46 protein-coding genes and 1 tRNA gene are annotated in these 46,499 nt (G+C 63.0%); 25 read left to right on the top strand and 22 right to left on the bottom strand.

The window, feature by feature from the left end; all coding sequences use genetic code 11:
• The coding region (locus tag YU3_RS0134960) for a 2-oxo acid dehydrogenase subunit E2 (protein WP_027170483.1) at positions 1-612 on the top strand (612 nt) is incomplete at its 5' end.
• A 114-nt stretch (positions 613-726) separates the two neighbouring features.
• A complete protein-coding gene (locus YU3_RS0134955) occupies positions 727-1,875 on the top strand; it encodes a DUF930 domain-containing protein (protein WP_027170482.1) in 1,149 nt (382 codons plus the stop codon).
• Between the two features lie 167 nt (positions 1,876-2,042).
• Here YU3_RS0134955 and YU3_RS0134950 read toward each other — a convergent pair whose 3' ends face one another.
• Both YU3_RS0134950 and YU3_RS0134945 read right to left on the bottom strand, forming a co-directional pair.
• The gene (locus YU3_RS0134950) at positions 2,043-2,717 is read right to left on the bottom strand and encodes an HAD family phosphatase (protein WP_027170481.1); all 675 of its coding nucleotides are present in this window, start codon (positions 2,715-2,717) and stop codon (positions 2,043-2,045) included.
• A gap of 81 nt (positions 2,718-2,798) precedes the next feature.
• Positions 2,799-3,440, bottom strand: coding sequence for a hypothetical protein (locus YU3_RS0134945; protein ID WP_027170480.1), 642 nt, complete (start codon positions 3,438-3,440; stop codon positions 2,799-2,801).
• Positions 3,441-3,629: 189 nt separating this feature from the next.
• Here YU3_RS0134945 and YU3_RS0134940 point away from each other — a divergent pair, with 189 nt between their 5' ends.
• The 5 genes from YU3_RS0134940 to ptsP all read left to right on the top strand — a co-directional run bounded on the left by YU3_RS0134940 (position 3,630) and on the right by ptsP (position 8,394).
• Entirely contained in the window at positions 3,630-4,067 is a 438-nt protein-coding gene (locus tag YU3_RS0134940) for a transcriptional regulator GutM (protein WP_027170479.1), read from the top strand.
• A gap of 54 nt (positions 4,068-4,121) precedes the next feature.
• The gene (locus YU3_RS0134935) at positions 4,122-4,889 is read left to right on the top strand and encodes a PTS glucitol/sorbitol transporter subunit IIC (protein WP_027170478.1); all 768 of its coding nucleotides are present in this window, start codon (positions 4,122-4,124) and stop codon (positions 4,887-4,889) included.
• A gap of 17 nt (positions 4,890-4,906) precedes the next feature.
• Positions 4,907-5,911, top strand: a complete 1,005-nt coding sequence (locus tag YU3_RS0134930; protein WP_027170477.1) for a PTS glucitol/sorbitol transporter subunit IIB — start codon at positions 4,907-4,909, stop codon at positions 5,909-5,911.
• 27 nt (positions 5,912-5,938) lie between these two features.
• Entirely contained in the window at positions 5,939-6,319 is a 381-nt protein-coding gene (locus YU3_RS0134925) for a PTS glucitol/sorbitol transporter subunit IIA (protein ID WP_027170476.1), read from the top strand.
• A 104-nt stretch (positions 6,320-6,423) separates the two neighbouring features.
• Positions 6,424-8,394: a phosphoenolpyruvate--protein phosphotransferase gene (gene ptsP, locus YU3_RS0134920; protein ID WP_027170475.1), complete on the top strand. Its 1,971-nt coding sequence runs from the start codon at positions 6,424-6,426 to the stop codon at positions 8,392-8,394.
• A gap of 17 nt (positions 8,395-8,411) precedes the next feature.
• Here the strand turns inward: ptsP and YU3_RS0134915 are convergent, their stop codons facing one another.
• Positions 8,412-9,194 (bottom strand): hypothetical protein, encoded by a 783-nt coding sequence (locus YU3_RS0134915; RefSeq protein WP_027170474.1) that lies wholly within the window; start codon positions 9,192-9,194, stop codon positions 8,412-8,414.
• Positions 9,195-9,348: 154 nt separating this feature from the next.
• Between YU3_RS0134915 and YU3_RS0134910 the strand changes: the two genes are divergently transcribed.
• Positions 9,349-10,356 (top strand): sugar-binding transcriptional regulator, encoded by a 1,008-nt coding sequence (locus YU3_RS0134910; RefSeq protein WP_027170473.1) that lies wholly within the window; start codon positions 9,349-9,351, stop codon positions 10,354-10,356.
• A 63-nt stretch (positions 10,357-10,419) separates the two neighbouring features.
• On the opposite strand, the gene YU3_RS0134905 is transcribed toward YU3_RS0134910, so the two are convergent.
• Positions 10,420-10,496 (bottom strand) — tRNA-Pro (locus YU3_RS0134905).
• Between the two features lie 12 nt (positions 10,497-10,508).
• Between YU3_RS0134905 and YU3_RS38365 the strand changes: the two genes are divergently transcribed.
• The 5 genes from YU3_RS38365 to YU3_RS0134880 all read left to right on the top strand — a co-directional run bounded on the left by YU3_RS38365 (position 10,509) and on the right by YU3_RS0134880 (position 17,774).
• Positions 10,509-11,852, top strand: coding sequence for a YcaO-like family protein (locus YU3_RS38365; RefSeq protein ID WP_198021775.1), 1,344 nt, complete (start codon positions 10,509-10,511; stop codon positions 11,850-11,852).
• Complete coding sequence (locus tag YU3_RS38360) at positions 11,849-13,180, top strand: TfuA-like protein (RefSeq protein ID WP_051334219.1); 1,332 nt, start codon at positions 11,849-11,851, stop codon at positions 13,178-13,180. Before YU3_RS38365 ends, YU3_RS38360 begins: the two co-directional genes overlap by 4 nt.
• Before the next feature lie 69 nt (positions 13,181-13,249).
• The gene (locus YU3_RS38355; RefSeq protein ID WP_198021774.1) at positions 13,250-14,638 is read left to right on the top strand and encodes a hypothetical protein; all 1,389 of its coding nucleotides are present in this window, start codon (positions 13,250-13,252) and stop codon (positions 14,636-14,638) included.
• A gap of 268 nt (positions 14,639-14,906) precedes the next feature.
• Entirely contained in the window at positions 14,907-15,749 is an 843-nt protein-coding gene (locus YU3_RS38950) for a hypothetical protein (protein WP_051334218.1), read from the top strand.
• Between the two features lie 222 nt (positions 15,750-15,971).
• Entirely contained in the window at positions 15,972-17,774 is a 1,803-nt protein-coding gene (locus tag YU3_RS0134880) for a tetratricopeptide repeat protein (protein ID WP_198021773.1), read from the top strand.
• Here the strand turns inward: YU3_RS0134880 and YU3_RS0134875 are convergent.
• The 4 genes from YU3_RS0134875 to YU3_RS0134860 all read right to left on the bottom strand — a co-directional run bounded on the left by YU3_RS0134875 (position 17,766) and on the right by YU3_RS0134860 (position 22,495).
• The gene (locus YU3_RS0134875; RefSeq protein WP_051334221.1) at positions 17,766-19,043 is read right to left on the bottom strand and encodes an O-antigen ligase family protein; all 1,278 of its coding nucleotides are present in this window, start codon (positions 19,041-19,043) and stop codon (positions 17,766-17,768) included. The genes YU3_RS0134880 and YU3_RS0134875 overlap by 9 nt on opposite strands.
• Before the next feature lie 113 nt (positions 19,044-19,156).
• Positions 19,157-20,692, bottom strand: a complete 1,536-nt coding sequence (locus YU3_RS0134870) for an undecaprenyl-phosphate glucose phosphotransferase (protein WP_027170470.1) — start codon at positions 20,690-20,692, stop codon at positions 19,157-19,159.
• 98 nt (positions 20,693-20,790) lie between these two features.
• A complete protein-coding gene (locus YU3_RS0134865) occupies positions 20,791-21,921 on the bottom strand; it encodes a glycosyltransferase (protein ID WP_027170469.1) in 1,131 nt (376 codons plus the stop codon).
• A gap of 10 nt (positions 21,922-21,931) precedes the next feature.
• Positions 21,932-22,495 (bottom strand): polysaccharide biosynthesis/export family protein, encoded by a 564-nt coding sequence (locus tag YU3_RS0134860; protein ID WP_027170468.1) that lies wholly within the window; start codon positions 22,493-22,495, stop codon positions 21,932-21,934.
• 262 nt (positions 22,496-22,757) lie between these two features.
• Here YU3_RS0134860 and YU3_RS0134855 point away from each other — a divergent pair, with 262 nt between their 5' ends.
• Positions 22,758-24,998 carry an exopolysaccharide transport family protein gene (locus tag YU3_RS0134855; protein WP_027170467.1) on the top strand — a complete coding sequence of 747 codons (2,241 nt, stop codon included), beginning with the start codon at positions 22,758-22,760 and terminating at the stop codon, positions 24,996-24,998.
• A gap of 260 nt (positions 24,999-25,258) precedes the next feature.
• The gene (locus YU3_RS0134850) at positions 25,259-25,693 is read left to right on the top strand and encodes a peptidylprolyl isomerase (protein WP_027170466.1); all 435 of its coding nucleotides are present in this window, start codon (positions 25,259-25,261) and stop codon (positions 25,691-25,693) included.
• Positions 25,694-25,767: 74 nt separating this feature from the next.
• Here the strand turns inward: YU3_RS0134850 and YU3_RS0134845 are convergent, their stop codons facing one another.
• Together YU3_RS0134845 and YU3_RS0134840 are read right to left on the bottom strand one after the other, a co-directional pair.
• A complete protein-coding gene (locus tag YU3_RS0134845) occupies positions 25,768-26,004 on the bottom strand; it encodes a hypothetical protein (RefSeq protein ID WP_027170465.1) in 237 nt (78 codons plus the stop codon).
• A gap of 250 nt (positions 26,005-26,254) precedes the next feature.
• The gene (locus YU3_RS0134840) at positions 26,255-27,487 is read right to left on the bottom strand and encodes a GNAT family N-acetyltransferase (protein WP_027170464.1); all 1,233 of its coding nucleotides are present in this window, start codon (positions 27,485-27,487) and stop codon (positions 26,255-26,257) included.
• Positions 27,488-27,577: 90 nt separating this feature from the next.
• Between YU3_RS0134840 and YU3_RS0134835 the strand changes: the two genes are divergently transcribed.
• Positions 27,578-28,636 carry a polysaccharide deacetylase family protein gene (locus YU3_RS0134835; RefSeq protein WP_027170463.1) on the top strand — a complete coding sequence of 353 codons (1,059 nt, stop codon included), beginning with the start codon at positions 27,578-27,580 and terminating at the stop codon, positions 28,634-28,636.
• 58 nt (positions 28,637-28,694) lie between these two features.
• Here the strand turns inward: YU3_RS0134835 and YU3_RS0134830 are convergent, their stop codons facing one another.
• Positions 28,695-28,910 carry a DUF2842 domain-containing protein gene (locus YU3_RS0134830; RefSeq protein ID WP_027170462.1) on the bottom strand — a complete coding sequence of 72 codons (216 nt, stop codon included), beginning with the start codon at positions 28,908-28,910 and terminating at the stop codon, positions 28,695-28,697.
• Between the two features lie 151 nt (positions 28,911-29,061).
• Between YU3_RS0134830 and YU3_RS0134825 the strand changes: the two genes are divergently transcribed.
• Positions 29,062-30,150, top strand: coding sequence for a COX15/CtaA family protein (locus YU3_RS0134825; protein WP_027170461.1), 1,089 nt, complete (start codon positions 29,062-29,064; stop codon positions 30,148-30,150).
• Here YU3_RS0134825 and YU3_RS0134820 read toward each other — a convergent pair.
• From YU3_RS0134820 to speB, 3 genes are all read right to left on the bottom strand, one after another.
• Positions 30,140-30,973 carry an aminoglycoside phosphotransferase family protein gene (locus YU3_RS0134820; RefSeq protein WP_027170460.1) on the bottom strand — a complete coding sequence of 278 codons (834 nt, stop codon included), beginning with the start codon at positions 30,971-30,973 and terminating at the stop codon, positions 30,140-30,142. The genes YU3_RS0134825 and YU3_RS0134820 overlap by 11 nt on opposite strands.
• 120 nt (positions 30,974-31,093) lie before the next feature.
• Positions 31,094-32,026 (bottom strand): N-acetyl-gamma-glutamyl-phosphate reductase, encoded by a 933-nt coding sequence (gene argC, locus YU3_RS0134810; RefSeq protein ID WP_027170459.1) that lies wholly within the window; start codon positions 32,024-32,026, stop codon positions 31,094-31,096.
• Between the two features lie 28 nt (positions 32,027-32,054).
• Positions 32,055-33,056, bottom strand: a complete 1,002-nt coding sequence (gene speB, locus YU3_RS0134805) for an agmatinase (RefSeq protein ID WP_027170458.1) — start codon at positions 33,054-33,056, stop codon at positions 32,055-32,057.
• A 127-nt stretch (positions 33,057-33,183) separates the two neighbouring features.
• On the opposite strand from speB, the gene YU3_RS0134800 reads away from it, so the two are divergent.
• Together YU3_RS0134800 and YU3_RS0134795 are read left to right on the top strand one after the other, a co-directional pair.
• Positions 33,184-34,398: an acyltransferase gene (locus YU3_RS0134800; protein WP_027170457.1), complete on the top strand. Its 1,215-nt coding sequence runs from the start codon at positions 33,184-33,186 to the stop codon at positions 34,396-34,398.
• Positions 34,399-34,607: 209 nt separating this feature from the next.
• Complete coding sequence (locus tag YU3_RS0134795; RefSeq protein WP_027170456.1) at positions 34,608-35,666, top strand: glycerophosphodiester phosphodiesterase family protein; 1,059 nt, start codon at positions 34,608-34,610, stop codon at positions 35,664-35,666.
• 206 nt (positions 35,667-35,872) lie between these two features.
• Here YU3_RS0134795 and YU3_RS0134790 read toward each other — a convergent pair whose 3' ends face one another.
• Positions 35,873-36,745, bottom strand: a complete 873-nt coding sequence (locus YU3_RS0134790; protein WP_027170455.1) for an aldo/keto reductase family oxidoreductase — start codon at positions 36,743-36,745, stop codon at positions 35,873-35,875.
• A 95-nt stretch (positions 36,746-36,840) separates the two neighbouring features.
• On the opposite strand from YU3_RS0134790, the gene YU3_RS0134785 reads away from it, so the two are divergent.
• Positions 36,841-37,749 carry a LysR family transcriptional regulator gene (locus YU3_RS0134785; protein WP_027170454.1) on the top strand — a complete coding sequence of 303 codons (909 nt, stop codon included), beginning with the start codon at positions 36,841-36,843 and terminating at the stop codon, positions 37,747-37,749.
• A gap of 57 nt (positions 37,750-37,806) precedes the next feature.
• Here YU3_RS0134785 and rpsI read toward each other — a convergent pair whose 3' ends face one another.
• From rpsI to YU3_RS0134760, 5 genes are all read right to left on the bottom strand, one after another.
• The gene (gene rpsI, locus YU3_RS0134780) at positions 37,807-38,277 is read right to left on the bottom strand and encodes a 30S ribosomal protein S9 (RefSeq protein WP_036260393.1); all 471 of its coding nucleotides are present in this window, start codon (positions 38,275-38,277) and stop codon (positions 37,807-37,809) included.
• Positions 38,277-38,741, bottom strand: a complete 465-nt coding sequence (rplM, locus tag YU3_RS0134775) for a 50S ribosomal protein L13 (protein WP_027170452.1) — start codon at positions 38,739-38,741, stop codon at positions 38,277-38,279. Before rplM ends, rpsI begins: the two co-directional genes overlap by 1 nt.
• Before the next feature lie 264 nt (positions 38,742-39,005).
• Complete coding sequence (locus YU3_RS0134770; RefSeq protein ID WP_027170451.1) at positions 39,006-39,404, bottom strand: type II toxin-antitoxin system HicB family antitoxin; 399 nt, start codon at positions 39,402-39,404, stop codon at positions 39,006-39,008.
• A gap of 28 nt (positions 39,405-39,432) precedes the next feature.
• Positions 39,433-39,624 (bottom strand): type II toxin-antitoxin system HicA family toxin, encoded by a 192-nt coding sequence (locus YU3_RS0134765; protein ID WP_027170450.1) that lies wholly within the window; start codon positions 39,622-39,624, stop codon positions 39,433-39,435.
• Between the two features lie 50 nt (positions 39,625-39,674).
• Positions 39,675-40,124, bottom strand: a complete 450-nt coding sequence (locus YU3_RS0134760; RefSeq protein WP_027170449.1) for a PaaI family thioesterase — start codon at positions 40,122-40,124, stop codon at positions 39,675-39,677.
• 153 nt (positions 40,125-40,277) lie between these two features.
• Between YU3_RS0134760 and YU3_RS0134755 the strand changes: the two genes are divergently transcribed.
• The 5 genes from YU3_RS0134755 to YU3_RS0134735 all read left to right on the top strand — a co-directional run bounded on the left by YU3_RS0134755 (position 40,278) and on the right by YU3_RS0134735 (position 44,229).
• Positions 40,278-41,099 carry an enoyl-CoA hydratase gene (locus YU3_RS0134755; RefSeq protein WP_027170448.1) on the top strand — a complete coding sequence of 274 codons (822 nt, stop codon included), beginning with the start codon at positions 40,278-40,280 and terminating at the stop codon, positions 41,097-41,099.
• Positions 41,100-41,142: 43 nt separating this feature from the next.
• Positions 41,143-41,925 (top strand): AAA family ATPase, encoded by a 783-nt coding sequence (locus tag YU3_RS0134750; protein ID WP_027170447.1) that lies wholly within the window; start codon positions 41,143-41,145, stop codon positions 41,923-41,925.
• A complete protein-coding gene (locus YU3_RS0134745) occupies positions 41,922-42,443 on the top strand; it encodes a CoA-binding protein (RefSeq protein ID WP_027170446.1) in 522 nt (173 codons plus the stop codon). The genes YU3_RS0134750 and YU3_RS0134745 overlap by 4 nt, the downstream gene beginning before the upstream one ends.
• Before the next feature lie 159 nt (positions 42,444-42,602).
• Positions 42,603-43,883 carry an O-acetylhomoserine aminocarboxypropyltransferase gene (locus tag YU3_RS0134740; RefSeq protein WP_027170445.1) on the top strand — a complete coding sequence of 427 codons (1,281 nt, stop codon included), beginning with the start codon at positions 42,603-42,605 and terminating at the stop codon, positions 43,881-43,883.
• Position 43,884: 1 nt separating this feature from the next.
• Positions 43,885-44,229 (top strand): cupin domain-containing protein, encoded by a 345-nt coding sequence (locus YU3_RS0134735; RefSeq protein WP_027170444.1) that lies wholly within the window; start codon positions 43,885-43,887, stop codon positions 44,227-44,229.
• 129 nt (positions 44,230-44,358) lie between these two features.
• Here the strand turns inward: YU3_RS0134735 and YU3_RS0134730 are convergent, their stop codons facing one another.
• Positions 44,359-45,597 (bottom strand): cytochrome P450, encoded by a 1,239-nt coding sequence (locus YU3_RS0134730; RefSeq protein ID WP_027170443.1) that lies wholly within the window; start codon positions 45,595-45,597, stop codon positions 44,359-44,361.
• Between the two features lie 131 nt (positions 45,598-45,728).
• Positions 45,729-46,457 carry a hypothetical protein gene (locus YU3_RS0134725; RefSeq protein ID WP_027170442.1) on the bottom strand — a complete coding sequence of 243 codons (729 nt, stop codon included), beginning with the start codon at positions 46,455-46,457 and terminating at the stop codon, positions 45,729-45,731.
• Between the last annotated feature and the right edge of the window lie 42 nt (positions 46,458-46,499).

Genomic DNA, 46,499 nt, shown 5'->3' with positions numbered 1-46,499 from the left:
TGCGAGCTCGATGCGCTCTTGGCGCTGCGCATGCAGCTCAATGCGGCAGCCCCGATGAAGAAGACGGAGAAGGGCGAGGTTCCCGCCTACAAGCTCTCGGTCAACGACATGGTGATCAAGGCGATGGCCATGGCGCTGATGGCGGTGCCGGATGCCAACGCCTCGTGGACCGACAGCGCCATGGTCAAGCACAAGCATGCCGATGTCGGCGTTGCCGTGTCGATCCCCGGCGGCCTGATCACGCCGATCATCCGCCATGCCGATGAAAAGACGCTGTCGGTCATCTCCAACGAGATGAAGGACCTGGCAGGCCGCGCCAGAAGCCGCAAGCTGAAGCCCGAAGAATACCAGGGCGGCACCACGGCGGTGTCCAATCTGGGCATGTTCGGCGTCAAGGACTTTGCCGCCGTCATCAACCCGCCGCACGCGACGATCCTTGCGGTCGGCGCCGGCGAGGAACGGGCGGTGGTCAAGAAGGGCGAGATCAGAATCGCGACGGTGATGTCGGTGACCTTGTCAACCGATCACCGCGCCGTCGACGGCGCGCTCGGCGCCGAACTCCTCGGCGCCTTCAAGCGCATGGTCGAAAACCCGATGGGCATGCTGGTGTAGGCCAATCCCTGCAGGGCCTGAACCCGGCTCGATCACCGAGTTGTCAGGCAGCTAGCTCGCGTCGACTATTTCCGGTGCTTGAAGCTGCCGCTATTTCGTTCCACATCGAGCGGCATGAACGGCAAGATGCGGGAATGGTTTCGGAATTGGCGATGGGCCTTGGCCGCATCGCTATTCCTGCATGTCCTGGTCGCGGCGTTCTTGTTCTATGGCCTGTCGAGGCCCGAGCAACAGGCGGACGACCATCAACCGGTCAATGTCGCGATCGTGCCGCCGCCAGATCAGCCAAAGCCGAAACCGGCGCCGCCCAAAGCCGAAAAGCCGCCGGAACAGAAGGCTGAAAAGCCGCCCGAACAGGCACAAAAGCCGCCGCCGCCGAAACCGCCTGATATCCCCGTTCTGAAGCGCGTGTTCCAGTATGGCGAGAAGGATACCGGGCCGGAGAAATCTCTCGACGGGGGCAGCGCTCAACCCAATGCGCCGTCGCCGGCCAAGGAAGCGGCCGCGAAGCCGCCTGCCGCGCCGAAGCCCGCGCCGAACCCGCCTGCAACTCCCGAGCAGGCGGATTCCGGCAAGGCCGATGAGAAGCAGGCAACCGCTGCACCGGACGCGAAACCCGCGCAAAGCAAGGAGAAGCAGGCGACCGAGGACACTGACAAACAGCAGCCGGACAAACAGGAGCCCGCACCTCAAGCCGCCGAAAAGCAAGCGGCCGACGCGCCGAAGCCATTGGCGGCCGAGGCCGGCGACAAGCCCGCGCCTCCATCCTCGGCGGAAAAAGCAAAGCCCAGACCTGCAAAGCCGATGAAGTTCAAATCCGCAAGAGCCCTGAGAGCGCCGAGCAGCAACGCAGGAAGGTCAGGTCCCAACGGCGCCGAGGTTGCGGGATCGCCGATCTATTCCGGCCTTCCGGGCGTCAGGAAACTCTACTCGCAAGGCGCAACCGGCAACGCGTTCGCCACAAGCTCAATGGAGAGCGTGCCGCGCGATCAGCGTGTTGCCAATCTCTGCGCCAACGTTCTGAACCAGGAATTGCAAAGTGCCGATTATTCTCCCAAATGGCTGCCGACTATTCCGCTGAAGCAGGGCAATGTTCTTAACCCTCCGCAGGCCGCCTTCAGCACGACAACCCAATGGTTCGATCTGAGCTTCCGGTGCGAGGTCGACACCGATGCGACGAGAGTCCTGTCCTTCAACTTCCGTGTGGGGGGATTGGTCCCACCCGGTGAGTGGACCCGGCGTCGATTCCCAAGTCTCCGCTAATGCATGTCGCCCAGAAGTGTGCAGCGGTTCTGGGACAACGACATGCATAAAAACAAAGACTTAAAGCGTGTCGCCTGAATCGGTTTCAGCGCGACACGCTTTAGAGCATGATCCCGAAAAGTGGGAACCGGTTTTCGGGAAAGATCATGCTCCAACAAAGAGTTGGCTCAAGCCGGCACGCCGAGCTCGGACAACTGCCGGCCGACCTCATGCCAGTCGGTGCAGACGAAATCGGCTCCGGCAGCCTTCAGCCGCGCGCCATGTTCCGGATAGGTGTGGCCGGCACCGGTATAGCCGATGGCGATCATGCCCGCCGCGACCGCGCCTTGGACGCCAAAGGGCGAATCCTCGACGACGATGCAATCGGCCGGCTTTGCGCCCATCTTTTCGGCGGCGAACAGGAAGATATCGGGCGCCGGCTTGCCGTTCTTGACCATCGAGGAGGAGAAAATCGCCTCGCCGAAGAAGCGCGACAGGCCAGTCACCGACAGGCTGTGGTTGATACGCTCGACCGAGGATGACGAGGCGACGCAGCGGTCGCCGGCAAGCGCGTCGAGGAAGGGCACGATCTCCGGCGTCGGCTTCAACTCCTCGGAAAAGAGCGCCTTGGTCGCGGCCCAGATGTCGCCATCGGCGGCTGGCGGGAACTGATGGCCGGTGAGTTCCTTGATCTTGACGATGATGTCGGACTGCTTCATGCCGATGCATTGCGCGATGATGCCGCCATGCACGCCGGGCATGCCGTGCTTCTCGTAGACGCGCTCATAGGCCCTGGCGGCCAGCGGCTCGCTGTCGACGAGAACGCCGTCGCAGTCGAAAATCATCAGTCTGGATCGCGCCACACACCTCTCCCGGCTTCGATATCAATGTCGCACATCGCTATCGATAAAAAGTCAGATGTTCAATAGTAAGGCGACAAACCATCAAAGCTGACGCAGCGCCTCACTGACCGGCAAGGATCCAAGTGCGCGCTGCATGGCCTGGCGCGACTGGGCGCGGTCGGGCGTGATCCAGTTGGGCTCGGCGCCGAGGAAGCGATCGAGAAACGCCACGGCATAAGCGGGCATTTCCGTCGCGTTCTCGCGATAGGACCACCAGGTACGCAGGTCGTCGGCGCATTTGTCGATGCTGGGCGCCGTGCCGAACTCCTGCTCGTGCACGGCCAGGATCGCCGACACGCAGTAGTTGGTATAGAGAAAACCCTCCGGCCAGAAGCGCACGATTTCGGCTGTGCCGGCATTGGCCTCCGTCTCGATCATTTCGGTGAGGCCGGAGATTTCGCGGGCCGGCGCCTGCCGGATCAGTTCGCGCAGCACCAGCCCGGCGGCGAAGACGATGAAGTCGGCGCGGTCGACATCGGCGAATCGTTTCTGCGCCTCCATGACTTCGATCCAGTCGAGAAAGGCGCGCGTCAGCTTGGCCTCGTCGATCTCGAAGCGCACGCCGAATGTTTCCGACACCACCTTGGCGCTGCTGCGGAAAGTGGCGCGAAACCAGCGCAGCTGCCGCAGCCGGTGGCGCAGGTCCGGCATAAGCGCCAATTCGTGCCTGAAAGGCAGGTCCATGTCTCATTTCCCGTTCGACGACAGGCTAGCACAGGCACTGCCGATGCCGAAATCGGCCAGGCGCCTGTGGAGCGTTATCGCGGCTAATATAATACATGTTGACATTCCAGGAAACAAATGTTCTCACTTTCGGGTCATCTCGTCTCCGTTCAATATGCGCCGGAGAAAGAGACTCGGGAGGAAACCGAAATGGCGATCTGGCAGTGGGCGCTGCTTCTGCTGTTTGTTGTGTGGGCGCTGCAATCGCTAGGCGTCTGGCTGCAGATGCGGCATTATTCGGACGTCTTCAAAGGTGTCACCAGCCAGTACAAGGACGGCTTTGTCGGTGCCGGCAATTTTCGCGGCCGGCTGGCCAAAGGCACAATCGCGCTGGTCGTGGTCACCCCTGATCTGATCGTGCGCCGCACGATGGTCATGAGCGGCCGCTCGGTGCTGACCAAGTTCAAACGACATGAAGAATTCGAGGGCATCCCCCTCGATCGACTCCGGTCCAACCCTGCGATCATGGGGGAGGGGGAACCCGGTGTGGCCGAGGCCGTGAAACGCGCGATCGAGCAGATCGACCGCGCGCGGTCGGAGCCGGGGAAGAAGCCGGGCCTGTCCGGCTTGAACGCAGCAAGGGCTTAAACGACGCCGGCAGCCGGCTGGGAATGTGACCGGCAGGGGTCATAAGGAGGAGAAATGTCTGTAATTTCGTTATTGGCGCAGCATACTGACCTGGCGGTGCATAATTTGCATGTCGCTGGCACCATGGTCTCTGATGCTGCTTGGCACGGCAAGCTCGGCGTCGAGCACGCCACAGACCATCTCGTGGTCCTGGCGCAGGCCACGACCGACAACGCGCCGGTCACCGCCGACCAGCTGAAGGAACAGCTGAAAAACGTGCAGCAGGAAGAGCAGCTTGGCTGGCTGACCGCCATCGGCAAATACTTCATCGGCATTTTCCAGAAGGGCGGCGAAGTGTTCGCCGGCTTCGTCACCGGCATCATCCCGACATTGGTCGTGCTGATGACTGCCTTCTACGCCATCACCGAACTGGTCGGCGAGGAGCGCGTCCATGGTCTGGCGCGAGGCGCCGGGCGTATCGCGCTGACCCGTTACACCGTGCTGCCTGTGCTGGCGGTGTTCTTCCTGACCAACCCGATGGCTTACACCTTTGGCTCGTTCCTGGAAGAAAAGCACAAGCCGGCCTTCTACGACGCGGCCGTGTCCTACGTGCATCCGCCGCTCGGTCTCTTCCCGCATATCAATCCCGGTGAATATTTCGTCTGGGGCGGCATGCTGGTCGCGCTGCTCGACCTCGAGAAGCGCGGCGTCATCGCCGGCGGCTATCACGTCAAGGTGGCCATCTGGTACGCCATTGTCGGCCTGGTCGTCATCCTGCTGAAAGGCATCCTGACCGAGCGCATCACGGCCATCATGGCGCGCCGCCAGGGCGTCGAGCTCTAAAGGGCGGGGAGGACACCATGGCCAAGACATACAAGGCAGTAAAGATCTCAAGGGGCTCCACCGGTTGGGGTGGCCCGTTGGTCATCGAGCCGACCGAACAGCGCAGCAAGGTCGTGTCGGTGACCGGCGGCGGCATTCATCCGGTGGCGCAGCTCATCGCCGACATGACCGGCGCCGAGGCCGTCGACGGCTTCAAGGCGCCGCCGATCGAAAGCGAGATGGCGGTCGTCGTCGTCGATTGCGGCGGCACCGCGCGCTGCGGCGTCTATCCGCGCAAGCGTATCCCGACCGTCAACCTGACGCCGGTCGGACAGGCGGGTCCGCTCGCCCAGTTCATCACGGAAGACATCTACGTTTCGGGCGTGAAGCCGGCCAACGTCAAAATGGCCGACGGATCCGAAGCGGTCACCACTGCGGGGGGAGCAGCATCGATGAGTTCAAGCAACAACACTGCAGCCGCGGCGCCACAGCCGCTGCCGAGCGAAGGCGGGCTGATCGGCCTGATCAGCTCGATCGGCCGCGTCATGGGCCGTGTGGTCGGTATCTTCTTCAATGCCGGCCGCCGCACCATCGACCAGGTCGTCCGCAACGTGCTGCCGTTCATGGCTTTCGTGACCATGCTCATCGGTCTGATCCTCTATACCGGCATCGGCGACGTGCTGGCGCAGCCGATGGGACCTCTGGCCAACAACATCGTCGGCCTGCTGGTGATCTCGGCGATCTGCGGCCTGCCGTTCCTGTCTCCCATCCTGGGGCCAGGCGCGGTCATCGCGCAGGTCATCGGCGTTGCCATCATCGGCCCGCAGATCGCCAACGGCACCATCTCGCCCGCAATGGCTCTGCCGGCGTTGTTTGCCTACAACACCCAGGTGGGTTGCGATTTCGTCCCCGTCGGTCTGGCGCTCGGTGAGGCCAAGCCGAAGACGATCGAAATCGGCGTGCCGGCGGTGCTCATCAGCCGCCAGATCATGGGCCCGGTCTCCGTGCTGATCGCATGGATCGTCTCCCTGATCGTTTTCTAAAAAACGCGTAACAACGAGGTTCGCCATATGTCGGTTCTTCTCAAGACACGGGTCACAGCGATTGGACCCGAAGTGGCGGACCTCGCCGAGGGCGGCGTGGTCATCCTGTTCGCGGATGGCTCGCCTCCTGAACTCGCCGAAGTCTCCGTGCTGCACAAGACGGAAGTAGGCCCAAGCGACGACGGGCCACGCAAGGGCGCGTCGATCACGCTCGGACCGGTTTCGGCGACGATAACGGCGGTAGGCGACACGGCCTGGAGCAAGGTCCGCGAAATGGGCCATGTCGTCATCTCTTTCAATGGAGCGGCCGAGGCCGAGAGACCGGGTGAGGTCTGCGCATCCGAGGTCGATACCGCAGCGCTCGTGGCGGCGCTCACGCCGGGCGCTGTCATCACCATCGCCGCCTGATAGGATTGCGCCGTCCGAAAATGGCGCCGTAAGCAGGAGCAATTCCAGGAAAAGTGTGAAGCGGTTTTCCGTCAGGAATTGCGTCAAGACAAAGAGTCTTTGCCATGGAACGCTCGACCATCGTCAGAGTGCATGAAGGTTTGCACGCCCGTCCCGCCACGCGGTTCGTGAAACTCGCCAAGGGTTTCGAATCCGATGTCGAACTGGTCAAGGACGGCAAGGCGGTCAGCGCCAAGAGTTCGGTCAAGCTGATGCTGCTGGCGGTCAAGGAGAACCAGGAAGTCACCGTGCGCGCCAACGGCGCCGACGCCATCGAGGCGATCGAGGCGCTGATAGGCTATCTGGAGAACCCGCGTGCCGGCCTCGACGACGGGAACGAGGCGGACGAAGCTGGCCCGGAGGCCGCAGCCGCGGTGCCCGTTCAGGGGGCTGCGCCAACGGATGGGACACCGAAACTCCAGGGCGTCGCCGCCAGCGAAGGTGTGGCCATCGGGCCGGCTTTTGCCCATTTTCCACCGGAGATCGCGGGGCCGGGGAGGCGCCTGCAGGCCGATGAGATCGAGGGCGAACTGGAACGCTTCCGCCGCGCTGTCGCCGCCGTCCAGGCGCGCATGGATCGCACGCTGGCCGAGAACAATCTCTCCGCCGGTGACCGTGGCATCGTCGCGGCGCTGCGCGACATCGCCGCCGACGACAGCCTGACCGGCGAAGTCGAAAAGCTCATCAAGGAGGGCGACGACGCCGTGTCGGCCGTTATCGGTGCAGCCTCTGCAATCGCCGCCGATTTCAGCGCCGTCGACGACCACTACCTCAACGCGCGGGCCGATGACGTCCATGCGGTCGGCCGGCAGATCTGCCTGGTGCTGCTCGGCCAGGACGAGGTCAGCCTGGAGACCATCCCGCAGGGCGCGATCCTGATTGCCGACGACATCGGCGCCTGGGACCTGGCGCGCGCGCCGCTGAAGCGCATCGGCGGCGTGGTCTGCGGTCATGGCGGCGCCACTTCGCACATCGCCATCATCGCGCGCTCGCACGGCATCCCGGCGGTGCTGGGTCTCGGCGATAAGGTCAACGAACTGCGCACCGCGAAGGAGGTGGCGATCGACGGCAATGCCGGCCATGTGATCGTCGATCCGGACGAGGCCGCGCGGGCGGATTTCACCCGGCGGGTCGAGGCGGCGGCGCAAGAGCGCGCGGGCCTCAAGGTGTTCAAGAGCGTGACCCCGACCCGCGCCGACGGCACCGTGATCGAGGTCGCGGCCAATATCGGTTCGCTGGAGGAGATCGAGGCGGCGCAGGAAGCCGGCGCGATGGGCGTCGGGCTGTTCCGCACCGAACTGCTCTTCATGCGCCATATGCACCTGCCGTCGGAAGACATGCAGGCCGAGACCTATAGCGCTTTGGCCAAGGCGTTTGCGCCGCATCCGGTGATCGTGCGCACGCTCGACATCGGCGGCGACAAGCCGATCGCCGGCATCGAATTCCCGGACGAGGAAAATCCCTTCCTCGGCTGGCGCGGCATCCGCATGTGCCTCGACCGTCCCGACATCTTCAAAAAGCAACTGCGTGCCCTGCTCCGGGCCGCCGTCCATGGCAACATCAAGGTCATGCTGCCGATGGTGTCCGAGATTGCCGAGGTCAGGCGCACGCGCGCGCTGGTCGATGAATGCGCGGCCGAACTGAAGGCCGAAGGCGTGCCGCACGCCGGCTTCGATCTCGGCGTGATGATCGAGACGCCGGCCGCCGTGCTGATCGCGCCGGCGCTGGCAAAGGAAGTGGCCTTCTTCTCGATCGGCACAAACGATCTGACCCAGTACATCATGGCCGCAGACCGTCTCAATCCCACGGTCGCCAAGCTCAATGACGTCACCAATCCGGCGGTGATGTCGGCGATCGAGCTGACGGCCAGGGCAGGCGCCGCCGCCGGCATCATGGTGGGCATGTGCGGCGAGGCCGCTGGTCGTCCGGATCTGATCCCGGCCTTCATCAATATGGGCCTGACCGAGCTCAGCATGAGCCCGGCCTCGATCCAGCGCGCCAAGAAGACCATCGCGGCCATGACGGCCGACCGATAGCGGATCCCTCGCGGCAGTTACGTCAGATGTGCAAGCAGCGTGGCGAGAACCGGCGTCAGTTCCTGCACCGCGTTCGCCTGGGCGCAGGCCTGCCGGATGCGATCTTCCCGCACCTCGGCCGCCAGCACCGCGATCTCGAGAATGTCGGGCTCTGGCGTGCCGCCATCGGCCTTCGTCGCCAATCCGCAGGCAAGCACCACGGGCGCCAGGCATCTTATGTCGAGAGACCGGTCGCCGGCTATCGCCGGGCCCGTCCCGATCTCGCCGGGCTGAACCGGGCGGTGGTTGAGGCATTCGACGAGGAGAGCCGCACAAGCCGCGGCGACCTGATCGGTGGATGCCGCATCGGCCGTCGCGCCAGCCAGAAGATCGGCGTGGCGCTTGCGCATCGCCGTGTGGACGGCGGAAAAACTTGCCTCGTGAACGCGCGGATTGTCGGCGCCGTAGCCGGCGAGGACCGCACGGGTCAGATAATACATGTCGCGCCTGAACTGCCGTTCGCCGCCGATCTGCCGGTCTTCGTCGCCTTCCGGGAAATAGGCTCGCAGGCTTTTGACCATCGTGCCGTCGACCTTGAGCGGCCGGGAATGCGGAATGAAGGATTCCGCGATCGTCAGCGCTTCGTCGACGGCGCTTGCGGCGTGGCCAAGCAGACTCTTGCCCGGGAACGGAGGCAGATTGGCTATTTCGGGCGGCGGCTCGCCGGCGCTGTCGTGGCGGCTTTGGCGGATGGCGTCGCGCAGCTCCCGAAGCCGGTCCTTCAGGTTGGCGCGCACATCCTCGGATATTTGTCGCAGCATCGCCAATCGCCTCGAAATGCTGAAGCCGACCACGGCTCGGGGGCGCCCGTCGCCCTCTCTAGATTGTTCGTATCGATTGGTAGATCAATAGGCGATATTTAACCAGCATGCAGAATCGGCGAGAGCAGCGTCATCGCCGGGTTGGGAGGGGAAGTTGGGCAGGCGACGGCAGGGCGAACCTGAAAACGGCAGGGCGGAGGCATCTGAGCAGATCGTCAATGAGAGCCGGACCGACCGCCTCAGGATCCGCGCCGCCTGGATGTATTTCGTCGAGCAGATGACGCAGAACGAGATCGCCGACGTGTTGGGCGTCGGCCGCGTCACCATCGTGCGCATGCTGGCGGAGGCGAGGGCGCGCAACGAGGTGAAGATCACCATCGAGAGCGAGCTCCTGGAGATCGTGCGGCTGGAACGCGCGCTGGAAAGGACCTTCGGCCTGCAGCAGGCGCTGGTGGCGCCTCTGAGCGACCCCAACGCCGATCCGATCCCGGCGATCGCCGCCAAGACCGGCATGTTCCTGTCCGACGCGATGAAATCCGGCATGCAGGTCGGTGTCGGCTGGGGCGTGACGCTGTTCAACACCTTGCCGTTCATAAGCGCCAAGTCGCTGACCGATTTCAAGGTGATTTCGCTGCTTGGCGGTGTCGGCGTCGCGCGCCGGGTCAACCCGGCCGAATTCGCCTGGCGCTTCGCCCAGATCTTCCAGGGCGACGGCTATCTGATGCCGACGCCGGCCGTCGTCGACAGCGTCGAGACCAAGATCGCGCTGGTCGAGCGCTGCGGCCTGCAGGAGATTTTTGAAATGGCCGATGCGCTCGATGCCGTTTTGCTGAGCGTCGGCGGCATCGCTTCGGCCACCACCTTCTCGCGCGGCGGCTTCCTCAAGGAAGCGGACCGCGAGGCCCTGCTGGCGCGCGGCGCCGTCGGCGATCTTCTGTTTCATTTCTTCAACCGCAACGGCGACCTGGTCGACCATCCCGTCAACAGCCATGTGATGTCGGTGGATGTCGACCGCCTGCGCAAGGCGCCGATCCGCATCCTCACCTCCGGCGGCGCGGAGAAGACGCAAGCGCTGCTCGGCGCAATGCACCTGATTGCGCCGACGATCCTGATCACCGACGAGGAAAGCGCGCGCCGCATGCTGGCGGCGCATGGGGCTTAGGCAGCGGTCATAAACGCGCCGCACGGTTCATGCTGCCTTCGCGGGGGATTTCAAGGATTTAAATGGTCGGAGTGGCCGGATTCGAACCGACGACCCCTTGACCCCCAGTCAAGTGCGCTACCGGGCTGCGCTACACTCCGGACCGGGTGGCGATGTATCGTGATAAGGCGGTGCGGGTCAACCGAATTCGAAGCCTGGCCGACCAGCCAGGCATGCTCTGTTGCGCGCCATCGGAAATCGCTAAGGTCTCGCGATCTATCGGGGGCCAGGAGATAGCTTCGGTGTCGTTGGCGAATGGCACGGTGCCAGGAACTCCTTATCACGCGGAGCGTGCTCGTAGCGCGATTGCCCGGGTTCGCCCGCACTGGGCGCGGATGGGCATCACCAGGGTCGCCAATGTGACAGGGCTCGATCGCATAGGCATACCGGTGGTGATGGTGTGTCGCCCCAACGCCCGTTCCCTGGCTGTTTCGCAAGGCAAGGGCATCGACCTGGAGTCAGCCATGGCTTCGGGGCTCATGGAAGCGGCGGAACTTTACCATGCCGAGCATATCGAGCGCCCCCTGAAGCTCGGCAGCATGGCTGAACTCTCCGGATCGCACCGATTCGCCGAGATCGGGAGGCTGCCCCGCATCACCGGCAGGGCGTTCACGAGGGACGTTGTGACGCTTTGGATAGAAGGCCGGGAGATGATTTCCGGCGAGCCGCGCTGGCTGCCGTTCGAATCGGTGCGGGCCAACTTCACCGTCCCGCCGCCGCCTGGAAGCGGCTTTTTTGACTGCAGCAGCAACGGTCTTGCCTCTGGAAATACGGCCGACGAGGCGATCCATCATGGAATTTGCGAGATCGTCGAACGCGACGCGACTGCGCTGTGGAACCAACGATCGTCCGCTCGCCGCCGGCGCACTGGTATCGACCTCGGCAGCGCGCCGGACGGCCCGTGCCGTGACGTGTTGAAGAAGCTGGAAAATGCGGACTTCGACGTTGCGGCGTGGGAAACGACCACTGACCTCGGCGTGCCGGCCTTTTTCTGCCTGATTGCCGATCGCCGGGACAGAAACAGCCACTACGGCATAGGCGCGGCAGCGCACCCCGTGCCGGAGACCGCCTTGCTGAAGGCGATCATCGAGGCCGCTCAGGTGCGCACAACCTACGTGTCCGCGGCAAGGGACGATCTGACCGCAGAGGAATATGAAGAGGAATATCGCGAGAAGCGCCGCCGGCGCGCGGAAAAATTGCTGGCCGAGCGTTCCGCCCCGAGGCGAGTTGCCTCTGCCGCGGGGAGGGCGACGCAGGACGTTGCGCAGAATGTGGCATGGCTGATCGAACGGTTGCAGGCGGCAGGTGTAAGCGAGGTCATCACCGTCGATCTGGCCAAGGAGGATATCGGCCTGCCTGTCGTTCGCGTTGTGATACCTGGCCTTGAAGGCCCGGACGATCATGACGCCTATGTGCCAGGCGAGAGAGCTCGCCGCATGGCGCAAGAGGGACAATGAATCCGATCGTCTTCTGCGGGCCGAGTCTGCGCGCGCAAGACATCGCGCCTTACAATGGATTCGAATTCCGCCCGCCGGTGCGCCAAGGCGACCTTTATGCCGCCACCCTTGGTGGCCCGAGAGCGATCGGTGTCATCGACGGCTATTTCGATGGTCAGCCGGCGGTCTTGCACAAGGAGATACTCTGGGCCCTGACGCGCGGGATCGCCGTATTTGGCGCGTCAAGCATGGGCGCGCTGCGTGCCGCGGAGTTGCATTCGTTCGGCATGCGCGGTGTCGGGGGCATTTTCGAAGCCTATCGCGACGGCGAGCTCACCGATGACGACGAGGTCGCGCTTATCCACGGCCCGCCGGAGACGGGATACATCCGTCTGAGCGAACCGATGGTCAATATCCGCGCGACGCTCGATCAGGCGGTGGCGCAAAAGGTGATCGACATGCCGACAGGCGCACGCTTGGCGGCGTCGTCCAAGGCCAGGTTCTACTGGGAAAGAACCTGGCCCGGCGTCCTGGCAGACGCCGGCGATCCCAAAATGGCGGAGGAACTGGCGCTCTGGCTGCGAACAGGCAAGGTCGACAGGAAGCGCGAAGACGGGTTGGAGCTGCTGAAGGAGATGGATGCGTTTATCCGCAGTGGCGCTGCGCAGGCGCCTCCCGAGTTCCATTTCGAATGGACGGAAAACTGGCACAACGCGCCTTGGCGGAACGAGACGGCGTCGGTCGGTGCGAAGGCCACCCCCGAGGAGGATGCCATTCTCGACGAGCTCCGGCTGCGCGGAGACTATGCCCGGTTGCGTCGTGAGGCGCTGCTTCGTCTGCTTGCCCGCAGCGAGGAAGCTGCGCCGGATCGCCAGGCGGTCAAGCACGCGATGGGCGAGTTTCGCTCGCGGCGAGGGCTTATGCGCCAAGCCGACGTCGTCGCCTGGGCGCGCGAAAACGGAACGGACCTCGCAGGGATCGAGCGCATGATCGAGGATGACGCGGTTGTCGAGACGCTCGCGCGGGAGCGCGATGCCGAGTTGCATCAAGGCATGCTCGACCGGCTGCGTGAACTCGACCTCTATCCCGGCTATCGAGACAGCGCGCTCGCCAGGCAGCGTCACCCATCGTCATTGTCCACGCCAATGCCGCGTGCCCTGCTTGCCGCCTGGTTTTTCGAGAGACAGCTCGGCTGCCCCGTCCCCCATGACATTGCCGACTATGCCATCTCCATCGGATTGCCGGGCGCCGACAGCTTCTATGACCTGCTGGCTCATGGATATGCTCTCACGGTCCGCCGACACGCGCTCGATGAGTCTGGCCTGACCGACGAAAACGGGCTAACTTGAAACCGCATTCGCCGACGATATCCTACGCAGTATGACGTGCATGCCTTTGTCCATGCGAGGGGGACAAGCGTGACATCTGGAGGGGAAAGCTCCGTATTCGAGAATGGGACGCGCTTCCGGCTGTTTGCCCAGGCGCCGATCCTGAAGGCCTTTCATCGGCCCGAAACCGTGATCGTGTCGTCGCCGGCCGGGTCGGTTGGACCAGGACCAGGCGATGACCACATGTATGTCATCGACCCCATCGGCAAGGCGTTTGCCTATGGTCTTGCGCAAAATCTGCGCGGCGACCCGCTCTATCTGATGCCGCCATGGCGCGGCGACGTTTTTCCGCCGGCGTTTCCCGATGTCGACGGACATTTCGATCACATCGACCCCGAAGAACCGGAATTCGAGGCTGCGCATCTGTTCGGCTCGGTGCGTTTCGCGCTCGACGTATGGGAGAAATATTTCGGCCACCCCATCGCCTGGCATTTCCGGCGCGACCTCGACCGCCTGGAACTCGTGATACAGCGCAACCTGCTGGAAAATGCTTTCATGGGTTACGGCTTTTTGGAGGTCGGCATCCATGAGACGACGGATGGCTGGGTCGAGCCCTTCACCCTGAACTTCGACGTTGTCGCGCATGAGGTCGGCCATTGCGTCATCTATTCCGTCATCGGCGTGCCTGATTCGGGGACGGCCAGCGCGGAATATTACGGCTTCCACGAATCCTCCGCCGACCTGGCGGCGCTCGTCGCGGCCCTGCATTTCGATTCCGTGATCGACGAGTTGCTGGAAACCAGCCACGGCAATCTCTACACCCGCAATCTCGTCAACCGCATCGCGGAGCTGTCCCGCAACAGCCAGATCAGGCTTGCCGCCAACCCGCTGACGATGCGTGATTTCGTTCACGGTTGGAGTGACGAGCACGCTCTCGCCCAACCGCTCACCGGCGCGATGTTCGACATTTTCGTCGACCTCTTCCACGAGGAGCTCGTGGCGCGGCGCCTGATCACCCAAAACCAGGAAGACCTGTCCGACAAATTGGAGGACAGCCCGGACTATTTTCGCGTCATCCAGCCGATGTTCGATGAAGCTTATGCCGCGTCGCCCTGGGAGTTTCGCGAGGCACTGGTCGCCTCACGCGACGAGCTCGGCATGCTTCTCGCCGAAACCTGGCGCCGGCTTTCGCCGGACGATCTGAGCTATGCCGAAGTGGGCGACACGCTGCGTGCCGTTGACGCACAGGCGGCAGGCGGACGCTGGCGCAAAATCATCGATGTCAATCTCAAACGCCGGGCGATCGGCCTTGTGAGCGCAGGCCCCAAGATCAAGCCCTTTGGGCCGAGAAGCCACTTCGGTTTGCCGAGGGTATTCGTGCCGGCGCGTCACGAGGCTTGTTGTGCAAGGCACCTGCATTTTGCGGGACGCATGGGAGCGCGAAACAGCCTGGCTAGAAACAGGGTCTGCGCTCCTTGAGTCAGGTTGAGGAGGAATGTCCTATGCAATACTTTGTAACAGAAATAATGGACAGTGTTGAATTGCTCCAGGCCCACGTTAGCAACATAGCGAAAAAACGCGGAAAGGTGATAAGTGTAATATGGCGTGACAGCGATCGTGTATACGTTGTGACGCACGGATTGGAAATTGAGGCGGCACCCAGAAAGAGCCAAAAAGGTAGTTAATGACCTCAGGTATGCGATAGTGCACCGTGGATATTTGCTTCAGAAACTGAAGGACAACGTCAATGGTAGAAAGCCTTCTTAGCGTGTCGGGCATCAACCTATTTGGCCATTTTGTTATTGACCTGCAGGTGGTGAACCCGCTCCTGGATCCGATCGTGGCGCTGGTGGCGTCGGCAGAACATATACCGGCATTGATAGACAATAAGGACGTAAACGGTGTACCTGTAGCGAACGGAGACAGAATCGTTGTTTGGAAACAACGGGTTGCCGAACAGATTGAATTATATACCGTGCACGGTCCGGGCGTTCCGTGGACCAAGGGCGACACGCCTGCCGGCAAGATAATACAGGTGACCGACGGGGATAGCTTCGTCGGATATTTTATGAAGCTTGAGAATGGGTTCGAATTCATCGGGCGTCGCCCGGGAGCGGCAAACCGGTCGGGACAGAACAGGTTCCTTGAGGAGCAATTGGCGGCTGGCAGGTTTGCAAGAATTTATGGCTTCAGTTTCGAAGGCAGCTACTACGACCTGCCAAGGCCGCTGCTGTTCCTCGTCCACGGAGATGGGGAACTCGTCGCCGAGGACCTCGGCAAATTCAGTCCTGCCCGTGCGCCCAGTCCGACCGGACTGACAGGGCTCGCGGCCGCCGACTTCGATTTCGCCGACGGTCTGCGCGTCTGGTCGTACGACAAGGCCGACTACACGGTGCGCATGGATGTCGAAACAGGCATGTTCGAGGATGTGCTGCTTGCATCGATACTCGGCGGCGGACCCGGCGGCATGGATTCTGCCGGAATGAGCGCGCGCGGGATGAGCGCAAGGGGAATGAGCGCGCGCGGTATGAGTGCAAGAGGAATGAGCGCACGCGGTATGAGCGCTCGCGGGGGCGGCAACAGCGACTGACCTTATCGGGTGCACCCTTGGCGCCGTTAGCTCGTGCCAAGGATTGGCGACGCTTGGGATCGACGATGGGAGGGCGGGTCACTCATCGATCGCATCGATGCGGACACAACGGACCTGATTTATACATTAGTAAGTGCTTAATTATATAAAATCTCGGCAATATTCCTTTGAGCAAGTCTCTCTTTTCTCGGCTGGGTTGGCGGTTCGCGCGTGCTATGCTGAATGACGGTGATGCTGCGAACACCGGCGGGGAAGACCATGGTCACCAGCCGATACGAGATGCTTAATCGAAAGCTGTCTGCGATCGTCTACGCGGACGTGCACGGCTATAGCAGGCTCATGGATCAGGATGAGGCAGGGACGGTTGTCCGCCTGACCCGATCGCTCAACCTCATACGCGGCCTGGTCGGCGACTACGGCGGTTCAGTTGTCGACACTGCCGGCGACGGCCTGGTGGCACTGTTCCCAGGCGCAGCGCTGGCTTTGCGTTTCGCGATCGAGATGCAGCGGGAAATGTCCAACGAGGCGGTATGGTCAGGCGCCCAGGAACCCATCGCCTATCGAATCGGCATCACCGTTGGAGACACGATCGCCAGCGATGGTGCGATCTATGGCCACGGCATCAATTTGGCCGCGCGGATACAGTCGCTGGCGACGCCGCGCGGCATCTGTATCGCTGAATCCGTTCGCCAGATTATCCGGAGTGAGACCGAGTGTTCGTTCCGCTCGCTGGGCAAGCAGAAGCTGAAAAACATTGCTGACGAGGTAGAGGTCTTCGCAGTCGATTTCGAATTGTCGCATGCCGAGCCCAGCATTTCGGCGCTGCCCTTCGCGCCCGCGCCCGAGCGTTTCGTCCCGGAGAGTTCGCTGGCAGTCCTGCCGCTCGAGAACGTTTCGGGCGATCCAGCGGACTTTCACTTGTGCCAAGGTGTCGTGGCCGACCTGATTTCCAATCTGTGCCGGTTCCGCAACCTGATGGTGATCGCGCGGCACTCGACACTGGCCGTTGTGGCGCGGACGCAATCGCTGCGCGAGATCGCCAATCAGCTCGGAGTTCGCTATCTCCTGTCGGGAAGCTTGCGCCGTGCGGGCACTCGCCTGCGGATTGCCATGGACCTGATTGACGCGCAGACCGAGAATACGATCTGGTCGGAACGCTATGACGGCAGCATCGAGGACATCTTTGCCTTCCAGGACGACGTGACCGCGACGACCGCGTCGCGGCTGGCCGTGCATATCGACATGGCCGAGAAGCGACGGCTGATATCGCAAAACCATCCCAACATTCATGCCTATGGCATGATCTTGCGCGGGCAGGATCTCAGCTTCCGCTTCCGTCCGGAGAGCAATTCGCATGCCCGGCGGCTTTATGAGCAGGCACGCAATCTCGATCCTCGCTATGCCCGCAGCTATGCGGCCCTATCGCGGACGTTCAATGTCGAATGGCGTTATGCCTGGACCAAGGATCCGGAAGGCGCGCTGAACGAGGCGTTGAACCTGGCGAACCTAGCCGTCCTGCATGACGATCTCGATGCCCGCGGCTATTCCGAGATGGGTTTGGCCCACCTCTACAAAAAGCAACACGATCCCGCGATCGCCGCCTACGAACGGGCCCTGCAACTCAATCCCAACGACGCCGACCTGCTGGCCGAAATGGGCGACTGCCTTGTCTACGTTCGTCAGGCAGAGCGCTCCGTGCAACTGCTCGAGCGGGCGATGCGGCTGAACCCTTACTATCCCGATGCCTATCTTTGGTATCTCGGCGATGCCTATTTTCAACTGGGCGAATATGAAAAGACGATAGAGACGCTGCAGAAGATGCGGGATGGCTCCGAGGGCCATCGGCTTATGGCTGCGAGCCATGCCCATCTCGGCAACGCCCGGGAAGCGGAAAGGCATGCCCATGCGTTGTTGCAGGTGCATCCGAACTTTACCACCGAGCAGTGGCGCAAAGTGCCCCCGCACAAACATCCCGAGGACACCGAGTTGCTTGTCGATGGCCTGCGAAAAGCCGGGTTAAGGTAGCACGGTCACACGGCTCTCGCGCGCGACAGGTGGCGTGGCCACCGCCGGAACGAGCGCTCGCGCCGGCCGCATTTCCCGCTGGTGCCGGTACTCCAGAGCGATCGCGCCCCAGACCAGCCCGAGCAGCAGGTATAGGTGGCGCCAGTGGTCGATGTCGATGAAGGTGCCGAGGCCGATATTGCCGAGATAGGCGACATAGGCGCACAGCAGATAGGGCTGCCACGGCCGGTCGCGCAGTAGGATGCGGAAGCCTGCCGCAATCGTCCACAGAGTTAGCGTCAGAAACGAAACGAAGCCCAGCCAGCCATAATCCATCAGCGCCTTCAGCCAGATGTCGTGCGTGTCCTCGCCATAGATCGTGCCGAAGACCAGCGGGCCGATGCCGAACGGATGCTCCATCGCCAGCTGGAAGCCGATCGCGTAGCGGGCGAAGCGGCCGAGCCGGGCGGTGTCGTAGCTCTGCTCGAGCTGCGCGCGCTGGCTGAACATGTCCGACACGCCGGGCAGTTGCAGGATGACGATGACGGCGATGACGAGCAGCGCCATGGCCGCGATCGTCATCACCACGACCCGCAGCCGGAACATGCCGCTGGCGCTCTGCAGGAACAGGCAGGCGGTGAGCAGCACCGCCGACACCGCGAACATGCCCCAGGCGCCGCGCGAGAAGGAAAAGAAGATGCCGGCGGCGATGACGAGCAGCGGCACAGCCAAAAGCGGCATGCGCGACACCGGACCGGTCAAGAGCAGGTAGAGCAGGTAGGTGCCGGGCAGCACCAGGAATGGCCCGAACACGTTCGGATCCTGGAAGGCGCCGGCGGCGCGGTCGTATTTGGTGAACATTTCCGCGCCCGGAAAGGCATGGAAATAGCCGGCGATACCGAGGAGCGACGTCGCCACTGCCGACACGACATAAGCGATGAAAATCAGCCGGTAGAGGCTCGGCTGGACCGAGGTCACCGAGGCAAAAAAGACCGCGCTGAAGGCGAGAAACAGCGAGACGGCGAGATAGAGCGGCGTGTTGGCGAGGTCCGCCATCTGCGTCATGGCGATCATGCCGCCGATATTCATCGCCACCAGGAGTACCAGCAATGGCACGATGGCGCGCGAGATCCTCAGGCCGAACAGCGCCCAGACCGCGATCAGCCCGGCCATGTAGATTTCGTAAGGCGCGGGCTCGCTGATGACGAAGCCGGAGAGCAGGATGCCGATGCCGATCGCCGCCGACGCGATCAGCGAAATCAGCTTGGCGTTGACAGCCTGTGGCTGCAACTTGCTGACAGCCTGCGGCTGCAACCTGTTGACCGCCTGCGGCTGCAACTTGTTGACAGCCTGCGGCTGCAACTTGTTGACCGCCGACGCGGGCAATTCATGGGCGATGGCGCTCAATAGGCGTTTTCCGTGTTGAGCAGGCGGATCGGCGTCAGGAACAGGATGCGCAGGTCGAACAGCATCGACCAGTTCTCGATGTAATAGAGGTCGTATTCGGTGCGCATGCGGATCTTTTCGTTGGTGTCCATCTCGCCGCGCCAGCCATTGATCTGCGCCCAGCCGGTGACGCCGGGCTTGACCTTGTGGCGGGCGAAATAGCCGTCGACCACCTCGTTGTAGAGCAGGTTGTGCGACTGCGCGGCAATGGCGTGCGGGCGCGGCCCGACCAGCGACAGCGAACCGAGCAGCGAATTGAAGAACTGCGGCAATTCGTCGATCGAGGTCTTGCGGATGAAACGGCCGACGCGGGTGACGCGCGGATCGTTCTTGGTCACCGTCTGCTTGGCGGTCGGGTCGGACCTGTCGGTGAACATCGAGCGGAATTTGTAGACCTCGATGATTTCGTTGTTGAAGCCGTGCCGCTTCTGCTTGAACAGCACCGGACCCTTGCTGTCGAGCTTGATGGCGATCGCGGTGGCTAGCATCACCGGCGAGAAGACGATGATGCCGATCAGCGAGAAGACGATGTCAAAAGCGCGTTTGGCGACCGAATCCCAGTCGTTGATCGGCTTGTCGAAGATGTCGAGCATCGGCACCGAGCCGATGTAGGAATAGGCGCGCGGCCGGAACTGCAGCGCGTTCGAATGCGCCGAGAGCCGGATGTCGACCGGCAGCACCCAGAGCTTCTTCAGAAGCTGCAAGACGCGCGATTCTGCGGTCAGCGGCAGCGACACGATCAGCATGTCGATGCGCGCGATGCGGGCGAATTCGATGAGCTCCGAGATCGTGCCGAGCTTGGGATAGCCGGCGACGATCGGCGGCGAGCGCTTGTCGTTGCGGTCGTCGAAGATGCCGCAGATGCGGATATCGTTGTAAGGCTGCTTCTCGACCGAGCGGATCAGCTGCTCGGCCGCCTTGCCGCCGCCGACGATCAGCGCGCGGCGCTCCATGCGGCCGTCGCGCGCCCAGCGCCGGATGAGCCTGGACATCACCAGCCTGAGGCCGGAGACCAGCAACAAGCCGGCGACGAACCACGTGCCGAACAGCAGGCGCGAATAGTCTCCCGACGTCTTGATGGCGAAGGCGGTGAGCGCCATCAGCGCGAAGCTGCCGGCCCAGACCAGCAGCACGCGGCCGAAATTGGCGAGCGGGCGCATCAGCGCCGCGATCTGGTAGCAGTCGGTCACGTCTAGCAGCACCACGGCCAGGAACGATGTCGCCGCGATCGCCAGCGGATATTGCCAGGCCAGATAATTGAAGAAGCCGACATAGTAGAAATAGACGCCGAGCCCGGACAGGAACAGTAGCGCGAACTCGACCATGCGCAGCACGCCGCTGACCATGATCGGCGACATGGTATCGCGCCGGTATTGCGAGGCGACCTGGCGCGCCACATCGTTGATGCCGCCCGGGTTTTCGCTCCCGGCCGGAGCGTCGTAATTGCGCACCGCATCAATGGAAAAGCGGCGCGCGGGGTCGATCTCATTCATGGGAACTGTCCGCCAGCTTCGCGCAACTGCATAGCAAAAGAGAGCTAAGAAAGCCTTGAAACAACCAGTGGTTTTGGAGCGGTTGCGGGCGGCCGCGGTTATTTGTTCAGCGCGGCGAAATAGGCCTTCTCGATCTCGGACGCCATCACATCGGCTCCGAATCGGGCCTTCAACTCGCCGGCCTGTGGCATCAGTTTCCGATAGGCGTCGAAGTCTATGAGCGCCGTCGCCATCTTGCCGGCAAGCTCGCCGGGATCCGGCCGGATCAGGGCAGGAGAGCCTTCGCCGAAGATTTCCGGAATGCCGCCGACCGCGGTCGCGATCATTGGCATACCGGCGGCGAGAGCCTCGAGCACGATATAGGGCATCGCCTCCGCGCGGGACGGCACGACGATCAGCTCGGCCAGCGCGAAAGCCTCCCTTGCCGGCATCGGCGGCAGGAAATGGACCTGGCGCTTGAGACCGAGCCGTTCGACCTGCGCGTGGTAGCGCACCAGGTCGTCGCCGTCGCCGACCATCACCGCGCTTAAGGGGCGCCCGAGCTCGTTGCCGGCCAAGGCCAGCGCATCGATGAAGATATCCGGGCCTTTCAGGTCGCGCATCATCCCGATGTATAAGAAATCGGCGGCATTTGCCGCCGTCACCACCGGTTCGAATTCGGCGGCGCGCAGGCCGTTATAGACCAACGCGTTGGGGATGGGCGGTTCGCCGACCTTGCGGCGGTAGGTGTTGCGCTCGTAGTCGGAAACGAACAGCAGGCAGTCGGTGAAGCGCGCCATGAAGCGCTCCAGGCCGAAGAACAGCTTTCCTGTCACCGTCGTTTCGTCATAGTGGAGGGAGCCGCCATGCGGCGAGTAGAGGCGGGCAACGCGAAACCTTGATACCCGCAACAGTGAGCCGAACAGCCGGGCATAGGCGCCGCCCTTGGCGCCGTGCCCGTGCAGCACGTCCGGCCGCAATTCCTGGATGATTCGGTAGGTGCGCCAGGCCGAGGCGATGTCGCCCGGCCCGACATGGCGCTGCATCGGCGTACGATGGATGCCGAGCGCCAGGCTGTCCTTCATCGCCTCGAAAAGACGCTCCTCATAGTCGCCGCCGGTGGTCGAGTCGCAGACGATGCCCACCGCATGGCCGGCGGCGACCTGCGCCTCGGTCAGGTCGCGCACATGCCGGAAGATTCCCCCGACAGGTGAGCGAAAGCAGTGGACGATCCTAAGGGTCACCGCCACGACGGTTTTTTCAGAACAGGCGTTCGCGGACGTAGACGGTGTCGCCGGGCAGGAGCGGGTCGGATGTCAGCACCCGCCCGGTCATCACTTTGCCGTTGATGTCGCGGGTGATATCGACGCTCTCCTGATTCGCGCGCGGTGTGAAGCCGCCTGCGATCGCGACCGCTTTCTGCACCGTGAGGCCCGGCACGTAGGAATACTGGCCGGCGGCGCCGACTTCGCCCATGACGAAGATCGGCCGGTAGCGGTCGATCTCGACCGAAACGTCGGGATCGCGCAGATAGCCTTGGCGCAACTTGTCGGCGATTTCCTTTTCCAGCTGCTGCGCGGTGTGGCCGCGCGCCGGAATAGCCCCGACAAGCGGGAAGGAGAGATAGCCGGACTGGTCGACGCTGTAGGTGTTGGTCAGGCCGTCCTGCTCGAACACCGTGACGCGGACGCGATCACCGGCGCCGAGTCGGTAGGGCTGGTCGAGCACTTCATGGAAGGCTGCGGGTGTCGGGCGGTAGCTCGAGCAGCCGGTGAGCAGCGACAAGGCAAGCAAAGCGCGAAAGAGGGAAGCAGTGCTTTTCATGACCGGCCAGGAACCTTCATCGCTCTTGCCGCAAGCCGCGGCCAACCCCAGGAAAGTGCGCCCGTTATCATCCTGTTAGGGTTAATGGGTGGTAAAGGAGTGCGGTTCGAGACGGCGCGGATCGGCAAAAAGCCCAATTGTTCTATTGCTTTCGCTCAATCTTCTTTGAGGGCTCTCTAATAAGCTTGCGTTCTGATCTTAACGGGTGAGTTACCATAGTTGTTTACGGTCCATCCTCGACTCATAGTTCGGAGCAGGATGCATGTCCGTTCAGTCCGCGGCCGCAGATGTCGATGTCGACCTGAGACAGCTTTTCGCCAGCCTGGGGCGGAACTGGCTGCGCATCGTTTTTGTCACGCTTCTGGTCACCGGATTGGCCTTTGCTTTCGCCTGGCTCGCGACGCCGTACTATAAGGCGACGGCCAAGCTGGAAATCGGCTCGCGCGAATCGGAGTTCACCCGGCCTCCGGGCACGAACGACGACGACAAGCCGATCCTCGACGAGCAGGGGGTGGCCACCCAGGTCCAGATCATTTCCTCTCCCGACATCCTCAAGCAGGTCGCGACCAAGCTCAACCTGGACAAGTTGCCGGAGTTCGACGAGGCGCTGAAGATGTCGGCACTTGGGCGCATCCTTGTTCTCGTCGGCTTGAAAAGCGATCCCTTCGATATCCCGCCGGATGAGCGCGTGCTGAATGCGATGCACGACAAGCTCAATGTCTTCGCCGTTGAAAAGACGCGCGCGATCGCGATTGAGTTCGCCTCGCAGGATCCCAAGCTTGCCGCTGCGATCGCGAACGGCATCGCCGAGGCCTATATCGCCTCGAAGGGCGACGCCAAGCTCGAATCGAACGCCGCCGCAACCGACTTCCTCGCGCCGGAAATCGCCGACCTGCAGAATCGCGTGAAGGACGCCGAGGCCAAGGTCGCGGCGTTCCGCGGCCAGTCGGACCTTCTGATGGGCGGCAACAATTCGGTGCTTCCGACTCAGCAGCTCTCCGAGTTGTCGAGTGAACTATCGCGAGTGCGCGCCAATCGCGCCGCCGCCGAGGCGAGCGCCGACAGTGTGCGTCGGGCGCTGCAGAATGGCGGTTCGCTGGACAGTGTGCCGGAAGTCCTGTCTTCCGACCTGATCCAGCGCCTGCGCGAGCGCCAGGTGGAGCTCAGGTCCAACATCGCCGATCTTTCCACGACCCTGCTCGACAACCATCCACGCATTCGAGCGCTCAAGTCGCAGCTTGCCGACCTCGACGGCCAGATTCGCAACGAGGCCCAAAAGATCATCCGGGGATTGTCGGCGCAGGCCCAGACGGCCAAGGCCCGCGAGGATCAGCTGATTGCCGACGTCAACACCCTGAAGGCCGCCTCCGCGCGCGCCGGCGAGCAGCAGGTCCAGCTGGACGCCTTGCAGCGCGACGCGAATGTTCAGCGCCAACAGCTTGAATCCTATATGGCAAGCTACAATGCGGCGGCCTCGCGCACGGATCGCAAATACCTGCCTGTCGCGGCGAGCCTGATCGCGAAAGCCCAAGTGCCGTCGCAGCCCTACTTTCCAAAGATCGGGCCGATCACCGGTGCCGCCGCCGCTGCTTCGCTGCTGCTGATGGCGATCGGCACGCTGCTCGGCGAACTGTTCTCCGGCCGCGCCATGAGTCCGGCTCCGGGTGCGCGCTTTGAGAACATAGAGCAGGTGGCGATGCCTGCCGCGCGCACCGAGCCGTTGGTCGCTGAAGCCGAGGATAATGGCGGCCCCTTTGCCCCCTACGAAGAGGTCGTGGCCAGTGAGCCTATGGTTGAGACGCCGCCTCAGAGGGCGGCAGCCATCAAGGCGAGTGAGGCAGCGCCCGTTGAGGCAGCACCCAGCAGCGCAGCCGTTGCGCAACCCGAAGCGCCCCCGTCGAAGCTCGGCGAGATCGATGTCGACAAGGCGGCGGAGAAGCTGATCGCTTCCGGCGCGGCGCGCGCGATCTTCGTGTCACCCGAGGGCGACGAGGCGGCCGCGTCCGCCGTGCTGGTGGCGCGCGAAGTCTCCGATGCCGGCCTGCGCGTGCTGCTGCTCGATCTTACCGCATCGGGTGCGGCGTCGCGGCCGATGCTGGACTCAAGCCTGTTTCCAGGCGTCACCAATCTTCTGGCCTCCGAGGCGCAGTTCAGCGACGTCATCCATCCCGATCTCTATTCGGATGCACATGTCATCCCGGTTGGCACCGCCGATCCGGTCCGCGCCATGCGCGCCGCCGACCGGTTGCCGATCATCATGCAGTCGCTCACCACGGCCTATGACCTCGTCGTGGTCGAATGCGGTCCGGCCGACGCGCAAGGCATCGGCCGCCTGGTCGGCGACGGCACCGAGGTCTTCCTGTCGATGCTGGAGGCCGACGACCAGGTGACGCAAGCTGCGGTGAAGCTGATCGAAAACGGCTATCCGGACCTGACGCTGGTCACCCCGGTCGGCCACGAGCCGCCGGGAACGCCGGTGCCGGGTCGCCGCTCGGCTGCATAGGGCTGAACGCCGCAGCGGTTCTGCGACAACGACATGCATCAAAACAAAGACTTAAAGTGCGGCGCCTGAATCCGTTTCAGCGCGACGCGCTTTAGGTGCAGGGCTGAACCAGGACATTTCTCGCCAGCTCCTGCACTTTACATCGGCAGCAGAGCACCTAGTTTTAGCGTTTCGCCCCGCGCGCTTTCGTGCGTGGATGATCGAGAGCGGGACCGTGGACTCTAGGCCGGTCCCTCCAAAACTCCCAAAGGATGGCTGCTATGACACAGGCCAAGAATGGCGACACTGTACGCATCAACTATACCGGACGTCTGGCCGACGGCACCCAATTCGATTCCTCCGGCAGTGAGCCGCTGCAATTCACACTGGGTGAAGGACAGGTGATTCCCGGTCTCGAAACCCATGTCGAGGGCATGGAGGTCGGCACCCAAAGCACCGTCACCGTCCCCGCCGACGACGCCTATGGCCCCCATCGCCCCGAAGCGGTCGTAACCATCGACCGCGCCAGCGTGCCGGAAAACATCAACGTCGATATTGGCACCCAATTGCAGGCCCGCACCCGCGAAGGACGCGCCATGCAGGTAACGGTCGTCGGCGTGGACGACGCCAGCGTCAAGCTCGACGGCAATCATCCGCTGGCCGGAAAGGACCTTGTGTTCGACGTAGAACTGGTCGAGATCGTTCAGGCGGCGTAGCTGGAACTCGAAGGTCCGCTCAGGTTCGCGGTCAAGAGCGCTACCTCCTCCAGAGGAGGGGCAGATCGCGAATGTCAAGGCGCGCGATCGATCAGGGCGTTGGATCCTTCCTGCGCGGCGCAATGCGCGCAGCAATAGATGATATCGCCCTGCTCGACGCCATGCCCGATGATCCGTGCACTGCAATGAGGGCATGTCGGCGCGAGCTTCTGGATCGCACACTCGAAGCTGTCAAACGTGTAGTTCTGCTCGCCCAGGCTCACTTGGAATGCCTTGTCGTAGTCATTGCCGCACTGGTCGCACTTGGCCATGGCCGTTCTCCTTCTGAGTGCGACAACCTCTCGGCTGGCGATAGGTTCCGCTCAAGGCCATTTGAAGGTCTCAACCTCGACCTGCTCGACGATTTCAGTCGGGAACTCGACGGCGATTGCGCGACTTGCCGAAAGGCTTTCCGGAGCTAATACATGTCGCCCAGAAGTGCGCAGCGGTTCTGGGACAACGACCTGCATCAAAACAATGACTTGAAGCGTGTCGCCTGAATCCGTTTCAGCGCAACGCGCTTTAGCTGTCGTCCTCGGCAGCGGCAGGCGCTGCCGCCTGGCCGGCCGCCTTCCGGCGCAGCATCTTGGTCAGCTTCCAGACCGTCGGGTTGTTCTTGATGAAGGCCTTGGCGCGTGCGCCTTGCCTCATGGTCGTTGACAGTGCGCGGCCCTTCAACGTCAGCGGCGCAAGCACCTCGAAATGCTGGATCTCGACATCGCACCAGAGCCGCTTGTAGGGCTCATCGCCGACCGAGAAGTCGTACAAGTCGAAGCCGAGCTCGCAGGCTTCCTGGATATTGTCGAAGAACAGGAAGTCGCCGGGGCTGGTGAAAGCGAGGTCGTCCTCGGCGATGGCGCCGAACTCGCAGATCAGTCGCTTGCCTGAGCGGCTGGAGCCGGTTACCGCGCGCAGCTTTCCCGCCACGTCCAAGCCGTGCAGCAGGAAGGACGGGTTCTCCTCCGTCAGCGCACCGGCAAACAGCGCCCGGAAGAAGTCGCGTACTCGGCTGTCGCCGAACACGTTGGCGATGCCCATCTTGGCGAAACGCGACTCCTTCATCTCGAGGAAGGCGTCGAGCAGCCTGTCGACCTCCTCGCGAGTGCGGGCCTCGATGCGGCAGAAGGTGCCGACGGCCTCGAACTTGCGCGTCTGCGAGCGGTGCTTCTTGCGTTTGCGCTTGCCGCTTGCGCGCGACAGCAACGCCTCGAACCCGCCGTCGAGATCGACCGCGAGTGCAAGATTCGGGCTTGGGAAATTGGGCAGCGCGGCGAGCGGGTTGGCGATGCCATCAAGGTCCGGCAGCAGCCTTTCCAGCGAGATGAGGTCGATGTCCGGCCGCGCCCTGGCGATTGCCTGGAACATCGAGCGGATCGCCAGGCCGTCGATGGCAGGCAGGAACCGCGGGTCAGCCGCGGCGAAATTGCCGTTGGCGTGGCGTCCGCCGACGAAACGGGCAAGCTTGAACGGGCCACGGCGCGCCACCTCCAGTGCCAGCGAAAGCGCGGGACGACCTTCAGCGCTTAGCGTTCCGATGACGATGTCCGCGCCGGTTGCCGTCGCCCAGTTGCTCACCCAGGCCGCGCTTTGTGCCGGTGCAAACAGCGCCGAGACGCAGAAGTGCGCGTAGTCGGCAAGGCCGGTGCCATCGCACGCGGTCGCCGTCCACCGGCCCTGATCGGCTCGCATGGGGCGTACGGAAGCCTCGTTGGCCGCGACCCGGTTGCCGTCAAATGACGTGGCGGCGTCAACCATCCCTCAATCCTTAAGACGTATTGGTTGCAACCTGGGGTTCGCAAGGCGCAACCCGTGCTTGGAATGAGCCTAGGCGCAAAAGGTGAAGGAATGATCGACGGGGGCGAGGCTATCCGGAAACTGGCGTTGAACCTTGCCCGCTACTCCGGCCTTGCGCCGCTGGCGCGGCCGTTTGTAGGCGGCATTGGCGCCATCCTGATGCTGCACCGCGTCACTGCGACTCCGGAGAAGCCGAACGGCGTCAATCGCCATCTGAACATCGCCCCGGCCTTCCTCGACCGGTTGATCGCCGACATGAAGGGGCGGGGGTATGCCTTTGTTTCCCTTGATGAAGCGATCGAACGCATAAGGGGCGGTGGCAAGGGTGGCCTGTTCGCCACGATCACCGCCGACGACGCCTATCGCGACAACATGACCGAGGCGCTGCCGGTGCTGGAAAGGCACGGGGCGCCGATCACCATCTATGTCGCGCCCGGTTTGATCGACGGTGCCGCCGACCTCTGGTGGGACGTGATCGAGGACATCGTCGACACCAGTTCGCGCCTGACACTGAACATAGCGGGCAAGTCGACTGTCATCGATTGCTCGACGCCTGGCAGAAAGATACAGGCTGTCGCGCGGCTGAACGCTTGGCTGACCTTGGAAGTCTCCGAGGAAGAGCAGGGCGCCGCGCTGCGCCAGCTGGCTCGTTCGAACGGGTTCGAATTTGGCTCAGGCCGCCCATGCACCTTGATGAATTGGGATGAGCTTCGCGCCATGGCCGCGCACCCGCTGGTGACCATCGGCGCACACACCGTCAATCATAGGAACCTGAAGCGGCTGCCCGAGCCCGACGCGCGCCATGAGATCGGCGACGTCCGCCGCATCCTCGCGGAAAAGCTCGGCGAGGAGCCACGCCATCTGGCCTACCCATACGGCTATGCCAGCGCGGTCGGCTGCCGCGAGGTGGGTTTTGCCCGCGACGCCGACTATGTTTCGGCGGTGACCACACGGCATGGTGTGCTGCGTGCCGAGCACGCCGGCTTCCTGCATGCGCTGCCGCGCATCTCCATCAATGGCCGCTATCAGAGCGTAGCCCATATCCGAACGATGCTGTCCGGCATCACGACGCCGCTCGCCAATGCCGGCAAGATGGTCGTCACGATTTAACTGGCATCAACACTGCCAATCACGTTCGCGTTTTGCGCTTGCCTGACGCCAGCGGGGGTCAGACCTTCGGGCGCGGCTCGATGATCAGCCATTTGATGATGGCCATGGCCGGCAGTACCCAGAGAAATCCGCTGAGCAGGAAGAACAGGAGATGCGCCGTGGGTCCGTATTCGGCAAGCCTGGTGACCGCGACGGCGGAGGCGATCAGCGCGTAGATGATGACCAGCGCCACCAGCAGTATGGTTCCGATCAGCTTTTTCAGGCGAATGGGCATATCGCGGTCTCGTTGAGCAGCCCCGCTTAGGCCGATTGGAGCCCGCGCGCAACCGTCGCGGTCCGGCGCGACGGCGTGCCGCGCTATGCAGTCTTGCCACGACGCGAGCCTTGGTCCACCAATCGCGCGTTTCAACCGCCGGGAAAGCGAAATGGCTGCCATCACCGCGGCTCCTTATGCCGCACGCGACCGCGACCTGCATAACCGCGCCTTGGTGCGCGGCTGGCTGTACGTCGTGGTGTTTGTGCTGTTCGCGCTGGTGCTGGTCGGCGGCGCGACGCGGCTGACCGAGTCCGGTCTGTCGATCACCGAATGGCAGCCGATCCATGGCGTCATCCCGCCGCTGAATGCTGCCGAATGGCAGGAAGAGTTCCAGCGCTACCAGCAGATCCCGCAATATGCCGAGCTCAACAAGGGCATGAGCATCGAGGCCTTCAAGTCGATCTTCTGGTGGGAGTGGGCGCATCGCATCCTTGCGCGCAGCGTCGGCGTCGTCTTTGCCTTGCCGCTCCTGTTCTTCTGGGTGACGCGGCGTATCGAGCGCGGCCTCAGGCCGAAGCTCGTCGGTATCCTCCTGCTTGGCGGCCTGCAGGGCGCCATCGGCTGGTGGATGGTGGCTTCGGGTCTGGTCGACCGCGTGTCGGTCAGCCAGTACAGGCTGGCGACACATCTGACCCTTGCCGCGTTGATCTTCACCGCGACCATGGTGGTGGCGCGTGGCCTGGCGCCGCATTCCGAGCCGGCTGCCGACCGCTCGACACAGCGGCTCGCCGGCTTCGTCGTGCTCCTGGCGCTGACCCAGATCTACCTTGGAGGATTGGTCGCCGGCCTCGATGCCGGCATGTCCTACAACACATGGCCGCTGATGGACGGGAAGCTGATCCCGTCCGATCTCTTGCTGCTCGAGCCCGCCTGGCGCAACTTCTTCGAGAACCCGAAGACAGTGCAGTTCGTGCATCGCATCGGCGCCTACACGGTGTTCTTGGTGGCGCTATGGCAGATGATCGCCACATGGCGGCGTTTGCCGGGCACCACACATGCGCGCCGCGCCACGTTGCTGTTCCTGCTTGTCGTGGTGCAGGCTTCGATCGGCATCGGCACGCTGTTGATGCAGGTGCCGCTGCATATGGCGCTTGCCCATCAGGGTTTTGCGCTGGTCCTGCTCGGCTTCGCCGCCGCGCATTGGCGCGGCACCAAGGGCGCATATCCGCTGCCGACCGAGGTCAAGGTCAGAAGCTAAGGCGGACCTTGCGAACGGCGCCAGCAACGGCCAACTCCCGGTTCTCGTCGACCGCGTTTTTGTCCTCGCGATGCCAAGCAGCCGACAGGCAGCCATAGGCGATCGCATGGTCGAGGATGGCGCGTGGCGGCTGTCCAAGCGTCCTGCCGAACACTTCGGCCATATGCGCGATCCGGCGCGGATCGAGGCAGAGATCGTCACGGTCGAGCGGATTGTAGAACATGTTCGCCGCGTCGAAGCCGGGATCGCCGATGGCGCCCTTGGGGTCAATCGCCAGCCAGCCGCGCGGCCCGAGCAGGATGTTGTCGTGGTGCAGGTCGCCATGCAGCGGCCTGACGTCACGCGGGTCAAAAAGCAGGCGCTCGGCAATGTCGGCTGCCTCGACATAGAGGCCATGCCGCCCGGCATTCCGGTCGGCTTTGGCCACTCGAAACAAGCTGACATAGCGTTCCCGCAGCGGCTGCAGGTCCGGCGGGGCAGGGTGCTGCGAGCGCGAGAAGAGCTTTGCCATCACCTCGGCCGCGATCGCGGTCGCCGCATCGTCGCCGTGCTCCGCGAGATGCCCGGAAAGCAGCTTGTCGCCGGCATATTCGAGCAGCATGCGATTGCCGTCACGGCCGAGCAGGCGGACCGCGCCTTCGCCGCGCCGCCAGGCGAGGTAATGCTCGCCGCGCAGCTCGTCCGCGACGTCGTCGAAGGGTTTCAGATCCTTGACGATTGCCGGCGAGCTATCCTCGCGCGTCACCTTCCAGATCCGGCTCGAAAATGTCTCGGCAATGAGCTCGGGAGCGCTGATCTTCCAGCGCTCAGGAAACGCCTGCATTGTCGCTTAGAGCATGATGCCGAAAAGTGTGAAGCGGTTTTCGGACGACATCATGCTCTACTTCCTTGATTTAGAGACGGATTCAGATTTCAGGTCGATTCGACCTGAAATCATCCGTCTCTAGTGCTTGATGCCGAGCATGAGGTCCAGGTTCTGCACTGCGGCGCCGGAAGCGCCCTTGCCGAGATTGTCGTAGACGGCGAGCAGCAGCGCCTGCGCCCGCTCGTCATTGGCGAACACATAGACCTTCATCCGGTTGGTGCCGTTATAGACCTCCGGATCGATTTCCGGCATGCGCTCCATATGCGCGTAAGGCGCGACCTCGACCACGCCGCCATCGATCGACGCATAGTGATCTGCGATCGCCGCGTGGAGTTCGGCGCCTGTCGGCACGCGGTCGAGACCGCCGAGCTGCAGCGGCACCACCGTGATCATGCCTTGCGCGAAATTTCCCACTGCCGGCTGCATGATCGGGTCGTGCGACAGCTTCGCGTAGGTGCGGAGCTCCGGCACATGCTTGTGCTGCAGCGTCAGCCCATAGGGAAGGAACTCGGGCGCTTCCTCACCCTTGCCGACATAGTCCTCGATCATCGGTCGGCCGCCGCCGGAATAGCCTGAAATGCCGTTGACGGTAACTGGGAAGTCGGGCGGCAGCAGGCCGGCCGCAACCAGCGGCCGCAACGTCGCGATCGGCCCTTGCGGCCAGCAGCCGGGGTTGGCGATGCGTTTCGCGTTGGCGATCTTCGTCGCCTGGTCCTTGTCCATTTCGGCGAAGCCATACTCCCAGCCCTCGGCGACGCGATGCGCGGTCGAGGCGTCGATCACCTTGGTCGTGTCGTTCTCGATCAGCGACACGCTTTCCTTCGCCGCCGCATCCGGCAGGCAGAGGATCGCGACGTCGGCCGCGTTGAGGAATTCGGCACGGGCGGCGGCTTCCTTGCGACGCTCCGTAGGGATGGAAATGATCTCCAGGTCGCTACGGTCGGCCAGCAGGGCCCTGATCTGCAGCCCTGTCGTGCCGTGCTCGCCATCAATGAAGATCTTCGGTTTCATATCTGCCAGATTCCCTGCGATTCCAATGTTATATGCCGTGCGCGTGATTTACCGCTGCATGATTGCCGTTGCTTAATTCGTCAAGCCTTGCCTTTCGCTCCGCCAGCAGGCCGAGATAGTGCATGGCGATGATCGATCCGGCTATCGCCGTTATATCGGCATGATCATAGGCCGGCGCAACCTCGACGACGTCGGCGCCGACGATGTCGATCTGGCCGAGTTGGCGCAGCGTCGACAGCATCTTGGCCGAAGACGGGCCGCCGGCGACCGGCGTGCCGGTGCCGGGCGCGAAGGCGGGGTCCAGGCAATCGATGTCGAAGGTGAGATAGGTCTTCTTGCCGCCGGTGCGCTCGACGATCGCATAGGCGATGTCGGAGGCGCGCATTTCCTCGACCTCGTGCCCAAAGAGGATTTTTATGCCGAACGTGTCGGGCGCATGGGTGCGGATGCCGATCTGGATCGAGCGGTCCGGATCGATGATCCCCTCTTTCACCGCGCGGGCAACGAAGGAGCCATGATCGATGCGCTTGCCGTCATCCGGCCAGGTGTCCTGATGCGCGTCGAACTGCACCAGCGCCAGCGGCCCGTGGATGGCGGCATGCGCCTTGAGCAGCGGCCAGGTGACGAAATGGTCGCCGCCGAGCGTCAGCAGGAACGCGCCTGATTTCAGGATCTTGGCCGCCTCGCGTTCGATCGTGCCGGGGGTCTTCTGGTGGTTGCCGCTGTCGAGCAGGCAATCGCCATAGTCGACCACCGAGAGGTGCTCGAACAGGTCGCGCGAGAACGGATATTGCGGATCGTTCTCGAGGATTGCCGAGGCACGGCGGATCGCCTGCGGCCCGAAGCGGGCGCCCGGCCGGTTGGTCACGGCGGCGTCAAAAGGAATGCCCCACACGACGGCGTCCGCGCCCTTCACGTCCTTGGTGTATTTGCGCCGCATGAACGACAGCGCGCCGGAATAGGCTGGCTCAAGAGCCGCCCCCGTTTTCGAACGGGCGGTGAACGCGTGGTCGATCTCTTTATTCGCCATTACGGATCCTCGGTTCTCATCGGGGGGCAGCCACCACTACAGAACCGGCACGCAACATGCCAGTCACAGCCTGCGGAAACGGAGCGGCGCTCGGCGAGTGCCACGGCAACACAGGATCTGTATCATTATGGCTGAGACCGCCTTGCTCAACCTTGTACCGGCACCCGCGGCGACCCGTGTCGGCACGGCGGCCGGCGAGCGCTTCCTGGTGCTGGATTCCTGGCGCGGCATCTGCGCGCTGCTGGTGGCGCTGTTCCACTTCCCCACCACCTCGATGGTTTCGCAGAGCGCCTTTGTCGGCGGCTCCTATCTGTTCGTCGACTTTTTCTTCGTGCTCTCCGGCTTCGTCATCGCCAGCGCCTATGGCAGCCGGCTGAATGAGCAGGACGATCTTGCCCGGTTCGCGCTGGTACGCTTTGGCCGCATCTATCCGCTGCATGTCCTGATGCTTGCCGCTTTCGCCGGCTTCGAGGCGCTGCGCCTTGTCCTGCCAGCCCTGCACGGAACGGGTCCCGCACCCTTCACCGCCGGTTTCGACCTGAGAAGCCTCGTCGCCAACCTCTTCCTCTTGCAGGGCATGGGCGTTGCGGATCATCTGAGCTGGAACGCGCCAAGCTGGAGCATTTCGGCCGAGTTCTTCACCTATCTGCTCTTTGCCGCCGTCGTCTTCACCGCCGGCCAGCGTGCCTGGATATGGTTCGTCGCCGCAGCCGTGACGGCGCCCCTTTTCCTGCTTGCGCTGTCGACGCGTCATATGGACGTGTCCTTCGATTTCGGCTTCATCCGCTGCCTCTACGGCTTCTCGCTCGGCGCGCTGCTCGCATGGTTTCAGCACGATTCCATTGCAGAGGCGCGACACGCGCTTAGCGGCGGGGCAGGGCGCCTCGCCTGGACGCTGGCTGAGCTTGCGATGATCGCGGTGATCGCGCTGTTCGTCTCGGCGGCGGGAGATAACGACACCGGCATTGCGGCGCCGGTCGTCTTCGCGCTGGCGCTTTATCTTTTCGCCCATGAAGGCGGATGGGTCAGCGCATTGCTGCGCAGCCGGCCGATGCTGTTGCTCGGCTCGCTCTCCTATTCGATCTACATGATCCACATCTTCGTCCAGGCCCGCATGATCAATGTCGGCGGCCTGATCGAACGCAAGCTCGGGCTCGGCATCGTCGGCGACTTGATGCTGCGCGGCGACCATGCGACCGGCTTCGGCACCGGCTCGCCATGGATCGGTTTTCTGGCTTTGATCGCCATGTTGATCGCCGTCATCGTAGCGTCCTGGTTCACCTGGCACTTCGTCGAAATGCCGGCGCTGGCCTGGTTCCGCCGTCTTTCCAAGCGGATTTGACCCGAGCAATTCCAGGAAAAATGTGAAGCGGTTAGGCTCGGCGACTTCGCCGTAGCCCTTCCGTCCGGAATTGCGCCAAAAACAAGAAGGTTGAGCGGCTCGCCGTTTCCGCGAAACGGCGAGCCGCTCTAACCGCTAGCCGGCTTCGTTCACCTGCCTGTCATGGGCGTCGCTTAACCGGATTGCGATCCGGAACGGAGCGATTCCCGATGCGAACACTCTGGCTGAGCCTTCTTCTGTCCGCCGCGCTTGCCACAATCTCTGGCCAAAGCTTTGCCGGCGAGACACGCGCTGCCCAAATCCTCGACCGCTTCGAACACGCCAACCAGTGGCGCGACCATGTGATGATCGCCGCGCACCGCGCCGGCAGCATGCAGGCCGGCAAGACGCTTTACGCCGAGAATTCGCTCGCCGCGGTCGAGGGCTCGATCGCGATCGGCGCCGAGATCGTCGAGGTCGACATCAGGCGTTCGAAGGACGGCGAGTTCGTCGTCATGCATGACAGCTGGCTCGACCGCACCACCACCTGCAAAGGCGAGGTGGTGAGCTATACGCTTGCCGAGCTGAAGAAGTGCCGGCTGGTGATCGAGGGCACGGGCGCCGTCACCAGTGAGACGGTTTCGACACTGCGCGAGATGCTGCTCACCACCAGGGACAGGATCCTGATCAACCTGGACAACAAGCTCGAGGTAACCGATCTGCCGGGAATGATTGCAATCGCCCGCGATCTCGGCATGGCCGATCAGGTGATCGTCAAGGAGAACCTGTGGAACCGCCAGCGCATCGACGCTGCGAGGGCCGCGCTTGCCCAGGCAGGCGGCGGCTTCCAGTTCATGCCGATCCTCGCTGACGACGCGGTGCATGGTTCTGCTTTTGCTGGCGAGGTCGACAACGCGTTTGCACCGCGCGCCATGGAACTGATCAACTGGCGCAACGGTGCCGAGACGCTGACGACGAGCGGCGGTCAACTGTTCAGCACCCGCATGCGCGCGGAAGCGGTGCGCGGCGACTGGCATCTCTGGGCTGACACCTACGCCATCGTCAACAAGCCGGGCGGCTTCCTCGCCGGCGGTCGTGGCGATGAGCTGGCGGTCGCCGCCAGCCTGCCGCGCGAAGCCTGGGGTTTCTGGGTCGACCGCGGCGCCACCATCATCCAGACCGACGAGCCGAAGGCGGCGATCGACTGGCTGGGAGCGAATGGTTATCGGGTGCCATACACGACGGATGTCAAGCAGGCTGAGCCGGCGCATACGGCGAGCATCAATTAGCCTGGGGTCGGCGCTTCACCCCACCCGGCGCTTCGCCCCTACCTCCCCATCAAGGGGAGGTAGGAGGTCGCGGCTATTCGCCAACGACCGAAGACTGCAAAAGGTTGTGGCAAGCCGCACGGTTGCGAAAGACGGGCGCGGTGCCCTACCTCCCCTTGATGGGGAGGTCGCTGCGCAGCAGCGGGGCGGGGGGGGCGGCGCCGACCTCAAGCTGCTTTCGCGACTCCGTCCAATTCCCTCAGCACATCCCCCGACAACTCCAGCTCCGCCGCCGCAAGATTCTCCCGCAGATGCACAACCGATGACGTGCCTGGGATCAGCAGGATGTTGGGTGAACGCCGTAACAACCACGCCAGCGCCACCTGCATCGGCGTCGCGCCGAGCCGTTTCGCCACGCCCGACAGCGTCGAGGACTGCAGCGGGCTGAACCCGCCGAGCGGGAAGAACGGCACATAGGCGGTGCCGTCGCGGGCGAGGTCGTCGATCAGCGCATCATCGTCCCGGTGCGCCAGATTGTACTGGTTCTGCACGCAGACGATGTCGCAGATCCGCCGGCCTTCAGCGATCTGTGTCCGGGTGACGTTGCTGAGGCCGATATGGCGCACCAGGCCTTTGCGCTGCAATTCGGCAAGCGCGGTCAGCGGCGCCTCGATCGAGCCCTCCGCTGGCCCGTGCACATCGAACATGAGGCGCAGATTGACCACGTCCAGCACCTCGAGTCCGAGGTTGCGAAGGTTGTCATGCACGGCTTGCTCGAGCTCCTTCGGCGAATAGGCCCGCAGCCAGGACGCATCGTCGCCGCGGCGGGCGCCGATCTTGGTGACGATGACGAGGTCGTCGGGATAGGGCGCCAGCGCCTCACGGATCAGCCTGTTGGTGACATGCGGGCCATAGAAATCGCTTGTGTCGATATGGTTCACGCCTTGCGCCGCCGCTTCGCGCAGCACGGCGATGGCCGCGTCGTGGTCCTTCGGCGGACCGAACACGCCCTTGCCCGCGAGCTGCATGGCGCCGTAGCCGAGACGCCGGACCGAACGGTCGCCGAGTTTGTAAGTGCCGGATTTGTCTACGCTGGACATTGTGGTTCTCCTTCGCTGTCGGCGAGGGAGATAGGCCATGGCCGCTGTCATGATAATTGGGTATAGTCGAAACGGCTTGTGCGGATTTTCGAACAATGGCGGCTGAACTCAACGATCTCCAGGCGTTCATGGCCGTGGCACGCGCCGGCGGCTTTCGCGAGGGCGCCCGCGCCACGGCCGGCAGTGCGTCCGCGCTCAGCGAAGCCATCCGCCGTCTGGAAACCCAGCTCGGCGTCAGGCTCTTCAACCGCACCACGCGCAGCGTCGCTTTGACCGAGGCTGGTGCCGGCCTGCTGGCGCGGCTCGGCCCGGCTTTGAGCGAGGTCGAGGCCGCGCTCGATGTGGTAAACGGCTTTCGCGACCGGCCCGCCGGCACCTTGCGCCTCAATGTGCCGATAAGCGCTTCGCGGCTGGTGCTGCCCAAGATCGTTCCGGGATTTCTCGCGGCCTATCCCGCCATCCGCCTGGAGGTGATCGCCGAGGAGAACTTTATCGATCTGCTGGTGGCCGGCTGCGATGCCGGCATCCGCTATGACGAGCGGCTGGAGCAGGACATGATCGCGGTGCCGATCGGACCGCGCACGCAGCGCTTCACCACCTCCGCCGCGCCGGCCTACCTTAACCGGCACGGTCGGCCGCAACATCCCCGTGACCTGCTTGGCCATGCCTGCGTGCGCGGCCGCTTTCCGAGCGGGGTCATGACGCCCTGGGAATTCGAGCGGGATGGTGAGGTGGTGCGGGTCGATACCACCGGACCATTGGTCGTCAGCATCGGTGGAGGCGTCGATCTCGCTATCGATGCGGCGATCGCCGGCGTCGGCATTCTCTGGCTGTTCGAGGACTGGGTGCGCCCATATTTCGAGAGTGGCGTTCTGGAGCCGGTACTGGAGCCGTGGTGGCAAAACTTCTCGGGGCCGTTCCTCTATTATCCCGGGCGCCGGCTGGTGCCCGCGCCGCTGCGCGCCTTCATCGATTACATCAAGGCACCAACTGGGCACTGGTAGCGGAAACAAAAAGGCCGCCCCCAGGCGGCCTTTTCGAAAGCTTGGATCCCGTAACGCTTAGCGCTTGGAGAACTGGAAGCTGCGGCGGGCCTTGGCCTTGCCGTACTTCTTGCGCTCGACCACGCGGCTGTCGCGGGTCAGGAAGCCGCCCTTCTTAAGCACCGGGCGCAGGCCCGGCTCGTAGTAGGTCAGCGCCTTGGAGATGCCGTGACGAACCGCACCGGCCTGGCCGGAGAGGCCACCGCCGATGACGGTGGCGATGATGTCGTACTGCCCGGCGCGATTGGCCGCGACGATCGGCTGGTTGAGGATCATCTGCAGCACCGGGCGCGCGAAATAGCTCGCGAATTCCTTGTCGTTGACAGTGATCTTGCCGGAGCCCGGCTTCACCCAGACGCGCGCGATGGCGTTCTTGCGCTTGCCGGTGGCATAGGCGCGGCCCGACTTGTCGAGCTTCTGGACATGCACGGGCGCGGCCGGTTGCGCGGCGACGGTCCCGAGTTCTGCGAGCGAGGAAAGCTCAGCCATTACGAAGCCCTCTTGTTCTTGGAGTTCAGCTTGGCCACGTCGAGCGTGACGGGCTGCTGGGCGATGTGCGGATGCTCAGTGCCCGCATAGACGCGGAGATTCTTCATCTGGCGACGGCCAAGCGGACCACGCGGGATCATGCGCTCGACGGCCTTCTCGACGACGCGCTCGGGGAAACGGCCCTCGAGCAGCTGGCGCGCGGTGCGCTCCTTGATGCCGCCAGGGTGGCCGGTGTGCCAGTAATAGACCTTGTCAGTGTATTTCTTGCCGGTGAACACCACCTTGTCGGCATTGATGACGATGACGTTGTCGCCATCATCGACATGCGGGGTGAAGGTGGGCTTGTGCTTGCCGCGCAGATGGTTGGCGATGACAGTGGCCAGACGACCGACGACGAGACCTTCGGCGTCGATCAGCACCCACTTCTTCACCACATCCGCAGGCTTCTGCGAAAAGGTAGCCATGGTTTTGCTCTCAGGTTGACCTTTCCCGTCCGCCAGGGACATGAAAAGGCGTTTCTTGTTGCTTGGATTGACGGAGCGGCTGTGCCCGCCAATAACAAAACGGCGGCCGTTAAGGGCCGCTGCTTCGAGACGGCTTATAGGCGAGGGTGCCGAATGCGTCAAGGTAATGCAAAACGAACTTGGTGAATAAAATATAGCAAAAACAATAGCTTGATTGAAAGGTACTATTTTACCACAAGATTGACCTGCACCTATTGCCTCCAGCTAGTGCTTAGCCTCGATTTCCTTGCGGGCGGCGCTTGAGAGAAATGCGGATCTGGTGATGCCGCGCTCGCGGGCTGCGGCATCGATCGCGCGCAAGACACCGCGTTCGAACGTCACATTGGCTCTAACCACCGCGCTGTCATTGTCGATTAGCGGCACCGAGACCAGATACGCTCCCTTGACCAAGGCCGCACGGATTTCCGGACGCGATACGACCGCCTCATGATTGGAAGGCTCTGGAACGGCCATGTCCTCGGCCCAAAGCTGAAGTGCCTCGACTGCATTCGGCACGATATCCTCGGCCTCATCCGCGGCTGAAAAGCAGCCAGGAATGTCCGGAAAGCGAACGCCAAACGCGCTGTCCGGATCCTTCTCGACCAACGCGAAATAGTTCTTCATCAAGGCCTCCTGACTTCCTGCGCACGACTTAGGTCGTCTGAATCCAGCCGGCCTGCTTGGCGATCGCGCGAGCGGTGCCGACTGGCAAATCCTTCTCGGGATGCGGAACGACAAGCACAACGGCGCCTTTCCGGAATTTGTGATGTGAGCCCCGAATCGAAATCAATTCGAAGCCATCGTCCTTCAGACGTTTTATAATACGGCGACTGTCACGCTCGATCACATGTCACCCATGCGCATAAATATACACATCTTGCAGTGGTTTCAAGCCTAAGGGGACTTCCGCGGGATTGAATAGGTTCCGGTGGCGTGCGCCACGGTCTGGCCGTTCGGTCCAGCGACGATGTCGATGTCGAACACCATCAGGCTTTTGCCGAGCTTCAGAATCCGGCAATGGCCGTCGATCGGCCCTGCCCCCGCCTTGCGCATGAAGTTGATGTCGAGGTTGACCGTCACGGAAAGCGCGTCCGGCCCGGCATGGCTGAGCACGCAGACATAACCGCCGATGTCGGCCAGCGTGAAAAGGGCCGGGCCCGAGACCGTGCCGCCGGGACGCAGATGCCGCTCATCGGCATTGAGCCGCACCGTGCAGCCGCCGGGAAACACATCGATCGCCTCGTAGGAGGTGAAGTTGTCGTTGAGCTGCGGATAGACGCTTGCCATCAGTGCATTGACTTCGGCCGCGTTGAGCATTGGCTTCAGATTGCTTTGGGCTGGCATGGGCGGCATCCTATATGAGATGGCAAGCTCCGGGCGAATGGCCTGGACCAAACGGTGCGACGGAGAAAACACGCCTCGCGGCTGTTCTTCAACCGGCAGCATGCTAGTTCTGTTGCTCCATGGGCTGCGGGAGCAAATCGAGAGGTTTTGCGAATGGCTGAAGTCGTTGCCATAAAGCCCGCCATCGCCGATGGCCCCATTGTTGTCAGCCAGGACAAGGGCGTTTTACGCCTCACGCTCGCCAGCCCGCCGGCCAATGCGCTCTCGCTGGCGACGATGGTGGCGCTGCAGGCCGAGTTCGATCGCGTGAAGGCCGACAAATCCGTGCGCGTCATCATCCTGGCGGCGTCCGGCAAGGTGTTCTGCGCCGGCCACGACCTCAAGGAAATGACGGCGCATCGTGCTGAAGCGGATCGCGGCAAGGCCTTCTTCGAAAAGACCTTCGCGGCCTGCGCGAAATTGATGCAGACGATCGTGCGCCATCCGAAGCCGGTGATCGCCGAGGTCGACGGTCTCGCCACTGCCGCCGGCTTGCAACTGGTCGCCAGCTGCGACCTTGCCATCGCTTCGCACGAGGCGACCTTCTGCACGCCTGGCGTCAATATCGGCCTGTTCTGCTCGACTCCTATGGTGGCGCTGTCGCGCAACATCTCGCGCAAGCAGGCGATGGAAATGCTTTTGACAGGCGAGACGATCGACGCCGCGACCGCCAAGGATTTCGGCCTGATCAATCGCATCGTGCCGCGCGAATATCTGAATCAGATTGTCAACAAATACGCGCAAACCATTGCATCCAAATCCTCTTTGGTCGTCAAGACCGGCAAGGAAGCTTTCTACGCCCAAGCCGAAATGGGGCTGGCCGACGCCTATGCCTATACCGGCCGCGTGATGGTAGAGAACATGCTGGCGCGGGATGCGGAGGAAGGCATCGGCGCCTTCATCGGCAAGCGCAAGCCCGAATGGACCGACGAGTAGCGGTTTGAATGAAGCCGCGCCATTCCATCGCTGAAGGTTCGACGTGGCCGCCCGCAAGCAACTGACGCGGCTGAAGGCGCCCTATCTCAAGCGCATCCTGCTTGAGCCGTCTCGGGTCGCGGACTGGGAAAAGTATCCCTGGAGCCTGCCGATCTTCCAGACCCGCGAATTCGAGTTCGAATTCACGAGCGCCATCACCATCATCGTTGGCGAGAACGGCACCGGCAAATCGACATTGCTAGAGGCCATCGGCGCGCTGGCCGGCTATGACGAGGCCGGCGGCGGCAAGGGCTACCGCCCGGTCGACCATTCCATTGCCATCGACAAAAGCGGCGCGTCCCTCGCTGACACGCTGCGCGGCCATTGGCTGCCGAAGGTCACCGCCGGTTGGTTCTTCCGGGCTGAATCCTTCTATTCCGTCGCACGCTATCTCGACCGGGCGGCGCTCGAGGATCCGTTCAAGCCACCACCGCCCGATTTCCTGTCCTGGTCGCATGGCGAAGGGTTTATCCGCTTCTTCGAGGAGCGCTGCCGGCGGCAAGGCATCTACATCCTCGATGAGCCTGAAAGCGCGCTCTCGCCGACGCGCCAGATCGAGCTGCTGAAGCTGCTTCAGCGCATGGAGCGCTCCGGCACCGCGCAGGTGATCATGGCAACGCATTCGCCGCTGCTGATGGCTTGCCCGAACGCGCGGCTCTTCCGCATCAGCCGCTCCGGGCTCGACCTGATCGATTTTCAGGACACCGATCATTTTCGCATGATGCGCGACTTCTGCAGCGATCCGGCTGTCTTTCTCGCCGAAGCGCTGTATGAGGACGAGCCATGAATCACGAGACCTACGACAACGCCTACATCGCCGGCATCCTGAACGCGGTGAAGACCGTCGCGATGGTCGGCGCATCGCCCAACGACGTACGGCCGAGCTACTTCGTGCTGAAGTATCTGCTCGCCAAGGGCTTTTCGGTGTTCCCGATCAATCCTGGCCATGCCGGCAAGGAGATCCTGGGCCGCACTGTCTATGCCAGCCTGGCCGACCTGCCGCAGCCGGTCGACATGGTCGATATTTTTCGCGCCTCGTCGGCGGTGCCGGGGATCGTCGATCAGGTGCTCAAGCTCGATCCGTTGCCCAAGGTTCTCTGGATGCAGCTCGGCGTGCGCCATGACGAGGCGGCTGCCCGCGCCGAGGCGGCCGGCATCAGGGTGGTGATGAACCGCTGCCCGAAGATCGAATATGGCAAGCTGTCCGGCGAGATCGGCTGGACCGGCGTCAACTCCGGCGTTCTGTCGTCGAAGAAGCCGATAATGCGACAGGGCTTCCAGAGCTTTGGCGTACGGCAGAAATAGGCACGCGATAACTCACGCAAAATTATTCCGGGACGAAATGGATTTTCCCGGGCGTTCGTCGCAGATCGTGCCCCGAAAGGTATTTTCTTCTTTGCATTCCAACTCGGGCTTCGCCAAGAATGCCCGGCGATTTTTGAAAGATTTGAGAGGGAGGTCTCGATGACCCGTACGCCCGGTTTCAACACTTTAGCCGTTCATGCCGGCGCCAAGCCAGATCCCGCAACCGGCGCCCGCGCCACGCCGATCTACCAGACCACCTCCTTTGTCTTCGACGATGCCGACCATGCCGCCTCGCTGTTCGGACTGAAGGCCTTCGGCAACATCTACACCCGCATCATGAATCCGACGCAAGCGGTGCTCGAGGAGCGACTGGCAGCGCTGGAGGGTGGCACCGCGGCGCTTGCCGTCGCTTCCGGCCACGCCGCTCAGGTGCTGGTCTTTCACAATCTGATGCAGCCCGGCGACAATTTCGTCGCCGCCAACAAGCTTTATGGCGGTTCGATCAACCAGTTCGGCCACGCCTTCAAGAATTTCGGCTGGGAGGTCCGCTGGGCCGAAGCAAATGATCCAGCGACTTTCGAAAGCCAGATCGACGACAAGACCAAGGCGATCTTCATCGAAAGTCTTGCCAATCCCGGCGGCATCTTCGTCGACATCGAGAAGATCGGCGACATCGCCCGCAGGCACGGCCTGCCGCTGATCGTCGACAACACGCTGGCCTCGCCCTATCTGGTGCGGCCGATCGAGCACGGCGCCGATATCGTCGTGCATTCGCTGACCAAGTTCATCGGCGGTCACGGCAATTCCATCGGCGGCGCCATTGTCGACGGCGGCACCTTCGACTGGTCGAAGTCAGGCAAATATCCGATGCTGTCGGAGCCGCGTCCCGAATATGGCGGCCTTGTGCTGCACGAGACCTTCGGCAATTTTGCCTTCGCCATCGCCGCGCGCGTGCTTGGCCTGCGCGACATCGGCCCGGCGATCTCGCCCTTCAACGCCTTCCTGATCCTGACCGGCCTGGAGACGCTGCCGCTGCGCATGCAGCGCCATTGCGACAATGCGGCTAGCGTCGCCGGCTGGCTCTCCGACCATCCCAAGGTTGCCTGGGTGAACTATCCCGGACTGCCGAGCGACAGGAACAACGCGCTGCAGAAGAAATATTCGCCGCAGGGCGCCGGCGCCGTCTTCACCTTCGGCCTCAAGGGCGGCTACGAGGCCGGCGTCAAGTTCGTCGAGGCGCTGGAACTGTTCTCGCATCTCGCCAATGTCGGCGACACCAAGTCGCTGGTCATCCATCCGGCCTCGACCACGCACCGCCAGCTTTCCGACGAGCAGAAGGTCAAGGCCGGCGCCGGGCCGGACACGGTGCGGCTGTCGATCGGCATCGAGGACGTCAACGACATCGTCGCCGATCTCGATCAGGCGCTCGGCAAGGTCTGATATGTCCGCGTTTCTTGTGGTCGATGTCGACAGCGTCGAACCGGAGGCCGGCGTGCCGGCCCCGGACCGGGTGATCTCGGGCGATCCGAAATTCCGCACCTGGAATGTCGAAGAACGCGATGGCGGCCTCTATGCCGGCATATGGGAATCGACGCCGGGCAAGTGGCGCATCGTCTATGACGAATGGGAGTTCTGCCACATCCTGTCCGGCGTTTCGATCATCGCCGAGGACGACGGTGAGGCGCGCACCATGCGGGCAGGTGACAGTTTCGTGCTGCGGCCGGGTTTCAAAGGGACCTGGGAAGTGCTGGAGACCACGCGCAAGGAATATGTGATCCGGCTTTGAATGGCGGCTACCACGGTGCAGAATTCTGCTCCGCTGCACCCAGGATCAAGGTAACGGCATGAATCCTCGGGTCTGCGCTCCGCTTCGCGTCGCTACGTTCACGGATGATGAAATCGCGTAGGCCTCAACTCAAAACGTGACTGCAATCCTCTCCAGCCCGTGGAAGTGATAGCTGTCGCGGAAGCGCGGCGTCTCAGCCAGGCGCAACTTCGGCAGCCGGTCGAACAGCGTTTTCAGCGAGACCTGCAGCTCAAGCCTTGCCAAGGGCGCGCCGATGCAGAAATGGATGCCGGCGCCGAAAGAAACATTCTTCTGGTCCGCACGGGCCGGGTTGAATGTATCGGGTTTGGCAAAGGCCAAGGGGTCGTGATTGCCCATGCCGAGCAGCATCGCGACCGTCTCGCCTGGCTTGACCAATATGCCCGGCGAAACTTCGATCTCCTCATAGGCGTAGCGCAGGAACATATGCAGCGGCGCGTCGTGGCGCAGGCATTCCTCGACAGCCGCGGCGTTTCTCTCCTGCGTTTCGAAGAAGCGGCGCGGGTCGCCGCCTTGCGCGAGGATCGAGCGCACCGCGTTGCCAGTCTGGTGCACGGTCGCTTCATGGCCGGCATTGAGCAGCAGGATGGCTGACGAAACCAGCTCGTCTTCCGAAAGCTTCTGGCCATTGTCCCGCGCCTCGATCAGCAGCGAAAGGAGATCGTCGCCCGGCTTCTTGCGCCGTTCGGCGACGTAGCCGCGCAGGAAGTCGGAAAAATCGCGCGCGGCGCGGTTGGCCGTGTCTTCGGTTTCGCGCGTGCGGCCGTGCATGTACATGGCGACCATTTGATGCGACCAGTCGAGCAGTTGCGGCCCCATCTCGACCGGAACGCCGAGCATCTCGGCGATGATGGTGATCGGCAAGGGCGAGGCGTAGGCGGGCAGAAGGTCGACGCCGTTTGGCGCGAACCTGTCGATCAGCTCGTTGGCCAATGCCTCGATGCGCGGCCGCAGCCGTTCGACCTGGCGTGAGACGAAGGCGCGGTTGACCAGCGTGCGCAGCCGCGTATGCACCGGCGGCTCCAGTTCCAGCATGGAATTGGCCTCGATCGCATCAAAGGCGACGAGATGCGAGCGGTCGTCGCCCACGCCGCGGCTGTCGGGAATCCCGGCCGGGTTCTGGCGGCCGAAGCGGCGGTCGCGCAGCAGGCGGTTGACGTCATCGAAGCCGCCGAAACACCAGAAACCATAGTCTTCCCAGAAGAAGGCATTCGCGGCGCCATGCAGGAAGGCGTAGGCCTCATAAGGGTTCTGCACGAAGGCCGGCTCGTGTGGGTCGAGACGCAGGCGGCGGCTGGCGGGGTAGAAGTCGAGATAGGCTGGCATCATGGGTTGACCAATACCGCGCCTTGTCAGCCGATGCACGCAGCCAGCATTTCGAATATGTGCGGTTCTGGAATTGGGTGTTTCGATTGGCCAGTTCGAAGTCCACAGCCCAATAGGAGCGATAAGTGGAACCGCTAATGTCCGGCTTTCAGGACGCTTGCCACCTTGGCGGCGATTGCCGCGTCAAGTGCCGGCCAGTTCGCGAGCAGTTCGCGTGGAAAGCGGTAGGTGAGGCTGAGGTCGTCGCCGACCTGGATGTCGCGTTCGCAGGGCGCCAGCGATTCCTCGGCGCTCGGCCCGCTCAGGCAGCGGGCGACGAACGGATCCCTGCCGGGGCGCTCGGCGACGGCCAGCACCTCGTTCAGATAGCCTGATTTTTCCGTGAAGGCATAAACCATCGTCCCGCCCGGACCGGGTGTGCCCGGCTTTTCGATCAGGGCGCTGTAGATCGGCGCAAACCGGCCGCTCATGTCGCGCGACATCATCCGTGGCTCGAACGACAGGAAAATGATCTTCCTGGTCGTCGTACGATTGAAGTCGTCGCGCGCGGCCGTGCTGTAGCCGTCCATCTCGGGATAGCGCAGATAGAGATCGAGACGCGAGGCGATGCCGTCGCGTCGCGCTTGGTCGAAGCGGATGAGGTTTGCCGGCACGCTGATCAGATTGTTGCCCATGACGATCTGGTGCACCGTCGCGTCGTCCGTATAGCCGGCCATGGCGATCGACCGGCCGAGCCATTTGCCACCGACGCTGATAGCAACCGACAGCAGCGCCAGCGCCGCGAAGACATAGAAGACCCGCTTCATCAGCGTCGAATCGACAACCTCGAAGTCCGGGCTCTCGGCGACGGTTGCCTCTTTCATTTGCGATCCCCGATCCGCCACCTGTCCTTCGGCGGCACAGCC

The organism is Mesorhizobium sp. WSM3224 (assembly GCF_000427725.1).
Lineage (GTDB): Bacteria > Pseudomonadota > Alphaproteobacteria > Rhizobiales > Rhizobiaceae > Mesorhizobium.
The sequence above is the reverse complement of the archived record's forward strand: the minus strand, read 5'-3'. Positions and strand labels throughout refer to the sequence as shown.

Bases quoted from the DNA above. Each gene is read 5' to 3' on its own strand.
- YU3_RS0134800 (WP_027170457.1), top strand. From the start codon at position 33,184: ATGGCTGAGACCGCCTTGCTCAACCTTGTACCGGCACCCGCGGCGACC.
- YU3_RS0134830 (WP_027170462.1), bottom strand. From the start codon at position 28,910: ATGCCCATTCGCCTGAAAAAGCTGATCGGAACCATACTGCTGGTGGCG.
- YU3_RS0134790 (WP_027170455.1), bottom strand. From the start codon at position 36,745: ATGTCCAGCGTAGACAAATCCGGCACTTACAAACTCGGCGACCGTTCG.
- YU3_RS0134850 (WP_027170466.1), top strand. From the start codon at position 25,259: ATGACACAGGCCAAGAATGGCGACACTGTACGCATCAACTATACCGGA.
- YU3_RS0134880 (WP_198021773.1), top strand. From the start codon at position 15,972: ATGACGGTGATGCTGCGAACACCGGCGGGGAAGACCATGGTCACCAGC.
- YU3_RS0134795 (WP_027170456.1), top strand. From the start codon at position 34,608: ATGCGAACACTCTGGCTGAGCCTTCTTCTGTCCGCCGCGCTTGCCACA.
- YU3_RS0134825 (WP_027170461.1), top strand. From the start codon at position 29,062: ATGGCTGCCATCACCGCGGCTCCTTATGCCGCACGCGACCGCGACCTG.
- YU3_RS0134940 (WP_027170479.1), top strand. From the start codon at position 3,630: ATGGCGATCTGGCAGTGGGCGCTGCTTCTGCTGTTTGTTGTGTGGGCG.
- YU3_RS0134925 (WP_027170476.1), top strand. From the start codon at position 5,939: ATGTCGGTTCTTCTCAAGACACGGGTCACAGCGATTGGACCCGAAGTG.
- YU3_RS0134945 (WP_027170480.1), bottom strand. From the start codon at position 3,440: ATGGACCTGCCTTTCAGGCACGAATTGGCGCTTATGCCGGACCTGCGC.
- YU3_RS0134740 (WP_027170445.1), top strand. From the start codon at position 42,603: ATGACCCGTACGCCCGGTTTCAACACTTTAGCCGTTCATGCCGGCGCC.
- YU3_RS0134820 (WP_027170460.1), bottom strand. From the start codon at position 30,973: ATGCAGGCGTTTCCTGAGCGCTGGAAGATCAGCGCTCCCGAGCTCATT.
- YU3_RS0134785 (WP_027170454.1), top strand. From the start codon at position 36,841: ATGGCGGCTGAACTCAACGATCTCCAGGCGTTCATGGCCGTGGCACGC.
- YU3_RS0134745 (WP_027170446.1), top strand. From the start codon at position 41,922: ATGAATCACGAGACCTACGACAACGCCTACATCGCCGGCATCCTGAAC.
- rpsI (WP_036260393.1), bottom strand. From the start codon at position 38,277: ATGGCTGAGCTTTCCTCGCTCGCAGAACTCGGGACCGTCGCCGCGCAA.
- YU3_RS0134770 (WP_027170451.1), bottom strand. From the start codon at position 39,404: ATGAAGAACTATTTCGCGTTGGTCGAGAAGGATCCGGACAGCGCGTTT.
- YU3_RS0134870 (WP_027170470.1), bottom strand. From the start codon at position 20,692: ATGAATGAGATCGACCCCGCGCGCCGCTTTTCCATTGATGCGGTGCGC.
- YU3_RS0134840 (WP_027170464.1), bottom strand. From the start codon at position 27,487: ATGGTTGACGCCGCCACGTCATTTGACGGCAACCGGGTCGCGGCCAAC.
- YU3_RS0134935 (WP_027170478.1), top strand. From the start codon at position 4,122: ATGTCTGTAATTTCGTTATTGGCGCAGCATACTGACCTGGCGGTGCAT.
- YU3_RS0134735 (WP_027170444.1), top strand. From the start codon at position 43,885: ATGTCCGCGTTTCTTGTGGTCGATGTCGACAGCGTCGAACCGGAGGCC.
- YU3_RS38950 (WP_051334218.1), top strand. From the start codon at position 14,907: ATGGTAGAAAGCCTTCTTAGCGTGTCGGGCATCAACCTATTTGGCCAT.
- speB (WP_027170458.1), bottom strand. From the start codon at position 33,056: ATGGCGAATAAAGAGATCGACCACGCGTTCACCGCCCGTTCGAAAACG.
- YU3_RS0134755 (WP_027170448.1), top strand. From the start codon at position 40,278: ATGGCTGAAGTCGTTGCCATAAAGCCCGCCATCGCCGATGGCCCCATT.
- rplM (WP_027170452.1), bottom strand. From the start codon at position 38,741: ATGGCTACCTTTTCGCAGAAGCCTGCGGATGTGGTGAAGAAGTGGGTG.
- argC (WP_027170459.1), bottom strand. From the start codon at position 32,026: ATGAAACCGAAGATCTTCATTGATGGCGAGCACGGCACGACAGGGCTG.
- YU3_RS0134915 (WP_027170474.1), bottom strand. From the start codon at position 9,194: ATGCTGCGACAAATATCCGAGGATGTGCGCGCCAACCTGAAGGACCGG.
- YU3_RS0134730 (WP_027170443.1), bottom strand. From the start codon at position 45,597: ATGATGCCAGCCTATCTCGACTTCTACCCCGCCAGCCGCCGCCTGCGT.
- YU3_RS0134860 (WP_027170468.1), bottom strand. From the start codon at position 22,495: ATGAAAAGCACTGCTTCCCTCTTTCGCGCTTTGCTTGCCTTGTCGCTG.
- YU3_RS0134955 (WP_027170482.1), top strand. From the start codon at position 727: ATGAACGGCAAGATGCGGGAATGGTTTCGGAATTGGCGATGGGCCTTG.
- YU3_RS0134845 (WP_027170465.1), bottom strand. From the start codon at position 26,004: ATGGCCAAGTGCGACCAGTGCGGCAATGACTACGACAAGGCATTCCAA.
- YU3_RS38365 (WP_198021775.1), top strand. From the start codon at position 10,509: ATGTATCGTGATAAGGCGGTGCGGGTCAACCGAATTCGAAGCCTGGCC.
- YU3_RS0134760 (WP_027170449.1), bottom strand. From the start codon at position 40,124: ATGCCAGCCCAAAGCAATCTGAAGCCAATGCTCAACGCGGCCGAAGTC.
- YU3_RS0134725 (WP_027170442.1), bottom strand. From the start codon at position 46,457: ATGAAAGAGGCAACCGTCGCCGAGAGCCCGGACTTCGAGGTTGTCGAT.
- YU3_RS0134930 (WP_027170477.1), top strand. From the start codon at position 4,907: ATGGCCAAGACATACAAGGCAGTAAAGATCTCAAGGGGCTCCACCGGT.
- ptsP (WP_027170475.1), top strand. From the start codon at position 6,424: ATGGAACGCTCGACCATCGTCAGAGTGCATGAAGGTTTGCACGCCCGT.
- YU3_RS38360 (WP_051334219.1), top strand. From the start codon at position 11,849: ATGAATCCGATCGTCTTCTGCGGGCCGAGTCTGCGCGCGCAAGACATC.
- YU3_RS0134855 (WP_027170467.1), top strand. From the start codon at position 22,758: ATGTCCGTTCAGTCCGCGGCCGCAGATGTCGATGTCGACCTGAGACAG.
- YU3_RS0134835 (WP_027170463.1), top strand. From the start codon at position 27,578: ATGATCGACGGGGGCGAGGCTATCCGGAAACTGGCGTTGAACCTTGCC.